Origin of the sequence: Streptomyces sp. NPDC002490 (assembly GCF_040296045.1) — a bacterium.
Lineage (GTDB): Bacteria > Actinomycetota > Actinomycetes > Streptomycetales > Streptomycetaceae > Streptomyces.
The window spans coordinates 57,672-114,595 of sequence record NZ_JBEOWM010000005.1 but is presented as its reverse complement, the minus strand read 5'-3'; the positions used below and the strand labels follow the sequence as shown (position 1 = coordinate 114,595).

The 56,924-nt window shown below is 71.1% G+C and carries 54 protein-coding genes, 1 pseudogene and 2 riboswitches (1 of these 57 only partly in view); of the genes and pseudogenes, 25 read left to right on the top strand and 30 right to left on the bottom strand.

Translation table 11 applies throughout. The annotated features are described in order from the left end of the window. The 5 genes from ABT092_RS04965 to ABT092_RS04945 form a co-directional block, all read right to left on the bottom strand. A protein-coding gene (locus tag ABT092_RS04965; RefSeq protein WP_351239852.1) for an SPDY domain-containing protein crosses the window boundary here: on the bottom strand, nucleotides 1-740 show its 5' portion. It extends 115 nt beyond the left edge of the window; the window shows 740 of its 855 coding nt (coding positions 1-740); its start codon is at nucleotides 738-740; the stop codon falls past the left edge of the window. A 65-nt stretch (nucleotides 741-805) separates the two neighbouring features. Beyond that, complete coding sequence (locus ABT092_RS04960; RefSeq protein ID WP_351239850.1) at nucleotides 806-1,267, bottom strand: hypothetical protein; 462 nt, start codon at nucleotides 1,265-1,267, stop codon at nucleotides 806-808. Continuing rightward, entirely contained in the window at nucleotides 1,264-2,028 is a 765-nt protein-coding gene (locus ABT092_RS04955; RefSeq protein WP_351239848.1) for a hypothetical protein, read from the bottom strand. The genes ABT092_RS04960 and ABT092_RS04955 overlap by 4 nt, the downstream gene beginning before the upstream one ends. Nucleotides 2,029-2,030: 2 nt before the next feature. Further along, nucleotides 2,031-2,603, bottom strand: a complete 573-nt coding sequence (locus ABT092_RS04950) for a DUF4913 domain-containing protein (RefSeq protein ID WP_351239847.1) — start codon at nucleotides 2,601-2,603, stop codon at nucleotides 2,031-2,033. 102 nt (nucleotides 2,604-2,705) lie between these two features. Further along, complete coding sequence (locus ABT092_RS04945; protein WP_351239845.1) at nucleotides 2,706-2,864, bottom strand: hypothetical protein; 159 nt, start codon at nucleotides 2,862-2,864, stop codon at nucleotides 2,706-2,708. A 212-nt stretch (nucleotides 2,865-3,076) separates the two neighbouring features. Here ABT092_RS04945 and ABT092_RS04935 point away from each other — a divergent pair. Continuing rightward, a pseudogene (locus ABT092_RS04935) lies at nucleotides 3,077-3,426 on the top strand (Tn3 family transposase); the annotation flags it as partial. 26 nt (nucleotides 3,427-3,452) lie between these two features. Here ABT092_RS04935 and ABT092_RS04930 read toward each other — a convergent pair. Then, nucleotides 3,453-3,803, bottom strand: a complete 351-nt coding sequence (locus tag ABT092_RS04930; RefSeq protein ID WP_351239843.1) for a winged helix-turn-helix transcriptional regulator — start codon at nucleotides 3,801-3,803, stop codon at nucleotides 3,453-3,455. A gap of 64 nt (nucleotides 3,804-3,867) precedes the next feature. Here ABT092_RS04930 and ABT092_RS04925 point away from each other — a divergent pair, with 64 nt between their 5' ends. From ABT092_RS04925 to ABT092_RS04905, 5 genes are all read left to right on the top strand, one after another. Then, a complete protein-coding gene (locus ABT092_RS04925) occupies nucleotides 3,868-4,776 on the top strand; it encodes an LLM class flavin-dependent oxidoreductase (protein WP_351239841.1) in 909 nt (302 codons plus the stop codon). Then, complete coding sequence (locus ABT092_RS04920) at nucleotides 4,773-6,077, top strand: FAD-binding oxidoreductase (RefSeq protein ID WP_351239839.1); 1,305 nt, start codon at nucleotides 4,773-4,775, stop codon at nucleotides 6,075-6,077. Before ABT092_RS04925 ends, ABT092_RS04920 begins: the two co-directional genes overlap by 4 nt. A gap of 67 nt (nucleotides 6,078-6,144) precedes the next feature. Continuing rightward, nucleotides 6,145-6,663, top strand: coding sequence for a cupin domain-containing protein (locus tag ABT092_RS04915; protein ID WP_351239837.1), 519 nt, complete (start codon nucleotides 6,145-6,147; stop codon nucleotides 6,661-6,663). A gap of 97 nt (nucleotides 6,664-6,760) precedes the next feature. Next, nucleotides 6,761-7,108, top strand: coding sequence for a DoxX family protein (locus ABT092_RS04910; RefSeq protein WP_351239835.1), 348 nt, complete (start codon nucleotides 6,761-6,763; stop codon nucleotides 7,106-7,108). A 65-nt stretch (nucleotides 7,109-7,173) separates the two neighbouring features. Then, on the top strand, nucleotides 7,174-7,701 hold the full coding sequence (locus ABT092_RS04905) for a cupin domain-containing protein (protein ID WP_351239833.1): 528 nt from the start codon (nucleotides 7,174-7,176) through the stop codon (nucleotides 7,699-7,701). A gap of 470 nt (nucleotides 7,702-8,171) precedes the next feature. Here the strand turns inward: ABT092_RS04905 and ABT092_RS04900 are convergent, their stop codons facing one another. The 15 genes from ABT092_RS04900 to ABT092_RS04830 all read right to left on the bottom strand — a co-directional run bounded on the left by ABT092_RS04900 (nucleotide 8,172) and on the right by ABT092_RS04830 (nucleotide 23,085). Further along, complete coding sequence (locus ABT092_RS04900) at nucleotides 8,172-8,363, bottom strand: hypothetical protein (RefSeq protein ID WP_058085257.1); 192 nt, start codon at nucleotides 8,361-8,363, stop codon at nucleotides 8,172-8,174. Nucleotides 8,364-8,417: 54 nt separating this feature from the next. Continuing rightward, a complete protein-coding gene (locus tag ABT092_RS04895; protein WP_351239831.1) occupies nucleotides 8,418-8,855 on the bottom strand; it encodes a DNA cytosine methyltransferase in 438 nt (145 codons plus the stop codon). Then, nucleotides 8,845-9,444, bottom strand: a complete 600-nt coding sequence (locus tag ABT092_RS04890; protein WP_351239829.1) for a hypothetical protein — start codon at nucleotides 9,442-9,444, stop codon at nucleotides 8,845-8,847. The genes ABT092_RS04895 and ABT092_RS04890 overlap by 11 nt, the downstream gene beginning before the upstream one ends. Continuing rightward, a complete protein-coding gene (locus ABT092_RS04885) occupies nucleotides 9,441-10,607 on the bottom strand; it encodes a DnaB-like helicase N-terminal domain-containing protein (protein WP_351239827.1) in 1,167 nt (388 codons plus the stop codon). The genes ABT092_RS04890 and ABT092_RS04885 overlap by 4 nt, the downstream gene beginning before the upstream one ends. After that, nucleotides 10,604-10,810 (bottom strand): hypothetical protein, encoded by a 207-nt coding sequence (locus ABT092_RS04880; protein WP_351239825.1) that lies wholly within the window; start codon nucleotides 10,808-10,810, stop codon nucleotides 10,604-10,606. The genes ABT092_RS04885 and ABT092_RS04880 overlap by 4 nt, the downstream gene beginning before the upstream one ends. An 80-nt stretch (nucleotides 10,811-10,890) precedes the next feature. Then, the gene (locus ABT092_RS04875) at nucleotides 10,891-12,621 is read right to left on the bottom strand and encodes a type IV secretory system conjugative DNA transfer family protein (protein ID WP_351239993.1); all 1,731 of its coding nucleotides are present in this window, start codon (nucleotides 12,619-12,621) and stop codon (nucleotides 10,891-10,893) included. A 304-nt stretch (nucleotides 12,622-12,925) separates the two neighbouring features. Next, nucleotides 12,926-13,798 carry a hypothetical protein gene (locus tag ABT092_RS04870; RefSeq protein WP_351239823.1) on the bottom strand — a complete coding sequence of 291 codons (873 nt, stop codon included), beginning with the start codon at nucleotides 13,796-13,798 and terminating at the stop codon, nucleotides 12,926-12,928. Nucleotides 13,799-14,169: 371 nt separating this feature from the next. After that, the gene (locus ABT092_RS04865) at nucleotides 14,170-15,531 is read right to left on the bottom strand and encodes a YopA family protein (protein WP_502968387.1); all 1,362 of its coding nucleotides are present in this window, start codon (nucleotides 15,529-15,531) and stop codon (nucleotides 14,170-14,172) included. A gap of 248 nt (nucleotides 15,532-15,779) precedes the next feature. Continuing rightward, nucleotides 15,780-17,282, bottom strand: a complete 1,503-nt coding sequence (locus tag ABT092_RS04860; RefSeq protein WP_351239819.1) for a putative type IV secretion/conjugal transfer ATPase — start codon at nucleotides 17,280-17,282, stop codon at nucleotides 15,780-15,782. Nucleotides 17,283-17,298: 16 nt separating this feature from the next. After that, nucleotides 17,299-17,706, bottom strand: coding sequence for a DUF6238 family protein (locus tag ABT092_RS04855; protein ID WP_351239817.1), 408 nt, complete (start codon nucleotides 17,704-17,706; stop codon nucleotides 17,299-17,301). 19 nt (nucleotides 17,707-17,725) lie between these two features. Next, the gene (locus ABT092_RS04850) at nucleotides 17,726-19,189 is read right to left on the bottom strand and encodes an SCO6880 family protein (RefSeq protein WP_351239815.1); all 1,464 of its coding nucleotides are present in this window, start codon (nucleotides 19,187-19,189) and stop codon (nucleotides 17,726-17,728) included. A 92-nt stretch (nucleotides 19,190-19,281) separates the two neighbouring features. Beyond that, a complete protein-coding gene (locus ABT092_RS04845) occupies nucleotides 19,282-20,823 on the bottom strand; it encodes an SCO6881 family protein (RefSeq protein ID WP_502968386.1) in 1,542 nt (513 codons plus the stop codon). A 27-nt stretch (nucleotides 20,824-20,850) separates the two neighbouring features. Continuing rightward, entirely contained in the window at nucleotides 20,851-21,492 is a 642-nt protein-coding gene (locus ABT092_RS04840; protein WP_351239813.1) for a hypothetical protein, read from the bottom strand. Between the two features lie 83 nt (nucleotides 21,493-21,575). Further along, nucleotides 21,576-21,884 carry a DUF6112 family protein gene (locus ABT092_RS04835; protein ID WP_351239811.1) on the bottom strand — a complete coding sequence of 103 codons (309 nt, stop codon included), beginning with the start codon at nucleotides 21,882-21,884 and terminating at the stop codon, nucleotides 21,576-21,578. 70 nt (nucleotides 21,885-21,954) lie between these two features. Further along, a complete protein-coding gene (locus ABT092_RS04830; RefSeq protein ID WP_351239809.1) occupies nucleotides 21,955-23,085 on the bottom strand; it encodes a C40 family peptidase in 1,131 nt (376 codons plus the stop codon). A gap of 532 nt (nucleotides 23,086-23,617) precedes the next feature. Between ABT092_RS04830 and ABT092_RS04825 the strand changes: the two genes are divergently transcribed. Further along, on the top strand, nucleotides 23,618-24,367 hold the full coding sequence (locus tag ABT092_RS04825; protein ID WP_351239807.1) for a DNA-methyltransferase: 750 nt from the start codon (nucleotides 23,618-23,620) through the stop codon (nucleotides 24,365-24,367). A 101-nt stretch (nucleotides 24,368-24,468) separates the two neighbouring features. Here the strand turns inward: ABT092_RS04825 and ABT092_RS04820 are convergent, their stop codons facing one another. Beyond that, nucleotides 24,469-25,407 carry a DUF5655 domain-containing protein gene (locus tag ABT092_RS04820; RefSeq protein ID WP_502968394.1) on the bottom strand — a complete coding sequence of 313 codons (939 nt, stop codon included), beginning with the start codon at nucleotides 25,405-25,407 and terminating at the stop codon, nucleotides 24,469-24,471. 104 nt (nucleotides 25,408-25,511) lie between these two features. Continuing rightward, nucleotides 25,512-26,675: a hypothetical protein gene (locus tag ABT092_RS04815; protein WP_351239805.1), complete on the bottom strand. Its 1,164-nt coding sequence runs from the start codon at nucleotides 26,673-26,675 to the stop codon at nucleotides 25,512-25,514. Between the two features lie 146 nt (nucleotides 26,676-26,821). Between ABT092_RS04815 and ABT092_RS04810 the strand changes: the two genes are divergently transcribed. Then, complete coding sequence (locus ABT092_RS04810; protein ID WP_351239803.1) at nucleotides 26,822-27,013, top strand: hypothetical protein; 192 nt, start codon at nucleotides 26,822-26,824, stop codon at nucleotides 27,011-27,013. 242 nt (nucleotides 27,014-27,255) lie between these two features. On the opposite strand, the gene ABT092_RS04805 is transcribed toward ABT092_RS04810, so the two are convergent. The 5 genes from ABT092_RS04805 to gcvT all read right to left on the bottom strand — a co-directional run bounded on the left by ABT092_RS04805 (nucleotide 27,256) and on the right by gcvT (nucleotide 34,539). After that, nucleotides 27,256-28,524, bottom strand: a complete 1,269-nt coding sequence (locus ABT092_RS04805; protein ID WP_351239801.1) for a hypothetical protein — start codon at nucleotides 28,522-28,524, stop codon at nucleotides 27,256-27,258. Nucleotides 28,525-29,967: 1,443 nt separating this feature from the next. Next, nucleotides 29,968-31,335: an L-serine ammonia-lyase gene (locus ABT092_RS04800; RefSeq protein ID WP_351239799.1), complete on the bottom strand. Its 1,368-nt coding sequence runs from the start codon at nucleotides 31,333-31,335 to the stop codon at nucleotides 29,968-29,970. A gap of 254 nt (nucleotides 31,336-31,589) precedes the next feature. Continuing rightward, complete coding sequence (glyA, locus tag ABT092_RS04795; protein WP_351239797.1) at nucleotides 31,590-32,858, bottom strand: serine hydroxymethyltransferase; 1,269 nt, start codon at nucleotides 32,856-32,858, stop codon at nucleotides 31,590-31,592. Between the two features lie 21 nt (nucleotides 32,859-32,879). Next, on the bottom strand, nucleotides 32,880-33,260 hold the full coding sequence (gene gcvH, locus ABT092_RS04790) for a glycine cleavage system protein GcvH (RefSeq protein ID WP_351239795.1): 381 nt from the start codon (nucleotides 33,258-33,260) through the stop codon (nucleotides 32,880-32,882). Nucleotides 33,261-33,423: 163 nt separating this feature from the next. Beyond that, the gene (gcvT, locus tag ABT092_RS04785; protein ID WP_351239793.1) at nucleotides 33,424-34,539 is read right to left on the bottom strand and encodes a glycine cleavage system aminomethyltransferase GcvT; all 1,116 of its coding nucleotides are present in this window, start codon (nucleotides 34,537-34,539) and stop codon (nucleotides 33,424-33,426) included. Between the two features lie 32 nt (nucleotides 34,540-34,571). After that, nucleotides 34,572-34,692, bottom strand: a riboswitch (glycine riboswitch). After that, a riboswitch (glycine riboswitch) is annotated at nucleotides 34,693-34,786 on the bottom strand. It lies immediately after the preceding riboswitch. Between the two features lie 209 nt (nucleotides 34,787-34,995). Here gcvT and ABT092_RS04780 point away from each other — a divergent pair. From ABT092_RS04780 to ABT092_RS04730, 11 genes are all read left to right on the top strand, one after another. Beyond that, nucleotides 34,996-35,715, top strand: a complete 720-nt coding sequence (locus ABT092_RS04780; protein WP_351239791.1) for an AAA family ATPase — start codon at nucleotides 34,996-34,998, stop codon at nucleotides 35,713-35,715. Nucleotides 35,716-35,819: 104 nt separating this feature from the next. Further along, nucleotides 35,820-36,602 carry an enhanced serine sensitivity protein SseB gene (locus ABT092_RS04775; RefSeq protein WP_351239789.1) on the top strand — a complete coding sequence of 261 codons (783 nt, stop codon included), beginning with the start codon at nucleotides 35,820-35,822 and terminating at the stop codon, nucleotides 36,600-36,602. 180 nt (nucleotides 36,603-36,782) lie between these two features. Further along, nucleotides 36,783-37,562: an enhanced serine sensitivity protein SseB C-terminal domain-containing protein gene (locus tag ABT092_RS04770; RefSeq protein ID WP_351239787.1), complete on the top strand. Its 780-nt coding sequence runs from the start codon at nucleotides 36,783-36,785 to the stop codon at nucleotides 37,560-37,562. Nucleotides 37,563-37,940: 378 nt separating this feature from the next. Next, entirely contained in the window at nucleotides 37,941-38,942 is a 1,002-nt protein-coding gene (locus tag ABT092_RS04765) for an ABC transporter permease (protein WP_351239785.1), read from the top strand. 59 nt (nucleotides 38,943-39,001) lie between these two features. Next, nucleotides 39,002-40,786 carry an ABC transporter substrate-binding protein gene (locus ABT092_RS04760; protein WP_351239783.1) on the top strand — a complete coding sequence of 595 codons (1,785 nt, stop codon included), beginning with the start codon at nucleotides 39,002-39,004 and terminating at the stop codon, nucleotides 40,784-40,786. A 116-nt stretch (nucleotides 40,787-40,902) separates the two neighbouring features. After that, nucleotides 40,903-41,901, top strand: coding sequence for an ABC transporter permease (locus tag ABT092_RS04755; protein WP_351239781.1), 999 nt, complete (start codon nucleotides 40,903-40,905; stop codon nucleotides 41,899-41,901). After that, nucleotides 41,898-42,974 carry an ABC transporter ATP-binding protein gene (locus ABT092_RS04750; RefSeq protein ID WP_351239779.1) on the top strand — a complete coding sequence of 359 codons (1,077 nt, stop codon included), beginning with the start codon at nucleotides 41,898-41,900 and terminating at the stop codon, nucleotides 42,972-42,974. Before ABT092_RS04755 ends, ABT092_RS04750 begins: the two co-directional genes overlap by 4 nt. 14 nt (nucleotides 42,975-42,988) lie before the next feature. After that, the gene (locus ABT092_RS04745; RefSeq protein WP_351239777.1) at nucleotides 42,989-44,161 is read left to right on the top strand and encodes an ABC transporter ATP-binding protein; all 1,173 of its coding nucleotides are present in this window, start codon (nucleotides 42,989-42,991) and stop codon (nucleotides 44,159-44,161) included. Nucleotides 44,162-44,284: 123 nt separating this feature from the next. Next, a complete protein-coding gene (locus ABT092_RS04740; protein WP_351239775.1) occupies nucleotides 44,285-44,947 on the top strand; it encodes a trimeric intracellular cation channel family protein in 663 nt (220 codons plus the stop codon). Between the two features lie 108 nt (nucleotides 44,948-45,055). Next, nucleotides 45,056-46,219: a cysteine desulfurase family protein gene (locus ABT092_RS04735; protein WP_351239773.1), complete on the top strand. Its 1,164-nt coding sequence runs from the start codon at nucleotides 45,056-45,058 to the stop codon at nucleotides 46,217-46,219. A gap of 78 nt (nucleotides 46,220-46,297) precedes the next feature. Then, entirely contained in the window at nucleotides 46,298-46,771 is a 474-nt protein-coding gene (locus ABT092_RS04730) for a hypothetical protein (RefSeq protein ID WP_351239771.1), read from the top strand. A gap of 16 nt (nucleotides 46,772-46,787) precedes the next feature. On the opposite strand, the gene ABT092_RS04725 is transcribed toward ABT092_RS04730, so the two are convergent. Further along, on the bottom strand, nucleotides 46,788-47,588 hold the full coding sequence (locus ABT092_RS04725) for a GNAT family N-acetyltransferase (RefSeq protein WP_351239769.1): 801 nt from the start codon (nucleotides 47,586-47,588) through the stop codon (nucleotides 46,788-46,790). A gap of 85 nt (nucleotides 47,589-47,673) precedes the next feature. Further along, entirely contained in the window at nucleotides 47,674-48,393 is a 720-nt protein-coding gene (locus ABT092_RS04720; RefSeq protein WP_351239767.1) for an N-acetylmuramoyl-L-alanine amidase, read from the bottom strand. A 59-nt stretch (nucleotides 48,394-48,452) separates the two neighbouring features. Between ABT092_RS04720 and mnmA the strand changes: the two genes are divergently transcribed. From mnmA to ABT092_RS04690, 6 genes are all read left to right on the top strand, one after another. After that, nucleotides 48,453-49,574: a tRNA 2-thiouridine(34) synthase MnmA gene (gene mnmA, locus ABT092_RS04715; RefSeq protein ID WP_351239765.1), complete on the top strand. Its 1,122-nt coding sequence runs from the start codon at nucleotides 48,453-48,455 to the stop codon at nucleotides 49,572-49,574. A 45-nt stretch (nucleotides 49,575-49,619) separates the two neighbouring features. After that, nucleotides 49,620-50,159 carry an LOG family protein gene (locus ABT092_RS04710; protein ID WP_351239763.1) on the top strand — a complete coding sequence of 180 codons (540 nt, stop codon included), beginning with the start codon at nucleotides 49,620-49,622 and terminating at the stop codon, nucleotides 50,157-50,159. Nucleotides 50,160-50,226: 67 nt separating this feature from the next. Continuing rightward, nucleotides 50,227-50,928, top strand: coding sequence for an SDR family oxidoreductase (locus ABT092_RS04705; RefSeq protein WP_351239761.1), 702 nt, complete (start codon nucleotides 50,227-50,229; stop codon nucleotides 50,926-50,928). Between the two features lie 121 nt (nucleotides 50,929-51,049). Next, the gene (locus tag ABT092_RS04700) at nucleotides 51,050-52,045 is read left to right on the top strand and encodes a methionine synthase (RefSeq protein WP_351239987.1); all 996 of its coding nucleotides are present in this window, start codon (nucleotides 51,050-51,052) and stop codon (nucleotides 52,043-52,045) included. Nucleotides 52,046-52,062: 17 nt separating this feature from the next. Continuing rightward, complete coding sequence (gene ligA, locus ABT092_RS04695; protein ID WP_351239985.1) at nucleotides 52,063-54,255, top strand: NAD-dependent DNA ligase LigA; 2,193 nt, start codon at nucleotides 52,063-52,065, stop codon at nucleotides 54,253-54,255. A gap of 259 nt (nucleotides 54,256-54,514) precedes the next feature. After that, on the top strand, nucleotides 54,515-56,737 hold the full coding sequence (locus ABT092_RS04690) for a putative bifunctional diguanylate cyclase/phosphodiesterase (RefSeq protein WP_351239759.1): 2,223 nt from the start codon (nucleotides 54,515-54,517) through the stop codon (nucleotides 56,735-56,737). Nucleotides 56,738-56,924: the final 187 nt, after the last annotated feature.

Genomic DNA, 56,924 nt, shown 5'->3' with positions numbered 1-56,924 from the left:
CGTTGGATGTCCAGTGGGCTGGGGGCCGGTGGCTTGACCGGGGTGATGCGGGCCGCACCGCGGTTGCGCTCGGGGAGGTACTTCTTGTAGCGGGGGACGGGGGTGGGGTCGGCGAGCCGGTTCATGGTGGCTGTGATCAGGTGGGTCGGGGTGTTCGTGGTGAAGGTGCCGAGCCATTCGGAGGAGTAGCCGGAGGCGCCGCCGCTGATGGTCCACCGGGCGCGTTGGTCGTTGATCTCGTCGAGGTGGTTCATCCGCCCGTGGTTGTAGCTGACCAGCGCGTGCCGGTCCGGGGGCTGGCTGGAGCTGACGTAGGGCCTGTGGATGACCCGCCAGCCCGCCTCTATCAGGGCGAGGAAGGAGTCCGCCTTCGCGCCCCCGAGGCGGCCGCGGACCGAGGTGTTGTTGCCGTGGGCGTGGTCTTCGGCGAGGGCGGTGGTGAACGCGGCGACCACCTCGACGGGGGTGTAGTGGTCGAAGGTGGCGAGCCATCGGGGCGGAGCGAGGGGCCGTTCGTGGCCGGTGATCCGCCACAGGCAGTCGTCTTCGCCTTCGGGCAGCCATCCGACGTGGACCTTCTGGTCCGGAGAGGCCAGGTACGCGTTGGCCACGTCGTCATAGACGATGGTGAACCCCGCGTCCAGCAGGGGCCGCAGGGCTGGGTCTCCGGTGTAGGTGGAACCGGCGAGGTACACGGGGGAGACGAAGACGTCCCCGTCGATTTCTTCGGTGGTGGGCATGGCGGGTTGCTCCGTTCCTCGGGCGGGGGTGGTCAGTTGGCGCGGGCCGGGTGGGACAGGGCGGTTCAGGGACCGGACCGGCGCTGTCCGGCTGGCGCGGGGGAAGCAACTGGGGCCGGGGCCGTGGGTGGGGTGCTGGTGGCGCGCATGTGCGGGGAGCGGGAGCGGGCTGCTGCCGCTCGTTGGTCCGGAGCCGAGGTGACGGCCTCGCGGCGCAGCCGGTCGGCGGCGGCGCGGTAGACGGTGTTGTCGTACCGTTCGCCGACGGCGACGAGGAAGATCTCCCGCCGGTGCTGCGAGGAGGGCGGGGCGTCGCGGAACTGGAACACCATCCGCCAGCGGGTGTGCGGGTCGACGTAGACCTTGTGGCAGCCGGCCAGCTCCCGGTGCATCCGGGCTCCGCGTTCGTTGCCGTGGACGAGGTGCTGGAGTTCGAGCAGGGCCAGGTCTCGGATGTTCCAGGGGATAGTCCGCAGGTCCTCCAGGGCCTCGGGGTGCGCGGCGAATGCGTACCGCGCGGACTTCACGACCGCCCTCGACCGGGTCGGGCCGTCGCCGCAGGGGCCGTCGGCCGGGGCTCGACGACCGGAGCGGGCGGGGCGGCGAGCCGCGGCTGGGGCGAGCGGGTGAGGGCGGCCTCCGCCCGTACCTTGGCCGGCGCGGGGGTGTGGGGGAAGGGGAGGTTGGGGTTGGCCAGCCAGTCCGCAGCCGCCTCGGGTGTGAGGAAGGCGCCCTCGCGGAGGGTGTAAGTGTGCGAAGAGCGACTGACCTTGTCGAGGAAGAGACGGTACGGCGCTGCGGCGGCGTCCGGGTGGGAGTCACGGATGAGGGTCCAACTCTCCCAGGTGCGATTGCGGTGCTCCAGGACCTCGTACCGGCCCCCGGGGTTGGTCCGCAGCCGGGTCTCCAGGCTGGTGGTGAGGGTGTCGGCGGGCCGGGGCCCGTCCGGGTTCGTCACCACGGTGCCCTCGGGCGGACAACCCCGCTTGACCAGCCACCCCTGGGCGAGCGGCACCAGAGGGTGCCCGCTCGCACCGAACCGGAACGTCCGCGCCTCCGGATTACGGGTGATGTGCAGCGCCACATACGGCGGCGTCTCGGGACCGCCCCAGACGGCGGCGGCGTTGTGGAAGAGGAAGAAGCTGTCGCGCTCGGTGTGGTGCCCGGCCAGAGATGTGAAGTCCTCCTCCACCATGGTCACGAAGTCGAAGTCGTCCCCGACGAGTTCGTCCGCCGGAAGGTAGCCAGCCACCTGGTAGTCCAGCAGCCGGTTCACAGGCTCGGGCACGATCACACCTCTCCGCTGCCGGGCGCGGACAGCAGCCGATGGCTCGGCCGGGCCAAACTGGTGGTGCAGGCGCCGAAGGGGCCGTCCGGGGAACGGAGTTGAAGCCACACCGGGTCCAGATGGTCCCGGTGCCAGGTCGCCGGACCGACCGGACCGGCCTCGGTGTCGGTGAGCTGCTGCCACGCTAGCCACAGCGCGTGGAGGCGGGCGATGGCCTCGGGGTGCTCCCGCCACTCGAAGCACCACGGACGGCCGGTGGTGATCTCCCGGCCGTAGACCGGCAGCAGCAGCCGCTCCACCCACGCCCCGAGCGCGGTGAGTTCGTCCTCGAACGCCTGCCCGGCCATCGCCAGGATGAAGATCGACGACGGCCCCTCCGCCCCCTCCGGGACACTCTCCCCATCGGCGGGCCCCGCCGGGCCGGGGTCGTCGTCTTCGTCGTCGGGGCCTTCGGTGAGGCGGGTAATGTTCTCGCCGTGCCGCTGGGACTCGGCCATGAGCCGGTTCACAGCGGAGACCAGATCGTTCAGGTCGTGGTCCGCGACGCGCACCGGCTCACCGGCGGGTATGGACATTGGCAGCCCTCATTTCCGCAGATCGGAAGGGTGTTGGGCTGCTGATGGTCCGGCCGAATCCCGGTTTGGCCCGGCCGAGAGGTCCGGGGTAGAAGGGGATGCTCACCCTGACTGGTGCGGGCAGTGCTTCAGGGGCGGGGCGAGTAGTTCGACGGCACGGGCCGCCTGTTGGGGGACGACGCCGTTGCCGAGGGCCGCGAGCTGGGCGGGGCGTCCCAGGCCGGGGATGGCGGTGACCCAGCCGGGAGGGAGGCCCTGCATCCACTCCACGAACGGCGGGCTCAGGCGCCCCGCGTCGCAGGTCGGCGCCGGTGCCGGACGGGTCGCATCGCCGCCCAGGCAGGCACCCCGATCGTGCGCTACTGGGGCGACAGCCTGCTCGCCTCCGCGGACGGGCTGCGCTTCCAGGTGTCGGTGCGCACCATCAACGCCGCCCCGTCGCCGCGGTACTTCGGGTTCAGCAGCGCATCCTGGAGCTCACCGTGCAGGAGTCCCGCCACAAGCTGGCGAGGGACGTGTGCCACGGCAAGCGCGGCACCATCCACCAGGCGTACCGCGACGGGATGGAGGACCAGCTCGGCTTGCTCGGCCTGGTTCTCAACGCCATCGTGCTGTGGACGACGAAGTACTGCGATGCTGCCGTCGCTCAGCTCCGCAACGAGGGCCACGAGGTCCCGGGCGAGGACATCGCCCGGCTTTCCCCGCTCAAGCACAAGAACCTGAACGTCCTGGGTCGCTACAGCTTCACCGCGTCCACTCCGTCCGCCGGCGGCCGCTGCGCGATCCGGACGCGGCCGGGCTCGACGAGGGCGACGAGGAGTAGACGGGCTCGGGGGTGTTCCCTCGGGGTCATGCCGCCGGGGTCCGTCCTGTTCCCCGAGTGCGGGCGCCTCGTCGCATGTTCCATTCCGCGAGTGGCCGCAGGGCGTCTACCAGGTCTTGGCCGTCCGGGGTCAGCCGGTAGCGGATCTGGACCGGTGTGGTGGGGATGACGGTGCGCTCTACGAGGCCCGCCGTCTCCAGTTCTTTCAGTCGCTGGGAGAGCAGCCGGTCGGAGACGCCGGTGATCAGGGCACGGTACTCGCCGAAGCGGCGGGCGCCCTGGGCGGCGGCCTGGAGGACCGAGCCGGTCCAGCGGCGTCCGATCAGTTCGAGGGTGCCCTCGAAGCTCGGGCAGGTGTCGTCATGAATCGCATCCACTTACGAAAGATTAGCACCTTACTCATCGTTTCGTCTTCGGGGCGATCGGGAGGACGGTAGAGCCATGACCGACTACGAACGTCCTCTCTCCTTCGGGGTCAGCCTCGAACCTTCCTCCGACGCCTGGCCGTTGACCCGGCTCATGGCCCGCCAGGCCGAGGACGCCGGGCTCGAATACCTCGCCGTCCAGGACCACCCCTACCAGCCTGGCCACCTCGAAGCCTGGACCCTGATCTCCCACCTGTCCGCCCTCACGGACCGGATCTCCTTCCTCACCGACGTCGCCGACCTCCAGCTGCGGCTGCCGGTGATGTTCGCCAAGGCCGCCGCGTCGCTGGGAGTCCTCACCGACGGGCGCGTCCAGCTGGGTGTCGGCGGCGGAGGCATCCCCGACGCCATCGCCTCGATGGGCGGCCCGGCCCGGCGCGGGCAGGACATGGTGGCCTATGCCGAGGAGTCCCTTGGCCTGTTGCGCACGGCCCTGGCCGGCGGCTCCGTCCGGCTCGACAGCCCCTACCACTCGATCGGCGGCTACCAGGCCGGGCCGGTCCCCCCGAAGCCCGTCGGCGTCTGGCTCGGAGCGCAGAAGTCGAAGATGCTCGCGCTGGTGGGCCGGGGCTCCGACGGCTGGGTCTCCCCGCTGAACATCTACGTCCCGCCGAAGGAGGTGCCGTCCAAGCAGCGGATCATCGACGAGGCGGCCGTAGAAGCCGGGCGCGACCCGAAGGACCTGCGGCGCGTCTACAACGTGACCGGTGCGATCGGCTCGCTCGGCGCGCACCGGACCGGGCGCGGCCTGGTGGGCGACGTGGGGCAGTGGGTGGACACCCTCACCGGGTGGACCGTGGAACTCGGCTTCGACACCTTCGTCTTCTGGCCGGCCGCAGATCCCGAGCGGCAGCTCGCGCTCTTCGCCGACGAGGTCGTGCCCGCCGTGCGCGAGCGGGTCGACGCGGATAGGAGCGGGCGATGACGGCCACGCTGGGCACCGTTCCGGCCGAGCTGTCCGGGAAGGTCGTCACTCCCGACGACGCGCGCTACCGGTCGCTGCGGTCCACCTACACCACCGTGGGCAGTCCGGCCGCGGTCGTCAGGCCGGAGTCCGCGGGTGACGTAGCCGCAGCTCTGCGGCTCGCACGGGAGACGGGGCTGCGGGTCGCGGTCCGCAGCGGCGGGCACGGACTGTCCGGCAGCGGCACCAACGACGGGGGGCTCGTCATCGACCTGGGCGCGATGCACCGGGTCGAGGTCGTCGACCGCGCCTCCCGCCTGGTCCGCGTCGAGGCCGGCGCCCGCTGGGCCCAAGTCGCCCGCGCGCTCGCCCCGCACGGCCTGGCCATCAGCTCGGGCGACCACGGGAACGTGGGTGTCGGCGGCATCGCCACCGGGGGCGGCGTCGGCTGGCTGGTACGGCGGTACGGGCTCACCATCGACCACGTCCGCGCCGCGGAGGTCGTCCTGCCCGACGGCACGTTCGTCCGCGCCGACGCCCACAACGAGCCGGAGTTGCTGTGGGTGATGCGCGGTGCCGGCGCGGGAGCCGGGATCGCGGTCGCCTTCGAGATCGAGGCCATGGAGCTGAGCGGCATCGGCTACGTGCAGTTGGCCGCGGCCGTGGACCCGGCCGGGGACACGCTGCGGCGCTGGGCCGAGACCATGCGGGAGGCTCCACGCGAGCTGTCGAGCGCCGTGATGCTGGCCTCGCGGGGCACCCGCACCACGGCGTTCATCACCGCGGTCGTCGCTTCGGACAACCCCGCCGTCATCCGCGACACCGTCCAACCGTTGCTCGACATCGGCGAGGTGACGGCGCAGGAGGCCCACGTGGCCCCGTACACGGCACTGGTGCCCACCCAGCACCTGCACGCCAACACCGGGCAGATGCCGTCCGCGACCACCAACGGCCTGCTCACCGAGATGACCCCGGACGCGGCCGGCGCCCTGGTCACCGCCTCGGCCGGCCCCCGGCCGGTCCTGGTCCAGCTGCGGTCGCTCGGCGGCGCGACCCACGACCCGAACCCCTCGGCGACGGCCTTCGCCCACCGCCACCAAAGCACCCTCGTCATCGGCTCGGCGTTCCCCTCGGACAACCGCGGGGCACTCGCCGCCGCCTGGGCCCCTCTCGCCCCGCACACCGACGGCGCCTACGTGAACTTCGAGAGCGCCCCCGACGAGACCACCTTCGCCCGCGCCTACCCCGCAGCGACCGGCGCCCGCGTCACCGACCTCTGGAAGCGCTACGACCCCGACGGCCTCCTGCGCCCCCGGCCCTGAACGGCCACCGGAGCGGAACAGCGCACCGGCCCCACGCCGAGGCCCGTCCGACACCGAGGAGAGAAAAGTGAGCTTCCCCTTCCCCGTTCCCGACAAGAGCGACCCACGCTGGACGCGCGAGGCAGGCGTCCACGTCCGCCGCGGCGAAGGCACCGCGCGCTGGCTCGCCGGCGACACCTACACCATCAAGGCGACCGCCGCCGACACGGGCGGCGCCCTGGGCTTCGCCAAGGCCGTCGTGCCGCCGGGCGGCGGACCGGTCGCCCACGCCCACGGCAACGAGGACGAGGCGTTCTACCTCCTCGACGGCGAACTGGAATTCCTCCTCGGCGCCAGGACCTTCACCGTCACCAGCGGGGACTTCGTCTTCGTCCCGCGCCACACCCGCCACCGGTTCAAGAACGTGGGCGACAAGGACGCGATCCTCCTGTTCATGTACACCCCCGGCGGACACGAGCAGTTCTTCCTCGACAACGGCGACGAACCCGTCGCTGGCGAGACGTCACCGTCCTGGGGGCCCGATCGGTACACCGCCCTCGTCGACGGACTGCTCGCGCAGGACGTGACGATCCTCCCCGAGGACTGACTCAAACAGCGGCCCGCGAAGCCGCCGGCCGCCGACCGTCAGCCATCCGGTACGGCCCTCCCACAAAAAGACGCCCGCACCTCTACCGGAGCCTTTCATGTTCATCGCCGCCCTTGTCGTCACCACCCTGTTCGCCCTGCTCCTGCTCTTCTCCGCGTACGGCAAGCTCACCCGCGACCCCCAGCAGATGAGGACGCTCGAACACGTCGGATTCCCCAAGCGACACGTCCCTCTGCTGGCGGCCGCGGAGATCGCCGGCGCCGCGGGAATCCTCATCGGCCTCGCCTGGCTACCCCTCGGCATCGCCGCCGCCCTCGGCCTCATCGCCTACTTCACCAGCGCCATCGCCTCCCACCTACGGGTCCGCGATTGGAAGATCCTGCCCTCGGCCGTCCTCCTGCTCGCGGCCGTGGCGACCCTCGCCCTCCGCCTCGCCTCACGCTGACCGGCCCACCGACAACAGCCCCCGCATACCCGAACCCACCAGCACCGTAGAGAAGGAAGACCGTCATGACGTTCGAAACCCTGGCCATCCCCGGAGAGAACGACCCCCGCTGGACCCGCCGCGACGGCATCTTCGTCCGCAGCGACGAAGGCGTCACCAAGTGGATGATCGGCGACACCACCACCGTCAAGATCAGTTCGGCGCAGACCGACGGCACCCTGGGCGTGCTGGAGACCTCTGTCCCGCCCGGCGGCGGCGCGATCCCGCACGCCCACGGCCGCGAGGAGGAAACCTTCTACGTCCTGTCCGGCGACTTCGACTTCGTCAACGGCGACGAGATCATCAAAGCCGGCCCCGGCGACCTCCTCTTCGTCCCCCGCGGAAACCGCCACGGCTTCACCAACACCGGCGACGTGCCCGGCCGGCTCCTCACCTTCATCACACCCGGCGGACACGAGAACTTCTGGCTTGACAACGGCATCGACCCCGAGCCCGGCAAGGCAGCGCCTCCCCTGACGCCGCAGGACCTCGCCGCCCTCACCTCGGAACTCATCAGGCACAAGGTGACGATCATGCCCGACCCCGCACCCTGACCCCGCGCCCTGCACACGGCGACCGGACGAGAACAACAAAGGAGACGTCCCCTGGCCCCTTCTCCCACTGCCCGAACCCCCATGATCGGTGGGGTGCCAGGACCGAAAGCCTGACTGTGGTTCGGGGATGAAGGGACGGGGCCACCCTCCCCCTGTCGTCAAAGGATCGTTTGACGACAGACGGGCTGCGCGCCGTCGAGGCCAAGGGCGCGAAGGGTGGGCGCCGCCGACGACCGTACGGCGCGGCCATGGCTACACCCTGCGCGTCAGCGCCATCCCCGCCGTACACCGCCAGCTCCTCACCCACTCCCAGCCGCTCGACGGCGGCCAGGGCGCCGCAGCGATCCCGGCCAGCGCAAGGCCCGCCGCGAGTACGAGAACCGCGCCAGCGCCCTCCGGCCCTGACCACGATCGTTCTCACCGGTAACCGCTGTACCGATGTTCCAACCGCCGTTCCAGCCCCCCTGCGATCAGCCGTAGTACGCGTCGCGCGCAGCAGTGAACGCGACCGCTGCCCTTTCGACCTCTTCGAGGGCAGCCCACTGCTTGTCGGTCAGCTCTTCCTCGGTCTGGTCAATCGGCCAAACCTCATCGAGTTCCCGACGCTTCGTCGCGAACTCCGCCCGGGCTGCCAGATAGGTTTCACGCTCCTGCTGGTTCATGGCGCAAGGCTACGGCAGTCTCCGGAGATCAACCGTCAGTCACCGTCGGGCTGATCACCGCGGAGAACTGGCGACAGTTGAATACGCGAGCCCACCAGTACCGAGGCCGTTGAGGAGCCCCCGGACATTCTCGATCACCACCAGACACGGTTGAAGGACCTCGATGGCGCGGGCGACGTGGTGCCACAGACCGGACGGGTGCCCGCGGGCAGCCCGGCCCGGCGACCGGCGACCGAGACGTCTTTGACAGGGGAAACCGGCCGTCAGGACGCACACCTCCGGAACCGTTGCCCAGTCCACCGTCGAGATGTCGCCGAGGTTCGGCACACTCGGCCAGTGCCGGGCCAGAATCCGCGAGGCGCCCGGGTCGGTATCGGCGTGCCAGGCCATCCGTCCACCGAGTACCGACTGGACACTCAGGTCCAGGCCCCCGTATCCGGAGCACAGGCTCCCGATCAGGCGCCCGCCCGAGGCGGGTGGTTCAGCGGCCACGGCGGGGCTCCGGGGGATTCGGGAGCCGGGGCGCCGGGGTCTGCGGAGGCGGGGTGCGGTAGATCGAGTTCGCCGGGACGGAGCGGTGGAGCGCGGCGAGCACTCGAAGCGGCGTGGTATCGATCCCGTCCGCACAGCCCCGCAGCTCCCGGCCCACGCCGTCCAGGCTGTCGTGAACGCGCCCCAACCCATCCTGGATCGAGCGGAACTCGGCCTGACTGGCATGCCGCAGGCCCCCGCCGCTGCCCGGGGCCTGGGCAGGGCGGTGGAGGTAGCCGAGCCGCTGGTACGCCTCGGTGAAGTGCGCCAGGGCCCGGCCCGCGTGGACGGCCGCCGCCGTGTACCCGGAGATGACCGGCCCGAGAGCGAGCCCGGGGTCGTTGTCCGAGGCCCGTGACTGGACCTCGTCGGCCAGGTCGTTGACCAGCCCGCTCAGGGCACGGAGCTGCTGGGACGCGGTGACCAGGTCGGGCAGCTCGGCAGGCGACGAGGGGACGACGATGGCCCGGCCGAGTGCATCGGACTCGCGGGCAACCGCGTACAGCTCGTCCTGCTCCAGCCAGGCACGACCGGCGAGGTGGTTCGTCATGCGGGGCTCCGTCGGGGCGTACGGGAGGGAACAGCAGTAATAGCGGCGGCAGCCGGGGACGGCGCGGCGCGGTGGGGGCGGCTACGGGCGCGGGCAGCCTCCGCCCGTCCCGGAGACCCCCGATCGGGTCCGGGCGGCTGCGGCTTCTCGGGCGTGGGTCCGGTGCGGGCGGTGTGCCAGCGGCGGCGGACCTCGTCCAGCGGGCCGAGGGCGTGCAGGGCGTGCCCGATCAGCCGCCCGGCGGGAACCGCCGCGTCCTCGGCCAGGACCCGGACGCGCTGCGCGGACTCGAACGCCGTCCGCACCAGGGCGGCACCGACGACCCGTTCGCCGAAGAATTCGGCCGACCCGGCGACCCCCAGCGGGTCGAGCACCCGTACGACCCGCTCGGCGTCCAGGGCGCAGTCGTTGAGGGCGCCGCGCCGTTGGACCTCCCACAGCACCGTGAGCTGGTCGACAGGTTCGCCCCGGTGGTGCAGGGCACCGAGGGCCCGGTAGAGCTGCTGGTGCCCGAGGTCGGCGAAGTCCTCGGGACGGAGCCAGCCGACGACCACGCCGAGCTGGTCCGGGCGGGCGGCCAGGCAGGCCAGCAGGAACTCCTCGTCCGCGTGCAGATCCTCGTCCACCGCCGGGGTCTGAACGACGAGTTCGGGACCGGCCGGGGGTGGAACGGGGCGGGCGTCGACACCCCAGCGGCGGGCGAGGTCAGCCAGCACCCGGGCGAGAGCATCCGCCCGGAGGAGGGTCTCCTCGGTGCCGCTGCGGACGGTGTCGGCGCGGGCGGCCTGGTGGAGGCGGACGGCGTGCTCGGCGACGGTGCGGTGGATGGCGCCCTCCAGCACCATCCGCCCGTACACCACCGCGTGCTCCGGCCGGGGGCAGGCGGCGACGAGCTGGTGCGCGTACGGCGCGGTGACGCCCCGGATGCGGGTGCCAGCCTCGGTGACCGCGTCCGCCACCCAGGACACCGGGACCGCCCCCACCGCCGCAGTGCTCCCGGGGTGGGCGCGCTCGCGCAGGGCGAGGACGGAGGCGTAGAGGGCCTGGTGGGCGGGCCGGTAGAAGTGCTCGGGCCGCAGCCACGACCCGAAATGGTCGAGCTGGGAGGGGTCGAGGAACACCGCGCCGATCACGGCCTGTTCGGCGCGGTCGAGGGGGGTCACGCCGGGCTCCGGCGGGAGCGGAGCGCGGCGACGGCCTGCTGGGCATCAGCGAAATCGGCAGCGAACCGGTCCAGGCCGACCGTGAACGCGGGGTCGTCGAGCCGGACCGGGAGGGCAGGGGTGGTGAGCCACCACTCGCCGCTGCGGCGGACGACCGGGGCGTCACCGAGCAAACGGGACAGCGCGGGTGGAGAGGACGACATAGAGGGCTCCGGGAGGTGCGAGACGGAACGGGGAGGCGGGCGCGGTGTCCGTCTGCGCTGGCAAGAGACATGCGGAGCGATCACGTGGCGGGTCCGAAGCCGTCGCGGCCGAGGGTCTTGGCGAGGGCGCGTTCGGTGATCGCGGCCGTCGCCGTTGCGGACGCGGCACCGTGGCGGGCGGCGTCCGGCTCCTTGTACCAGGGCTTCAAGTCGAGGAGCGCGGGGCGGATGCCGGTGGCCAGCAGCAGCGCTGAGCCTTTCGGGAGCGCGCGGATCGCGTCGGCGGGCAGGACTCGCTCCTGCCGCATCGACACCGACGTCGACTTGCCCGACTCGCTCGTGGAGACCGACACGGTGCGGACATCGTGGTCACCGACGAGGCGGCTCAGCTTGTCGGCGAAGTCGGCGTCATCGATACCCGAGCCGATCAGCTTGACCGTCGCAGCGGACCACAGGGCGTCCATCCCGCTCTCACCCCACACCCGCACCCCCTGCCGGTAGGACTGGAGGATCGTCACCGGGATAACACCCCGGGACCCCAAGTGGGAGTACAGGTCCGGGAGATCCTGGATCTTGCACACGTTCGCGGCCTCATCCAGGATCGCGAGGAGCGGGGCGTCGAGCCGTCCGCCGTCGCGTTCGGCCTGGACGACGGCCGCCCGCATCACCGCGTCGGCCGCCGCCGCGATGATCGCGCTGGCGCTCCCGCCGCCGTCCTTCGACAGCAGGAACAGGGTGTCCTTGCTGGTGGCGAACGGTTCGGGCCGGAACTCGGCGATCTTCTCCATCCGGTGGGGCGGGGTGACCCAGGCGGCGATCTCCGGGTCGAGGAGGCAGCTCGCGTACTGCCGGGCGGTCTCGTAGATCCCGTCGCGGGTTTCGACGGCGCCCGCCACGGTGCCCTGGAGCTGGGCGGCGACCGCGTCCAGCCCCGCGTCGTACAGCAGATCGACCGGCGTACGGTCCGCCGGGGAGGCCAGCCATGCCAGGACGTCGGTGATCGGCCGCCCATCGTTCGCCGCCGCCAGGAACAACGCCGTGAGGGTGTTCGCGGCGGCCGTCGACCAGAAGTCCCCCGCACTGGATTCGTCCACCGAGGCGGTGACGAAGTGCCCGGCGAGCCGCCGCGCCCCGGCGAGGTCGTGGGCGTCGGCGAGGATGTCCCACCACATCTCCCGAGGGGCGTGGGCGATCTGCTGCGGGTCCAGCGTCCACACCGTCCCCACCTCAGCTCGCGCGGTGACGGTGGCGGTGAACGCGTCGTTCGCAGCCTTGTTCGACGTCAGCAGCACCGGACCCGGAGCCCGCAGGATCGCCGGGATCGCCAGACCGGACGTCTTCCCGGAACGCGGAGCCATGATCGCCAGCAGCACGTCCTCCCACGACGACCGCACCTCCGCCCGCCCCGGCTTCAACGTCCCCAGCAGGACACCCCGGTCGTCCGGCGCCACGTCCTTCGGACGCGTCCCCTTGAGGCTCGACCGGAGCCCGATCGCCTTCGCCGCACTCTCCCTCGGCACCAGCACCGACAGGTCACGGGCGGTGGCCAGACCACTTGAGCCACCGCGCCATCGCAGCCAGAGCCGCACCCCGACAAACCCGCTGGAGAACAAGGCGAGGACGGGAAGGACTTGGCACCCGGCGACGATCGCCGCCGCAGGCAGACCTGGCCACACCTCCTCGGGACGGAGCAGAGCGGCGGCGGGATCGTAGGGGACCCAGGCCCCGGTGCCGACGAGGAGGTTGGAGAGGTTGCCGAACAGCCAGGCCAGAGACCCGGCCCCCATCCCCAGCGCAGCGGCGCCGAGCATCAGATAGAGAAGGAAGTCGGTCCCGGTGGTGGCCGAGGGCGAGCGGGAAGAAGACACAGAGCAATCCCGGGCGGTGGAGCGGAGCGGACGAGGGAACGGGGACGGCCCTGGGCTCTGGCGGTCATGAACACGGCGGACTCCTTCAACAGCGGCGGGAAGCGGAGGCGGGCGGACGGACCGCCACGAGTGCGACCGGCTCCGAAACGGCGGGGCGCAGGTGGACACGACAGCGGTGGCCGTAGCGCTCCGGCCGGTGCAGTGGGGAAGGACCTGCGAGAGCCTCTCAGCGGGACGACACCGGTGCTCACCGAGCCCGGCGCTGCTCCGGGACGGCGGGCGCCGCCCAGGCTGCCGGGATGGTGGGCGAGGAGGCGACGGTCCGGCCGGTGAGGGAGGGAGACTGGGCGAGAGCGGCCTCCTGAAACCCCAGCCCCTGACCGCTATCTGGGGCGGTCGGTTCCGCCTCACCGAGGACCCTCAGTTCGGTGATGGCGTCGCCGAGGTCCTCGCCGAGGGCGACCGCGGAACGGGCACGGGCGGTGTCAGAAACATCCGGCACCGCAGACCGCTCCCGCACCGGGGCCGGTGCGTTCTCCCGGGCGGTGTCCGGCATCACCGAGAGCGCGAGCTGGACCTCCAAGAGCCGCTCGCCCAACGTCACCACCTGGTGCACACCGGACCGCAACTCCCCGGCCAGCTCCCGACCGTGCTCCGTACCGAGCCGCTCGCACCACGACGCCGCCGAGGCGAAGACACCCTCCAGCCCGGTGAAGACCCCGTGGTCCTCGTCCAGGACTGGATCGAGCGCGTCGGCGACATCCGCCGCCCGCCCCAGCCCGGACAACTCGGCGCTCACCGCGGTCAGTGACAACCCCGGCACCGCCTCCCGCACCCGCGCCCCGGCCTTGGCCGGGACCGCCGGTGGGATCATGACCCTCGGATCGGTCAGCACCGCCAACCCCGCGCCCTGGAACTCCCTCGACGCCGAAGCCACCATCCACAGAGCCGTGTTGAACCGCGTGCCGGGCGGGAGCTGCCACAGCCGCACGCGGTCGCTGTAGGCGAACCGGTGACTGCGCAAGACCTCGGCGAGAAACGGCCGTTCGTCCGCCGTCTCCGCCACCACACCGAACTCCGGATGAGCGCCGAAGGCGACATCGGGCTCCAACTGCAACACCAGCACCCACTCCTCGGGACGACTTCCTGGACCGACCGGACCCGGCACGGGAGCCCGATGATCAGACAAGGGAGGCGATTTGGTGTGGCCGGGGGTTCCGGGTTAGAAGAGGAGGCGAGGTCGTCTGATCCTGGGGTCGCGACTCGCTGCCGTACCCCGCGCGGTGCGATGGCCCGGTGGCCGTTAACCGCACTGAATGTCTCAGACCTCGGCATGGCAGTACTGCACTCTTCACTGCGTAGCTGGAGCCTTGTGATCGGCACAGCCACCTAAGTGCGCCTCATAGCGGCGATGTCAGCGAGAGTGACGTTGTCACGAGTGGTTGGCTGAAGCGTGGTAACGAGGTGTCATCTCCGCCAGTGGTGGTCGGATTACTCGCCTGCCATGCGGTGAGTTTCAGCCCACGGGACGGGCTCGGTCTCGCCGACCCACCTGTTGGTCCTGGACAGGTCTTGGTAGCGGCCTCGGTAGCCGATCGAGTGGAGCACCAGCAGTGTCAGATAGTGGCGGGTGAGAAGCCAGGTCTCAGTTACGAGACCCTTGATCTGGTAAACAGGCTCTTGCGCCTCTTTTGGATGAACGAGGCGGTTACGTACTCGTGTGACGACGTCGGCGCCGTCCGCCAGCCGCTCGCCGCTTACCTCTTGGCTAGCTGCGAAGGATGAAGCCGCTGGAAAATGGTCCGTTTGCACTCGCAGATCGATTGCGGCGTCCGTCAAGACCGTGCGTAGCTTTCTATGCGCTGGCCATGCCCGAGACTTGTACTCGGCTTCTGTGAGCTGACCGCCGAGTACCAGGTACTGCCACAGCACATGCTCTAGTCCTGCAGCTCCGCTCATGATCCGCTGTTCGACGAACCCGCGGTCGGCTATGGCAGTAATCGCGTACTGCGTCTGCAGGCGAAGCGCCTTCCCTTTATTGGGGTCGCGAAAGGAGGGCAGGAGGCAATCCAGCAAGTCTGCTAGGGACGCTTGGTCTTCGGGGTGCCACCAACCTGAACTGATCCTGCGTGCTGGGTCGCAGAGCATCGGCCTCCACTCGCCCCATACGACATCATCCTGGTCGTTTTGCCCCACAGGTAGGGCCGGGGCGACCCATCGGCCCAGAGCAAAAGACAGCCCAAGGTGCAGAGCCTTGAGAACAGGCTTGACCTCAGTGGCTGTGAACGAGGTGCTGTCCATCCGGCGAATTTCCATCACGTGTGTCATGACGTGGACATCGGCCTGACGTGTGTCCGAGAAAACATCCTCGTGATCGGCGCGAACGTCTAGCGTAATTTTCCATCCGTCCGCCTGGTAGACACTCCGCCCCGCAGACACAAGTTGTGGGGTTCCGTCGGCGGCGTGGTCTATCAGGTGGTCAGATCCACGCCATCGAGGCAAATTGAACCAATGGGCCACGACTCGGCTGAGTGGAGCGGCAGGATTCCCATAGGAAGTACCGTTGGAGGAGCCGCTGACGGCATCCAAGCTATAAATTGGCAGCTCGATGCCGCGCGCAAGAAGAAGCAGTTCAGTTCTGTCCAGGGGGGCGAGGCTGCGCTCCTCAGTAGACAGCCTCCAAGAGATGCGTGGCCTCGGGGAACAGTTGTACTGGACTACTCCGTTCGCTATAGACCCTGCCGCCCCACCCACGGGGCCGTCATAGAGGGTGATCGGAGTTCCTGGTGTGTTGAAGGGATACACCGGTGTCAGAGGTGTCTCGGAGTCGGGCCAAGCAGTTGAGGCGGACATACGTCGGACCCTAGACGCTGCGACCGACAATCAGCACTGTTCTCACCTCTGCCACTTTGAGTGCCGCTGAGTTCGGCCCGCACCATGTGGGCACCTCGACCAGGATGGACGCTCGTCGATCCAGACCGGAGCCCTGCCTGGACCTCGTTGATCTAGGCGGTCGGGAACCAAAGCGTTTCGACGGCGATCCACTCCTCGTGGACGAGTGCGGACCGATACCGAGCATCTCCCGCAGAGCTTGAAGCAGGTCAGGCGACCATCCGGGCGTCCGTGTCGAACAATGTCCGCTCGGCCGGGTGGAGCAGATGCTGGGTGATGAAGCTCCGGCCTGCGACTTTCCAGAGGCCGCGTCCCTTGGTGAGGGCGGCGACGGCCTGGGTCTCGACGCCGGTGAGGCCGAGGAGGGCGGCGGCGGAGGCGAGCTGGTCGGCCTCCTGCCGGTAGATGATCCGCGTCGAGCAGTCCGTGAGGAGGCCCTCTGCGAGGGCGCGGCCCCGGGAGCCGGCCTCGCCCGCAGTCAGCAGATCGGACAGCCTGTGGATGACCATCATGTTGGCGATGCCCAGGCCCCGGGACAGCTTCCACTGGGACTGCATCCGCTCCAGCAGGGCGACGTGCCGCATTACCCGCCACGCCTCGTCGTAGATCACCCACCGTCGCCCGGCGGTCGGGTCGGAGATCGCCGCCTCCATCCACGCGCTGGCGCACGTCATGGCGAGGACCAGCCCCGTGTCGTCGCCAGTACCGCCGAGCCGGGACAGGTCGATCGACAGCATCGGCGCCGCCGGGTCGAACCGTACGGTCGACGGCGCGTCGAACATGCCGCCGAGATCACCGTGGATCATGCGGCGGAGGGCGTGGGCGAGGTCCTCAGCGGCTTGCCCGAGCCGCCCCGAGGACTCTCCGGTCGCGGCGTCGAGGTGCTGGGGTGAGCCGAGGACGTAGGCGACGTCGCCGAGCAGCGGAGTCGTCCCTGTCGCTTCCGTGTAGGTGACGACCTGGTCAAGCGCGATATCCAGTGCGGTGTGCTCCATCGGGTGCAGCTCGCGACGGAGCACGGTCTTGGCCAGGGAGCCGAGGAGGAGCAGGCGGCGCTTGCGGACCTCGGTGGTCCAGTCCTCGTCGTCGATCCCGTACGGCTTCTCCGGCGCGTCCAACGGGTTCAACCGGCCGGGCAGACCCGGCCCCAGCGCGATGGTCTGCCCGCCCAACTCCCGGGCGACGACCGTCCACTCGCCCTTCGGATCGCAGGGGACGTAGACGCGGTATCCGAAGGCGGTCGCCCGCAGTGCCAGGCTTTTGGCGAGGGCGGACTTCCCCATACCGATGACCCCGGCGAGCAGGATGTTCGGGTTGGTGAACCCCTCCAGCCGCCCGTAGAGCGCGAACGGGTCGTAGCAGAAGCTGGCTTCGGCGTGGACGTCCTGGCCGACGTAGATGCCCTGGGCCCCGAGACCGCCCTCGGCGAGGAACGGGTACGCGCCGCTGGCGACGGCGGTAGTCATCCTGTGGGCCGGGAGACGGAGCCGTCCGCCCCGGGCGGACGCCGGACCCGGTCGCCCGGTCGCGGGGTAGGTCGGCTGCAGCTCCGGGTCGGGGCCGGCGACCGCACGAGGAGTGTCGGTGCGGGCGACTTGGCGGGCCTTGGCCTGCGCGGCGGTGAACTCCTCCTTCGCCCGCCGGTTGGTGCGGCGGTCGGCGCGGTGGGGGGTGAACAGCGGGCTGGCAGAAGCCCGGGTACGAACAGACACAGGTGGCTCCGGTCGGTCAGAGGTGGTGGGGGCTGGTGAAGGGGGCCCGGAGTTCGGCGGGGGTGTGGGTACGGCGGACCCGGACGGACATCCGCATGTGCCGCCCGCACACGGGCAGCCGGGGGCGGCAGCCGGAAGCGGTCGACAGCCGGTCGGCGTCGGTGGCGGGGGCGCTGTGCCAGGCGGCGTGCAGATGCTCGGCCGCCTGCCACAACCGCACCCGCGCCGCCTTCAGTGCCTCGCCCCCGGCCCGGTCGATAGGGGAGGTGCGGGTGGTGTGGGCGTCAAGGAGGGCGTAGAGGGCCAGGCAGTGCTGGTGGAGAGCGTCCAGCTCCGGGCGGGTGGCGGCGAACGGGCCGTCGGGGACGGTGATCGCCCGGTGGAAGTCCAGGGCCTCGGTGGCGAACGCCAGGTCGGTCGGCATCGGCTTCTGCGTCCCCCGGTCACGGGCGGGCGAGGGGCAGGGCGGCGTTGGTGAACGCCTCGGCCTGCTGCCACGCCAGCGGACGCAGATCAACCAACGCCGCCACGGCCGCCGTCTCGATCGCCGCACACGCCGCGTTGAGCTGCTCGGGGGTGTCCGCCGAGACGGTCACCAGCCCCGTGAGGGCGACATCGGCGTGCCCGGCGATCAGCTCCCGCTCACGCTTCTTGATGTCCGCGTACTCGACGTTGTCCTCCTCGGAGTCGACCTGGCCCTTGCGCTGCCGCTCCGCCGCGTCCGCGATGACCGTGGCCTTCTTGCGCTGCACGTCCTTGAGCGCCGCGTCCAGACCCTTCGGCGCGTAGGTGAGGGAGAGGGTGCGCCGGACGCCGGAGGTGAACAGGAGCTGGTGCAGGAAGCCCGGCGACGTTTCGATCCGGGGCCAGTTCTCGATCCAGAACGTGGCGTGGTGGGCCGAGTCGGTCTCGATCCGGTCAGCCTTCTCCACCAGAACCACCGGCCCAGCGGCGACGGGGTCGGCCTGCGGCCGGTCGGAGTCCGACCACTGGTCGAGAGCGGCGCTGGCCTTCGGGTCGTACGCGGTCCGGATCACGGCGGCGATCTCGCCCGCGGTCAGCCATCCGCCCGGGGTGAGACCGGCGTTCCGCACGGACTGGTCGAACGTTCCCGTGAGCTGGGTGAGCACTGCGAACGCACCGGTCAGTCCACCACCCGCCTGGTTGACCAGACGCCGGGCCGCCTTCAGGTCCAGGGCGATGGCGACGTAGCTCTCGTGAGGGGCGGCGGCCGGTCCGGCGGCGGCGAGGAGGTCGGTGTAGACGGGCCCGGCGAGGTGGGCAGCCGGGTTCCCGTGCTCGGTCCAGTACCGGTGGAGCGCGTCACCGGAGTCCGGCACCGTCCGCTCCAGCACCTGGACGCGGGCGATGTGCCCGGTACGGGACAGCGCGGCCAGGGTCCGGCCCCACCCGGCGACGTTGTGGTTCTGCGCCACGGGGTCCAGCAGCGCGAACGCCCGTGAGGCGACCCGGACGACGGCGGTCAGGGTGCCCTGGTGGGGGTCGTGGACGGCACCGGTGCGCCGGTCGGGGGAGGTGACGACGCGGAGGGAGGCGGCGGTGCCGGGGAGGTGGAGCAGGCCCTCGCGGCGGGGCCGGGTGGAGGGGCGGGTCAGCCACACGAGCTGGCCCTTGGCCCGGCGGGACGCGTACCGCAGGGCGATCGGGGCCCAGTCGGCGAGCGACCGGCCCCGGTGGCGGACGAAGACGGCGGTCAGGACGAGCGCCCACAGTGGGGTCAGCTTCAGGGCGCCGGGGACACCGGACGCCATGAGGACGGCGAGGAGGAGCAGGCCGGTCAGGGCGACAGCGGCGAGCTGCGGCGCGGTGAGGCCGAGGAGAACGCCCCGGCGGGAGCGATGCGGGAACTTCACCGTGGCCGGCGTGGCGGAGGTGTCAGGGCGCATGGGTGGAGCCGTCCAGAGAGAAGGAAGAAGGGGAAGAGGGGCCCCTGGGGGCAGGCCGCGTGGCCCGCCCCCAGGAGGTGCCGGTCAGCCGGTCAGAGCCGGTCCGTGCTGGTGGGCGGCTTCGGGTAGACCCACCGGGCCTGGGGTGTCCCGCCTTGTGGGCTCGCCCCTGGGGGAGCCGGAGGCCGGGGTGCGGCTGGCGGGCCGGTCATCGCCTCGATCACCGGGGGCGGGCTGGTCGGTGCCCCGGCGGGTGCCGGACCCGCGACGGTGGCCGTCCCACTCGGGCCGGAGGACACGGACCCTGGGGCAGCCGGTCGGGAGGCGGGTGGGGTTGCTGCACCGGACGAGCCGGTGGTGCCGGTCACTTCGGTCGCGGCCCCGGCCGCCCCGCTGGTTGGCGCGGTCGATTCGTTGCCGGTGGTGCCACCGCCGGGTCGTTGAATGAGTGGTTGACCTCGGTCGCCGTCGGTGCGGGGTCGGCGGATGAGGGGCTGGCCCTTGTCGCCGGTGGCGTTGGGGTCCTCGCCGAACCGGAACGTGGTCTTCGGCTCGCCCCCGGAGATCCCCTCGGGGGAGGCGTTGCTGCTTCCGGCGGGGTTGATCCCGGCGGCGACACCCCCAGCTCCCTGGCCGGGGACCTTCGCCGGGCCCTGCGGGGCGGGGGTACCGGTTCCGGCCTGCATGGCGAGCTGGCCCGCGGTCTTCGCCGCCCCGGCCGCGACCGCGACTCCGGCCACGCCGCTGCGGTGCAGATCGTCCTGCCCGCCGCCCTCGGCCGCCCAGTGCACGAAGCGATAGGTGGCGTACGGGCACAACAGCACCAGGGCCATGATCACGATCCCGGCCATGGCGTCCGACAACGCGCTCAGCCCGTCCGAGGGGTCGGTCTTGCCGATCGCGGAGACGCCGAGGAGGAACACGATCGTCATCAGCAGCTTGGAGACCACGAGGGCGCTGGTGGCCTCGATCCAGCCGCGCCGCCACCTGCGGGCGACCTCCCAGCCGCCACCGGCACCCGCGAACACCGCCAGCGTGACGAGGATCAGGATGCCGACCTTCCGGGCGACCATCACCGCCCAGTACAGGAACGCGCCGACGGTCGCACCGAAGGCGACGATCGAGGGGACAGCCCAGCCGAGCCCGTACATCGCGCCGTAGCCGCTGACCTTGACCAGGCGGCGCACCGCGTCGTCGACCGACGCGTTCGCCGCCTTGAACAACCCGGCGGACAAGGCGTCCACCACGGTCAGCGCGACGGTGGTGCACGCGATGGCCGCGAACGCGAAGAACACCCCGGCGACGGTGCCGGTCACGGCCTGGAACAGCGCGCGTTCGTCCCGCCGCCACGCCGCCCGGATCAGCTGGAGACAGAACGTCCCCACGATCAGCACCAGGCCGATCGGCAGCAGGAGTTCGTAGTTCTCGCGGAACCACCCGGCGTTCAGGTTGACGGCGGTGGTCTTGTCCACGGCCTGGGCGGCGAGGTCGGCGGCGGCCTGGGCCATCTCGCCCATGGACTTGGCGATCCAGGCTCCGATGCCGTCGGTGACGAGTTCGCCGGTCGCGCCGACCACGCCCTCGACGGTGGCGCAGACGGTGTCCATCAGGGGCAGATCACATGCTGAGGGCACAGGGCACCTCCTCTCGTTCGGGCCCGATCACGGGGCGGGGGTGGGCAGTACGGCCGCGAGAGCGCACGCCCGGTCGGGGCGGCACTGGACGGCGAGCGTCGCGGAACGGGGCTCGGCCCCGGAACCGGCATCGACGCCGGTCCAGACGATCGACTGCCGCCCGGTCACCGTCACCGCGTACACGTACGCCTCGGTGATCGCCCCGGGATCGGCGGCCAGCGCGGTCTTGAACGCCTGCGGGAAGTGCCCCTCGCCGACCGTCGCGGTCGCGTACTGCGCGTTGTCCCGCAGCCGCGACCACAACACCCGGTCCGGCACTTGATCCGCCACGGACGCCCAGTCCGCGTATCGCTTCTCCGCCGTCATCCACCGCTTGAGCCCGGCGACATGCTCAACCTGCGAGAGACGGCGGGTGTCGTAGGACCACAGGACCTTCGCGGCGGCCTTGGCGAACACCACCGGATCACCGGTCTTCACGGGCGCCGCCACCGCGCGCCCTTTCGGAGCCGGGACGGAAGGGGAGGGGACAGCGGGGGCCGACTGCCGGGTCTCGGGCACGGAACCGGCGGCAGGGGCCGGGACCTCCTCACGGGTGAGGTAGGCGACCAGACCGGCCACAGCGGTCAACAGCGCCAGCACCACCGCCACGATCAGGGACCGGTGCAGCACCGACGCCCCCGCGCCCGGCGCCAGAGAACGCCTCGAAGGCCAGGGGCCGCGATGGGGGGAACGTTCCTTCTCGTGCCTGGGCATCAGTTGACCTGGGTACCCATCGCGGAGAAGAAGCTGACGATGCCGTTCGCCGCGCCCAGCAGCAGAGCGCATCCGGCCGCGACCACGGTGCCCTTCTTGCCGTTAGCCTCGGCCTGGTGACCACCCGAGTGGTGACCCCACGCCCACACCAGCGCGGACACCGCGAGCGCCCCGACCACCGCGATGATCCCGAAGAGGTTGATCGAGCTGATGACGTCCTTGAGGACGTCCATGCCCGGCAGGCCGCCGTCGGCGGGCTTGATACCGGGGTCGTAGGCCAGGACAAGGCCCGTCTGGCTGGACTTCATGACGAGGAACTCCTGTTCAGGGCATACGAATGCCCGAGAGGAAGGGAAAAGGGGGAACTGAGGGGAGAGGTCAGAGGATGCGGCGGACGGCGAGGACGTCCGGCTGCCAGTCGGCGAGCGTGGCGATCCGGACCACGTCACCGGTGCGGGGGGAGTGCAGAATCAGCCCCTGGCCGATGAACATCCCCACGTGCTCCGGGCGGGCCGCCGTGCCCCGCGTGAACAGCAGGTCACCCGGTTTGAGGGAGTCGACGGCGACCGGCTTGCCCTCGGCCACCTGCGTGTAGGTGGTGCGGGACAGCCCGATGCCGCCCGCCCGGTAGGACGCCTGCATCAACGACGAGCAGTCGCACCGCCCCATCGGGTCCTGCCCGCGCGGCGCGGAACACCACCCGCCCCACTGATACGGGGTGCCCAGGGCGCCGAGACCCCAGCGGATCGCGGTCCGGACCGGCTTGGGCGCGTCCTTCGGGATCTCGTACCCCTCGGGCAGAGCCCCCGCCGGGATCGGCCCGAACCCGGAACCGTCCCCGCCACCACCCCCACCACCGGTCTCACACCCCGCAGGCGGGGCCGCGACGTCCACCGTGCCTGTGTCGCTGTCGGCCTCGGTGAGGGAGGGGGCGAGGGCCTTCTGGAGCGCGGTGGCCAACGGCTCCCACTTCGCGTACGCGTCGGGGAACCCGCTCAACTGGACAGCCTGGGCGGCCTGGGTGACGGTCATCGACTCCCAGCCCGAGACCTTGAGCAGCCCCTCGTAGAAGCGGGTCGAGGCGTACACCGGGTCCCGGATCTGCGCGGCGGTGCCCCAGCCCATCGACGGACGCTGCTGGAACAGCCCGAGCGAGTCCCGGTCCCCGTAGTCCAGGTTCCGCAGGCCCGACTCCTGGAGCGCGGTGGCCAGAGCGACGATCTGCCCGCGGACCGGGACCTTCATCGCCACGCCGGTGGCCTGGATCGTCCGCGCGTGCGGGATCTGCTCCGTCGGGCTGGTCAGGCCCGGCACCGAAACGCCGCCCCCGTCGCCGCCGTTCAGGATCGACTCCACCTGCTCGGACACCGTCTCGGTATCCACAGCCTGTGCGTCCGCGCCGCAGGAGACCTCGGCGCCGCTCGAACCCGCCAGCGCCACGGTGACCGGGACGATCAGCAGCAGCGGAGCCAGCGCGACCCCACCCGCGATCACCGCGACCTTCTTCACAACCGCCCCGCCGAACCAGGGGCGGGGCGTATCTGGGCATGCCGCATCGACGGCTCCTTGCGTGTAGGCCGCCCAGGTCCCGGCGTTCTCGTCGAAAAGGCCACCGGAATGCGGGCGGGTCAGAAAAAGAGGAGAAGAGCGGACCGGTGTCCGGGAGCGGCTAACTCCCGGACACCACCGCGACACGAAGGGCGGCAGCAAGCCGCCCTCGTAATCTCACCGACCACACAGAAAAGCCCCTATCGCGATGGCCCGGCTACCTCGTCCGCTGGACGGGGCAGCACGCAACAGCACAGCTCAACCACCCTCTGGGCAGGGCCCGGCGCGGCGAACACGACGGGACTGTAGGAAGGAAATCCGGCCGCACCAAACGACCTCGCGAACCCTGGACTATGCCATTGGGAGCGGCCGGAAAAGACGGCTAACCTCCACCCCGACCGTTCACCCCCTACGGGGTTCCCGAGCGGACCCGCGCCCGTTTCCGCTCCCCTGCGGCCGGGCCCTCAGTCGTCTTTCCGAAGGAGACTCCGTCGTGCCGTTCACCCTGCACCGAGGCGACGCGCTCACCGTCCTGAAGACCCTGCCCGACGAATCCGTCGACGCCGTGATCACCGACCCGCCGTACAACTCCGGCGGGCGGACGTCCTCGGAGCGCACCGCCCGCACGGCCCGCGCCAAGTACACGAGCGGGGACGCCGGGCACGACCTGGCGAACTTCCCCGGCGAGAACCGCGACCAGCGCTCGTACCGGGCGTGGCTGACGGACCTGCTGACCGAGTCCTACCGGGCGGCCCGCGAGCACGCGGTGGTGATGGTGTTCACGGACTGGCGGCAGGAACCGACGACGTCGGACGCGCTGCAGATGGCGGGCTGGACCTGGTCCGGCACCATTCCCTGGATCAAGCCCGCCTCCCGCCCCCGTAAGGGAGGGCCGAAGCAGGACTCCGAGTTCATCCTCTGGGGCGTCAAGGGCACCCTCGACAAGACCCGCGACCTCTACCTCCCCGGCCACTACGTCGCCTCCCAGCCCCGCAAGGACCGCGTCCACATCACCCAGAAGCCCGTCGAGGTGATGCGCCAGCTCGTCCAGGTCGCCCGCCCCGGTGGTACGGTGCTCGACCCCTTCACCGGCTCCGGCACCACCGGCGTGGCCGCGCTGCGCGAGAGTCGGAACTTCATCGGAATCGAGCTGTCCGACCACTACGCCCAGATCGCCGAACAGCGGCTGCGCGAGGCTGTCCTCACCCGGGACGACGTCGACCTCGCCGGGCCAGAACAGTGAGAAGACCCGCCCCCGGGGATGGGGCGGAAAAGAGGAAGAGGGCGGTTGCCGAGCCGGTGGTCCGGGGTACAGCAACCGCCCTCAACGCGTGTGCGCCGGGTTCAGCCCGCCTCGACGCTCCGGCGGATCAGGTCCCCGGCCCGCTCCAGGTCGGCACGGGATCTGATCCGCACCTCCAGTTCTCCCGTCCCCACGAACCCGATGCCGCGGACGTCCCGGGTGAACCCCTCGACCAGCTCCACCGAGTCCGGGTCTACCTTCAGCCCTACCACTAGGGTCTGCTTCCGGGGCTGAACCTTCACCGACGCCACATTCTTGATCTGCCGGTACGCGATGTAGTGCTGGAGCGTCTCCCGCTGCACCGAACCCGACTCCAGCAACACCTCCTCCAAATCCCCGAAGAGATCCTTCAGCCCCTGAGGTGAGGCGTCCAGGTACTGCTGCACCGTCTTGCCCCCACCGGAAGCCGACACTTCCTCCACCGGGACGGACAGCCCAGGAACGGCATAGGAACGGGGGACGACCGGGGCGCCGGGCGGGCCGGTGAACGAGGCCAACAGTCGCAGGGTGACCACGTCCTCGAATACCCGGTACGCCACCAGATCGATCCGCTGCCGGATCACCTCCAACGCCACCACCGTGTGCGGCGTGAAATCCCCCGCCACGCACACGATCCGCGGACGGCTCCAGTCCACCGACCCCGCAGCCTCCGCCCCCAGCCGGTCCCGCACCAGGCCCTCGAGCTCGGCGTGGCTGTCGTTCAGCCACGCCAGATACGACAGCGCCTGCGTCACCACCTCTTTGTCCCGGGTCCGCTTGTACTCCACGATCACCGGCGCCCCGGTCTCGTCCAGCCCCAGCGAATCGATCCGACCCCGGTGCCGCCCCGTCTCGTACTCCGACGCCAGGAACCGAATCCCCAGCATCGCCTCCATGTTCCCCTCGACCAGCGACTGCAGCTCCCGCTCCAGCGCCACCGACGACCCCGCCATCTCCACCGCACACCCGCCATCCACACGGAACGCCTTCAGATCACCCACACGAACTCCCAGCCCATCGGCAGATCGACTGGGCAGAGAATCCCCGCAGGCCAGCGGATATTCCACCGATACGAAACCGTGATCAGGACGGTGGCCCTACGGTGTCACTCGGAGTGGGCCAACCTGGACTGGAAGAACGGCAGCAGCGGAGGCGGCATCACAGCGGGGGATTCGAGCAGATCCCACTGGCAGCCGGGCACCTTCTCATCGAGATCGCGAAACGACTGCCGCATCAGGAGCAGCGTCACGGCGTTCACCGCGCGGTCCGCTGGTGACCAGTAGCGGTCACCCACCTCGGCCATCAGCACCATCCCGGACACCAGGGCCCTGCTCATCAGCCACTCGAAGGCCGCGTCACCCGGCTCACCGGCCTCCAGCTCGGCCTCGATCCGCGAGCACAGATCCAGCGCCCACTCCCGGGTCACGCCGCTCGCCGCCCAGGCGTCCCGCAGATCGTCCAGCGGAGCTGTCTCCGCCAGGCCCAGCAGGATGTCGCGGGCGTCACCTTCCGGGACGGTACTCATCCCGCCGTCGGCGAGGAACACCTCCTGGGCTGCGTCCGGGACGTCCTCGACCGTGTACTCGGCCAGGGACGCCCCCGGGTTGCCCCACCCCGCCGGCTGCATGGACCGGAGCACGTCACCGATCCCCTGCGGCGTGACGGCGGCACCCCCACGCAGCACCGCGGTCACCGCCGCAGCGGTGGCTTCCCCGCCGGACATGCTCGACGGCTCCGGATTCTGGTCCAGATCCTCCAGCTCTACCGGAGGCCACACCACCCCCCGGTCACGCATGTACCGGGCGATACCCTCATCGATCCGACGCGCCCGCGCGGGAACAAGCCGAACCCGCTGCCCGGAGGCGACCACCTCGTCGGTGACGCGCTCCGCCCACTCCTCCGCGTCCTCCCCGGCCTCCGGACCCTCCTTGCCAAGACCGGCCCCCAGTGTCTGGACGGCCTTTCCGAAGGCTCCCCGCACGGTCTCCTCCGGAACCGGGTGCCCCTCGCCGAACAGGGCCAGCGCCAGATGAAACGGCCGGACACCCCGCCGCGCCAGCCGGGCGAGCGCCACGACCAGACCGAACGCCTCATCGTCCGCAACCGACGCGCTCCCGTGCCCCCGGCCCAGCGAACTCGACGTGTTCCTCGGCAACAGCCCCGCCCGCCGCCACAACGCGAGCTGCTTCACGGACACCACGTAGCCGAGCCGCTGCGCGTGGTCGATGAGCTGCTGATCAGCGGAGACCGGATCACCCGTAGAAGACATGCCGCGAACCTATCCACCCTCACCCAACGAGAGCACGCCTTTCGGACATGGAGCCCTCCCACCTTCACCAAGGCCGGATGCGCCACGCCTGGTGGTCTAGGGGAACCGCCGGAGCACACGGCCCGGCAACGAACCAGGAGAACACCATGCTCACCACACTGACCGGCCTGCTCCCGACGACCGACCCCCTGCCCTGGGCACTGATCGCCGCCCTGTGCATCTGGATCACTGTGTACGTCGTCATCGTCGGCGTCGCTCTGCTCCACCCCCGCCGCAGCCGTCGGAAGGAGGCCCGCAAGATCCTGGGCTGTCACTTCCTCGCCCCCCGGACCCGGTGACCTCCCCCGAAGAGGTGACTGTCGGATGACGACAGGGACCGCTTCCGTACCAGGGAGCGGTCCCCGACCGGGTATCGTCGGTCACCGGAAGCCACCAGGGGAGCGCGGACGCCTTTGGACGGCGCAACACAGCCCGGCACCCGTCGGACCGGCATCAGCGCTCTGATCAGGCACAACGGCATCCGGCAACACCAGCTGACACGGCCCGGCACGATTTCCAACGTGCTCGTAATGCGTAGGTCTCAGGGGCTCAGTTGAGCAAGCTGGGGGGCGCTTCCAAGCCCTGTCAGCAGGTGGACGTTGGGAGTGGGTTTTCCGCCCCGCAAGCGTCCCTTGGTCTCCGACTTGAGGATGTCGAGGGTCGAGCGAGACCAATGTGTCTTGGTGGTGGCAAGTACCAGGCCCGTAGCGCCGACGAGAGAAGATCCTTCCAGGAGCTTGCCAACTTCCCGCTTGATTTCTCTGTGGTTGGAGCCCAGCGAGTTATTTATCTTGGCCTCTCCCAGCCACAGATGGTCAGTGCTGGCGAGGGCAAAATCCATTTCTACGAACCGTGTCCCATTCTTGAGTAGCTCGAACTCCTCGCAGATTAGGGCTTTCCGCGCCCAGCGCTCACTACGTAGATGGCGCGTGGCCAGCAACGGCACATTGCCGTCGTTTTTGACGAGCTCCAGTACCGCTGGATGCAGATCGTAAAACCACCGGGGCTCGTCCGTCGCTGGCCTCCATCGCTCACTGGTGAGGTTATTTTCCCCTTCACAGCGTCTGCAGTTATATTTCTGATTTATCTCAGAAATTGGATAGAACTCAAGAATGGGGCAATGGTCGCAGCTTAGGATCAACCCGCGGCGCAAAACCCCTTGCGTTGTCCACTGGTCGATTTGCCTTCTGCGGGCGACCGCCTCCCAATCTGTGTCTTTGTGCTCAGCGATAGCCTCCCATGATAGCGCGACTGTTGACTTCAGCTTCCAGCGACTGTCGGCCGGGCATAGAGATTGGGGGGTTTCATGGGTGAAGAGACGCAGCAGTTCCCATCCGGGGCTCGCTGCTAGTTCCTCTAGATCGCTCCGATTCCCCAGGAGGCGTTCGGTGATAGCGGATCTCTTGCCCGCCGGGCTGGGGACTACTTCTACTCCATTTTGTTCGGAGGCAACCTTCAGGATGCGCTTGATCCCGGGCCAGGCCAGCTTGGGGGAAGCGAGGGATCCGGCCAGCGAAGCTCCACTTGGGACAAAGTCGAAGCGGTGCGACCAGTAGGTTATGCCGCCGTCAGCGGCACGCACGAACGTCTCCCATGGATTTTGATCCGGACTGATGACAGCTGACGAACCTAGTGCTGGGTGCGGAGGGATCGGGTGATTATCGGCAGCGAGATTAACTTGCCAGCGATGTTTGTTTGGATCGAGGCCGGGTGGGACCTCGGCGGCCAGGGAAAGGGACGCCACGAGGGTGCCATCGTCTGGATTTGCCATGGCTGGTAGCGAGCGGGGTTGTTCCCATGCGCTGTTCATTACCACGAGGCTCGGTTGAGTCAAGTCGATTTCGGTCGCCGCTATGACTTCGAATGGATTCCCCTCCCGTGTTGGATCAATATGGCGGACTGGTCGGTTATTCCATCGCGCTGTGATGCAATCGTGAGTCTCCTGTGGGTTCAGCGATGCGCTGGTCACAATCAAGTGCTTCGATGGGTACCCTGAAAAGAGCCACATATCGCTCAACCCGTGATCCTTCCACGGAAGCCAGGTTGCTGACCCGCGGATGCATCGCAGAGCCTCGGCTAGTGAAAAGTCCTCAGGCTGATCTCCGATGACCACTATCCGCTCTCGGGCGCGCATAGCTCTTGAGACCAGTATGCTTTCCCCTGCTTCATGCGAACGCGCAAGATAGGCCCCGTCAGGGGCGTCGGGGCGCAACTCGGTCAGTAGTGGAGAGTCGGATCCACGCGTGGCAGCGTCGCGCCACTGGGCATCTGTGATCTCGCCGCTAACTTCGAATTCTTCTATCCCAGTGTGCATTGCGTAGGCTAGCGAGGCAGGTGTCGTCACCAAGCTTCTCGGCAGGCCGACGAATGGGTTTGTGGCCAGGGCGTCCAGAGCGGTTAGTTGGTCAGCTCCGTGGTCGAAAAGGTGACTGCATTGAAAATGATCTTCTTGCTTGTTGACGCCGAGTTTCGAACGAAGCTTGTCAGCGACCTCCTCGGCTGCTTGGACAACCGGGCCACGCCAAGACTCTGTAAGCACCATGTCCCTAAACTGCTCTGAGGCAGCAGTGTCTGGGATCTCCTTCTCCGCTAGCAGTAGGTCGACAGCGCCAGGCGCCAAGGTGTCGTAGGTGCTCCATGAGGGCACGTAGGCAAGCACATGGTCGGGGTTTAGCTGTTCCAGGCAGCGATCCACGGCCGGGTGGCCGATCGAGCTTGAGGGCACCACGACGCTTCCGCTGCAACCCCAAATCGCGGACAGCCTGGTGAGTGCCGCTGAAGCCCACTGGACCCACTGCTCGTTGTCGCTAGGCGCCACCACAACCAAGCGGGGCGGTCGGGCTGCGTAGGACAGTGGGACGAAGGTGAAGGGATGTTCCGGCATTCGTTCAGTCTTGCAGCAGTCGCCACCTGGCTGTTGGGCGAATGTTGCACCATGCGCGCCAACTCGCTCCGGTGGAGGGGACCATCCCTGCGTCGGGTGAAGGGTGAGGGCGACGCTGCCACGCAGGGCCCAGCCGCCCCCGTGTGTATAGACCAGGAACTCCTAGCAGGCTGCGGGTACGTTGAGCAGCCGAGACCCTGGGGAGACCGGGCGGTGACACTCCAGGACCTTGCCGACAGGGATTTCCCAGGGACTTTTCAGGGACTTTCACGTCCGTCTCAGGGCCGATCCAGGGACTTTCCGCCGTGCAAGCAGGGAAGGCCCTGACAGCGCTGAAAGACATAAAAGCGCTGGTCAGGACCTACGTCATCAGCACTCGATGATGTTCACCGCGAGCCCGCCCCGCGCGGTCTCCTTGTACTTGACCGACATGTCCGCCCCGGTCTCCTTCATGGTCTTGATGACCTTGTCCAGGGACACCAGGTGGCTGCCGTCGCCGCGCATGGCCATCCGGGCGGCGGTCACCGCCTTCACCCCGGCCATGCCGTTGCGTTCGATGCACGGGATCTGGACCAGCCCGCCGACCGGGTCGCAGGTGAGGCCCAGGTTGTGCTCCATGCCGATCTCGGCGGCGTTCTCGACCTGTTCGGGAGAGCCGCCCAGCACCTCGGCCAGGGCGCCGGCCGCCATGGAGCAGGCCGAACCGACCTCGCCCTGGCAGCCGACCTCGGCGCCGGAGATGGAGGCGTTCTCCTTGAACAGCAGCCCGATGGCCCCAGCGGCCAACAGGAAGCGGACCACGCCCTCGTCGTCCGCGCCGGGGACGAAGTTCATGTAGTAGTGCAGCACCGCGGGGATGATCCCGGCGGCCCCGTTGGTGGGGGCGGTGACGACCCGGCCGCCGGCCGCGTTCTCCTCGTTCACCGCCATCGCGTACAGGGTCACCCACTCCATGGCGTGGGCCGCGGGGTCGCCCTCGGCGCGCAGCTGGCGCGCCGAGGCGGGGGCGCGGCGACGGACCTTCAGCCCGCCGGGGAGGATGCCCTCCCGGTTCATGCCCCGGGACACGCAGCTCTGCATGACGCGCCAGATGTCCAGCAGCCCGGCGCGGATCTCCTCCTCGGTGCGCCACGCCTTCTCGTTCTCCAGCATCATCGAGGAGATCGACAGTCCCGACTCGCGGGCCATCCGCAGCAGCTCGTCGCCGGTGCGGAAGGGGTACGCCAGGGGCGTGTCGTCGAGCTTGATGCGGTCCGCGCCGACGGCGTCCTCGTCCACCACGAAGCCGCCGCCGACCGAGTAGTAGGTCTTCTCCAGGACGGGCGCGCCCTCGGCGTCGTACGCGGCCAGGGTCATCCCGTTGGCGTGGTAGGGCAGGGCCTCGCGGCGGTGCAGGACGAGGTCGTCGTCGAAGGAGAACGGGATCTCGTGGGCGCCCAGCAGGCTGATCCGGCCGTCGGTCCTGATCCGTGCCACCCGCTGGTCGGCGTGCTCGACGTCCACCGTGCGCGGGGACTCGCCCTCCAGCCCGAGGAGCACCGCCTTGGGAGTGCCGTGCCCGTGGCCGGTGGCGCCGAGGGAGCCGTACAGTTCCGCGCGCACCGCGGCGGTGTGGGCGAGGAGGCCGTCGTTCTTGAGCCGGCGGGCGAACATCCGGGCCGCGCGCATCGGGCCCACGGTGTGGGAGCTGGACGGGCCGATGCCGATCGAGAACAGGTCGAAGACCGAGATGGCCACGGAAGACTCCTCGCTGACGGCCGGCGGACGTCGTTGTCCGCCGGGTGGTGCGGGCCGACCGGCACGGGGTGGGGCCGGGCGGGCTGGTGCGGGGGACCGGGTGGGTCCCCGGGACGGGGTGCGCCCGGGACGGGGTGGGGTCCCGGGGGCCCAGCGGGCTTGATGGATCGTTTCTTCAAGTGTTGCCCGGGCGGGTGCCGGTGTGGGGACGGTGCGGCCCCGGTCGAGCCGGACCGGGGCCGCACCGCGGGGGACTACAGCCCCGGGTACAGCGGGTGCTTGTCGGCCAGGGCGGTGACCCGGGCCTTCAGCGCCGCGGCGACCGTCTCGTCGTACGAGGGCTTCAGCGCCTCGGCGATCACGTCGGCGACCTCGCGGAAGTCCTCGGCGGTGAAGCCGCGGGTGGCGAGCGCCGGGGTGCCGATCCGCAGGCCCGAGGTGACCATCGGGGGCCGCGGGTCGTTCGGGACGGCGTTGCGGTTGACGGTGATGCCGACCTCGTGGAGGCGGTCCTCGGCCTGCTGGCCGTCCAGCTCGGACTCGCGCAGGTCGACCAGGACGAGGTGCACGTCCGTGCCGCCGGACAGCACGTTCACGCCGGCCGCGCGGGCGTCCTCGCCCACCAGGCGCTCGGCCAGGATGCGGGCGCCCTCCAGGGTGCGCTGCTGGCGCTCCTTGAACTCCTCCGAGGCGGCGACCTTGAAGGCGACGGCCTTGGCGGCGACCACGTGCTCCAGCGGACCGCCCTGCTGGCCCGGGAAGACCGCGGAGTTGATCTTCTTGGCCAGCTCCTGGGTGGAGAGGATCACCCCGCCGCGCGGACCGCCGAGGGTCTTGTGCGTGGTGGTGGTGACGACATGGGCGTGCGGCACCGGGTTGGGGTGCAGCCCGGCCGCGACCAGGCCCGCGAAGTGCGCCATGTCGACCATCAGATAGGCGCCGACCTCGTCCGCGATGCGGCGGAAGGCGGCGAAGTCGAGCTGGCGCGGGTAGGCGGACCAGCCCGCGACGATCAGCTTCGGCTTGGACTCCTTGGCGAGCCGCTCGACCTCGGCCATGTCGACCTGGCCGGTGGCGTCGTCCACGTGGTAGGCGACCACGTGGTAGAGCTTGCCGGAGAAGTTGATCTTCATGCCGTGGGTCAGGTGCCCGCCGTGGGCGAGGTTCAGACCCATGATCGTGTCGCCCGGCTTGAGCAGCGCGAACATCGCCGCCGCGTTGGCCTGGGCACCGGAGTGCGGCTGTACGTTGGCGTGCTCGGCGCCGAACAGCTCCTTGATCCGGTCGATCGCGATCTGCTCGACCACGTCGACGTGCTCACAGCCGCCGTAGTAGCGGCGGCCCGGGTAGCCCTCCGCGTACTTGTTGGTGAGCACCGAGCCCTGGGCCTCCATGACGGCGACCGGGGCGAAGTTCTCCGACGCGATCATTTCCAGGGTCGACTGCTGGCGGCGCAGTTCGGCGTCGACGGCGGCGGCGACGTCCGGGTCCAGCTCGTGCAGAGGCGTGTTCAGAAGCGACATCAGATGATCCCTAGTTGTGGGTCAGCCCGCGGAAAAGGCGGTGTAGTCGTCGGCGGTGAGCAGGTCCTCCGGCTCGGCCGCGACGCGCACCTTGAACAACCAGCCGCCCTCGAAGGGCGCGGAGTTCACCAGGGACGGGTCGTCCACCACGTCCTGGTTGGACTCCGTGACCTCGCCGGTCACCGGGGAGTACAGGTCGCTGACCGACTTCGTCGACTCCAGCTCGCCGCAGGTCTCGCCCGCGGTCACCTGCTGGCCCGCCTCGGGGAGCTGGGCGTAGACGACGTCACCGAGCGCACCGGCGGCGAACTCGGTGATGCCGACCGTGGCCACGCCTTCGCCGTCGGGGGCCGACAGCCACTCGTGCTCCTTGCTGTAGCGAAGCTGCTGGGGGTTGCTCATGGTGGGAATTCTCCTGTACGCGGGGGAGTGCTGAGGAACGGGATGTCTTGGCATGTGAGACGTGCGTCGGAGCGCACGGCCCGACGGACGTCATGTACCGCGCGGGGGCCCGGTGGAACCGGAGCGTGGTGCATCCGGGCGGGCCCGGTGGTGCGCGCGGAAACTACTTCCGGCGGCGGTAGAAGGGCAGTGCCACGACCCGGTACGGCTCGTGCGTGCCGCGGATGTCCACCCCGACCCCGGCGGTGCCCGGCTCGGCGTGCGCGGCGTCGACGTACGCCATGGCGATCGGCTGGCCGAGGGTGGGGGAGGGCGCGCCCGAGGTGACCTCGCCGATCACCGTGCCGTCCGCGACCACCGCGAACCCGGCGCGCGGCACCCGCCGGCCCTCGGCGACCAGGCCGACCAGCTTGCGCGGGGGGTTCGCCGCGGCCTTCTCGGCGGCGGCCTCCAGCGCCGCCCGGCCGACGAAGTCGCCCTCCTTCTCGAACTTCACCACCCGGCCGAGACCCGCGTCGAAGGGGGTCAGCCCGGTGGTCAGCTCGTGCCCGTACAGCGGCATGCCCGCCTCCAGGCGCAGGGTGTCCCGGCAGGACAGTCCGCAGGGCACCAGCCCGACCGGGGCGCCCGCCTCGGTGAGCGCCCGCCACACGCCCTCCGCGTGCTCGGGGGCGACGAAGAGTTCGAAGCCGTCCTCACCGGTGTAGCCGGTGCGGGCGATCAGCGCGGGGACCCCGGCGACCGTGCCGGGCAGCCCGGCGTAGTACTTCAACCCGTCCAGGTCGGCGTCCGTGACGGCGGCCAGGACGCCCGGTGCCTCGGGGCCCTGCACCGCGATCAGCGCGTAGGCGTCCCGGTCGTCGCGGACCTCCGCGTCGAAGCCCGCGGCCCGCTCGCGCAGCGCGTCCAGCACCGTCTGGGCGTTGCCGGCGTTGGCGACCACCAGGTACTCCGTCTCCCCGGTGCGGTAGACGATCAGGTCGTCCAGGATGCCGCCGTCCTCGCGGCAGATCATCGTGTACCGGGCGCGCCCCGTGGCGACGGTGCCGAGGTTGCCGACCAGCGCGTGGTCCAGCAGGTCCACCGCCTGCGGGCCGGTGACGGTGATCTCCCCCATGTGGGAGAGGTCGAACAGTCCGGCGCGGGTGCGCACGGCGTGGTGCTCGTCCCGTTCGCTGCCGTAGCGCAGGGGCATGTCCCAGCCCGCGAAGTCGGTCATGGTGGCACCGAGCGATCGGTGCAGCGCGTCCAGCGCGGTACGGCGGGGGGCGGTGCTCATGAAGGTGCTCCCAGGGCATGACGGCGAGATGGTCCTCCCCATCTGTCATCGGACCTGAGAGGTTCGCCGGGAGCCACGCCGCTGGGCGGCGGCCCGGTTTGCACCTTGGGTGGGACCGCGCGTACGACGTCGCGGTCCGCTTTTCAGATGTGCCTCGCCCGCGCGGTATCTGGGCCTGAGAGATTCAAGGGAGGGACTTGCTCCTTCGGCGCCCCGGTACGGCCGGGGGCTCTCCCGCGCGGGTTCAAGCGGCCGGTATGCAGTTGGCGGGCACATCATTGCACGCTCGCGCCGCCTTGGGCAGGGTGGCGTCCCCCCGACCCCGCGGCACCGGTCCGGGGCGGTCCCCGTCACGGACCCGTGGCCGTATCCGTACGCGATCCGGACCCGCGAAATTACCGGCTCTTTACACTCTACGGGGAAGGCTCACGTGACGGACTGGAGGGGACGATCACGGTGAACACGACGAGGGGGTACGCGAGCGCCGCTGGCGTGGCGCTGCCCGAGCAGGCGGGTGCCGCCGCCGCGCGGGCGCGCACGGAGCGGGCCGCCGCGGTGGTCCGGGACCTACGGGACCGGGCCGGCCGCGGGCCGCACGCGCTCCGGTTCGCCCCCGGTGACCTGGTGGTGGTGTCCGGGCTGCCGGGCAGCGGCAAGTCCACGCTGATGTCGCGCACGGTCCGCGACACCTCCGTCAGCCTCGTCCGCGCCGCCCTCGCGACCCCCGTCGCCCCGGCGCGGCGCATCGACTCCCAGGACACCCGCGACCGCTGGGCCCGCCGGATGCCCGCCGCCCTGCCGTACGCCCTGTACCGGCCGCTGGTGCGGGTCGCGCACTTCGCCGGCTTGCGGCGGGCGCTGCGCTCCGGGGAGAGCGTGGTGGTCCACGACTGCGGCACCCAGGCGTGGGTGCGCCGCTGGCTGGCCCGAGAGGCCCGGGCCCGCGGCACCCGGCTGCACCTGCTGTTGCTCGACGTGGCGCCGGACACCGCCCTCGACGGGCAGCGCCAACGGGGCCGGGGCGTGTCCCGGTACGCCTTCGCCCGCCACCGGCGGGCGATCGGCCGGCTGGTGCGGGACGCGCAGCGGGGGGTGCTGCCGGCCGGCTGCGCCTCCGCGGTGCTGCTGGACCGGGCGGCGGGCGGGGCGCTGCGGTCCGTCCGCTTCGACGCGTAGGCCCGGACGGCACCGCCGCCCGGCCCGAACGGGCGCCGGACGCCCGGAGCTTCGCGTTAGGGTGCCTGGCGCAGACGCAGCGCGGCACGAGCAGGTGGTTGACGATGGAGATTCCGGCCCAGACACCCCAGCCCCCCACGGTCCCGGCTCCGCCCGGGGCCTGGCCGGTGAACGAGTTGGAGGAGGTGCTCGCCGCCTCCGTGGGGGTGCCCGGGGCCGCCCCGCGGATCGTCGAGGTGCTCGGCCGCAGCCGGATCTGGGTGCCGCTGCCGGCCGGCGGGGACCCCACCAGCACCACCCTGGACCTGCCCACCGTGGAGGTCGACGGCCAGGCGTACGTGCCGGTGTTCACCTCCGCCGAGCAGTTCCGCCAGGTGGTGGGCGACCGGATGGGCGGCACCGTGGCGCCCGCCGTCGAGTTCGCCCGCGGACTGCCGCCCCAACTCGGCCTGGTCCTCAACCCGGACGGCACGGTGGGCGTTCCGCTGCCGCCGCCGGCCGTCGCGGAGCTGTGCCGCGCCGGTCGCACCGCCCTGGACGGCCCCACCAGCGGCGGTCGGGTCCGGCTCTTCCCGCCCGACTGGAAGGAGGACCCGATGGACTTCCTCGCCGCCGCCGGGGAGGAGTTCGCCGCGGTGGGCACGGTCACCACCGCCCGCCGCTGCCTGGCCAGCGTGGAGGGCGGCGCCCCGAGCCTGTTCATCGGGGTGGAACTCGACCAGTGCGAGGGCTCGGCCCGGGAACTGCCCTTGGACGCGCTGGGACGTGCGCTGGGACGGGTGCCCGTCGCCTGGGGGGTCAACCTGATCCTGCTGGACGTGGCCCGGGACCCGGTGGCCGACTGGATGCGCGAGCAGCTCCGCCCCTTCTACGTGCGGGAGCCCTGAGTGCGCCCGATACCACCAGCTGTGACGGACCTGGGACCGAGGCGTCGGCCGCGCCGGGGTGGTGCCGCTTAAGCTGGGTGGCACGGCCGGGCGGGGCCGTACGACCCGCCGGGCCGCGGTGGGCGTGTCGGGTTCGGAACCGCGCCGTGCTGTTCCGACGGGTCGAAGGGGCGGTCAAGGGTGAGTGCGTCGGGCACGGCTGCGGCCGGGCGGATCGAGCACATGCTGCGCCAGGTGACGCCCGGGCGCTACGACGCGTACGAGGCACTGTTGCACGCCCTCGCCGACCCCGCCGGCCAGGTCCGGATGCTGCTGTGGCACGGCCGGCCCGGAGCGCCGGACGCCCAGTACGGCACCATGGAACTCGACGGCCTGGGCTACGCGCCCTGCGTGACCTCGGCCCAGGAACTCTCCGCGAGCGGATGGAACCGCTCCTACGAGGCGGTTCCCGTCGCCGAGGTGGCCCGGGCGCTCTACCCCGACCGGTACGGCCTGTGGCTCAACCCGCACGCCAGCGGCGGCGGGGTCGGCGTCCCGTGGGCGGACCTGCGGCGGATCGCCCTGGGCCTGGACCGGCATCCGGCCGGGCCGCTGCGGATCGGCGAACCCGCCATCGAGATCCCGCAGTTCTACGCGGTGCTGGGGCAGAACGCGCACCGCACCCCCGCCGTGCGCTCGCTGCGCCGCGCCTGGGTGCAGCCGTCGCTCGGCGCCCCGTACCTGGCGATCGGACTGGACGTGTACGACACGGGGCCGCAGTCCGTCGACGCGGTGCGGTTGATGATGCAGCAGTCGATCGGCGCGGTGCCCGAGGGGCTGGCCGTGTCCACCGTGGCGCTCGGCGACGCCTACGACCCCGTCGCGCTGTGGTTGGGGGCGAACGCCCGCCCGTTCTACGACCGCGAATCCCATGTCGCTCCCGTCGCGCCTACCGCCGGGTACGGTTACCCGCCGCGATAGTGGGCGCCTCGACCCGTTCTGTCAACCGGCGACCGGGGTGGGTGAGTTGTCCTTTTCCTGCCCTCTCTGCCGGTCTCGCCGAGAAGATGCCCGGAATCTACGCGCGTTTGGCCGAAAACCTCAAGGTGCCCCCGTCCGGGCTGCGTTACGCGCCGTTCGGATAACGGATCCCCCCTGGCTGCATCACGGTTGCGCATCCATTCAGGATCAGGTCTGGCTACGGATCGCAGCCGGGATGAAGACTCCCGCACCAGAGGTCGCGCGGTCCCGCCCCCGGTGGGAGCGTCGAGGGCCTCGGGCACGACGGATCGGCCCGGTCGCCCCCGGCGGCAACTGCGGGACGGTCACCGCCGGTTGAGAAGAGGGGTCCTTGTCACGATGACGGCACCATTGCACGAGCCGACCGCGGACGCGGCCCCGCCGGCTGCGGAGGAGGCAGCCGCGGTCGCCGGGAAGGCGGTGCAGGGGCGCTCGCTGGGGCGCATCGCCTGGGAGCGCTTGAAACGCGACAAACTCGCCCTGCTCGGGGGCGCCGTGGTGCTGCTCCTGGTGCTGGTGGCGATCCTCGCGCCGCTGATCACCAAGATGTACGGCGAGGATCCGAACACCTACCACGAGGACCTGATCGACCCGTTGATGTCCACGCCGATCGGTTCGCTCGGCGGGATCAGCGGGGACCACTGGTTCGGGGTGGAGCCGGTCAAGGGGCGCGACATCTTCGCCCGGATCGTGCACGGCGCCCGGGTGTCGCTGCTGGTCGGTTTCGCCTCGGCGCTGGTCGCCGTGGTGATCGGCACCGTACTCGGGGTGCTCGCCGGCTACTTCGGGGGCTGGCTCGACGCGCTGATCAGCCGTGTCATGGACCTGTTGCTTTCGTTCCCGCAGCTGCTGTTCATCATCGCCCTGGTCTCCGTGATGCCCAACCAGTTGCTGGGACTCACCGGCACCGGGGTCCGCATCCTGGTGATGATCCTGGTGATCGGCTTCTTCGGCTGGCCCTACGTGGGCAGGGTGGTGCGCGGGCAGACCCTCTCCTTGCGCGAACGCGAGTACGTGGAGGCGGCCCGCAGCCTCGGCGCCGGCCGGTTCTACATCCTGTTCAAGGAACTGCTGCCCAACCTGGTCGCCCCGATCATCGTGTACATGACGATGATGATCCCCACCAACATCCTCACCGAGGCGGCGCTCAGCTTCCTGGGGGTGGGCGTCAAACCGCCCACCTCCTCGTGGGGGGACATGCTCTCGTCCGCGGTGGCCTACTACCAGGCCGATCCGATGTACATGGTCATCCCCGGTCTGGCGATCTTCATCACCGTCCTTTCGTTCAACCTCTTCGGCGACGGCGTGCGGGACGCGCTCGACCCGAAGGGGACCCGCTGAACTGCCGTACCCCAAGGGCCCGTCGACGGCGGGCGACACTCACACGGAGGAACGACATCGTGACCACTCACAGCACCAGAGGACGGCGCAAGCGGATCGCGGCGGCGACGGCGGTGGTGGCGGCGCTGCTGGCCACGGCTGCCTGCGGCGGCGGAGGCGACGACGGCGGCGGCAAGGGCAAGGGCAAGGCCGCGGGCTTCGACGCGGCCAACAACAAGGTCGCCAACGCCTCCACCAAGAAGGGCGGCACGCTCAAGTTCGCGGGGGCCCAGGACGCCGACTCGTGGGACACCACCCGTGCCTACTACGGCTTCGCGTGGAACTTCCAGCGGTACTACTCCCGCCAGTTGGTCACCGGGAAGACCGAGCCCGGCAAGAGCGGGACCGAGTTGACCCCGGACCTCGCGACCGCGCGGGCCCAGATCAGCGACGACGGCAAGACCTACACGTACACCCTGCGGGACGGCATCACCTGGGAGGACGGCAAGCCGATCACCTCCAAGGACGTCAAGTACGGCATCCAGCGGGTGTGGGCCCAGGAGGTGCTGGCCGGCGGGCCGATCTACCTGAAGGACGTCCTCGACCCCAAGGGCGAGTACCCGGGCCCGTACAAGGACAAGGCGAAGGACAAGCTGGGCCTGAAGGCGATCGAGACGCCGGACGACAAGACCATCGTCTTCAAGCTCCCCGAGGCGAACAGCGACTTCGAGGAGATGCTCGCGCTGACCTCCGCCTCCCCGGTCCGCCAGGACAAGGACACCAAGTCCAAGTACCAGCTGCGGCCGTTCTCCTCGGGTCCGTACAAGTTCGAGTCGTACACGCCGAAGAAGGAACTGGTCCTCGTCCGCAACACCGAGTGGAAGCAGTCCTCGGACCCGGTGCGCAAGGCGCTGCCGGACAAGATCACGGTGAACTTCTTCTCCAACGCCGACGAGATGGACAACCGCATCCTCGCCGGTGACTACCACCTGGACATCAACCAGACCGGTCTCTCCCCGCAGGGCCGCATCAAGGCCCTCAACGAGCACAAGAGCAACCTGGACAACCCGGTCTCCGGCTTCATCCGCTACGCGGTCTTCCCGCAGACGGTCGCGCCGTTCGACAACATCGAGTGCCGCAAGGCCGTCATCTACGGCGCCGACCACAAGTCCCTCCAGACCGCCCGCGGCGGTCCGATGGCCGGCGGCGACATCGGCACCAACATGCTGCCGCCCGCCGTCCCCGGCTCCGAGGGCCAGAAGTACGACCCGTACGGCCTCGCCAAGAACGACGGCAAGCCGGACGTGGCCAAGGCCAAGGAAGCCCTGGAGAAGTGCGGCAAGCCCAACGGGTTCACCACCACCGTCGCGGTCCGCAACAACAAGCCGGCCGAGGTGGCCACCGCCGAGTCGCTCCAGGCCTCGCTGAAGAAGATCGGCATCACCGTCGAGATCGACAAGTACGACGGTTCGCAGACCTCCGGCATCATCGGCAACCCGAAGATCGTCAAGGACAAGAACTACGGCATCATCATCATGGGTTGGGGCCCCGACTTCCCGTCCGTGCAGGGCTACGGCCAGCCGCTGTGGGACAGCAAGTACATCCTCGACAGCGGCAACAACAACTTCGCCATGATCAAGGACAAGGCGATCGACGCCAACTTCGACAAGTTCGTCACCGAACTGGACGGCGCGAAGAAGGAGCAGATCGCCACCGAGATCAACCACCAGGTGATGGAGGGCGCCTACTACCTGCCCTTCGTCTTCGAGAAGTTCATCAACTTCCGCTCCTCCGAGCTGACCAACGTCTACACCACGGACGCCTACAGCGGTCAGTACGACTTCATCAGCCTGGGCCTGAAGTAACCACCACCCCGGCACACCCGCCGTACGGCACGAAAGGCAGGTGAAGGCCGGAGCGGTCGGGCCGTGGACCGTCGGAGCGATCCGGCGGCCCACGGCCCCCGCCGGGCCGAAGCGCTGTGCTCGCATACCTCATCAGGCGGCTGCTGGCCGCCGCAGTGATGCTGGTGGTCATCATCGTGGTGGTCTTCGGCATCTTCTTCCTCATCCCCAAGTGGGCGGGCATCGACCCGGCCACGATGTACGTGGGCAAGCAGTCCGACGCCGCGGCCGTGGAGGCCGTGCGGGAGAAGCTCAAGCTGGGCGATCCGATCTACGCGCAGGTCCTGGAGTTCTTCAAGGGGCTGTTCGTCGGACGCACCTACGCCGCGGGCGGCGAGGTCACCAACTGCTCGGCCCCCTGCTTCGGCTACTCCTTCCGCAGCGAGCAGGCCATCTGGCCGGTGCTCACCGACCGGCTCCCGGTGACCCTGACGCTGGCCCTCGGCGCGGCGCTGCTGTGGTTGCTCTTCGGGGTCGCCGCCGGCGTGCTGTCGGCGCTCAAGCGGGGCACCCTGTGGGACCGCTCGGCGATGGTCGTGGCCCTCTCCGGGGTCTCCCTGCCGATCTACTTCACCGCGCTGCTCTCGCTGGCCGTCTTCGACTACGGACTCGGCTGGATCGACGGCCAGTACCAGGAGATCGGCGACGGCCTCGGCGGCTGGTTCCAGGGCATGCTGCTGCCCTGGGTGACCCTGTCCTTCCTGTACGCGGCGATGTACGCGCGGATCACCCGGGCCACCATGCTGGAGGTGCTCGGCGAGGACTACATCCGCACCGCACGGGCCAAGGGCCTCACCGAACCCGTGGTCATCGGCAAGCACGCCATGCGCTCCACGATGACCCCGATCCTCACCATGCTCGGCATGGACCTCGGCGCCCTGATCGGCGGCGCCATCCTCACCGAGACCGCCTTCAACCTGCCGGGCCTCGGCCAGGCGGTGCTCTCCGCGATCAACGAACGCGACCTGCCGATCATCCTCGGCGTCACGCTGATCACCTCGCTCGCGGTGATCGTCGCCAACCTCGCCGTGGACTTCCTGTACGCCGCGATCGACCCCCGAGTGAGGCTCGCATGACCGCACCCCGCACCACTGGGTCGGCCCCCGCCACGCCCACCGCCTTCCTCGACGTGCGCGACCTCAAGGTGCACTTCCCCACCGACGACGGGCTGGTCAAGTCGGTCGACGGGCTCAGCTTCACCCTGGAGAAGGGCAAGACCCTCGGCATCGTGGGGGAGTCGGGCTCCGGCAAGTCCGTGACCTCGCTCGGCATCATGGGCCTGCACACCACCGGCCAGTACGGCAAGCGCCGGCCCCGGCTCTCCGGGGAGATCTGGCTCGACGGACAAGAGCTGCTGTCCGCCGCCCCGGACCGGGTGCGCCGACTGCGCGGGCGCGAGATGGCGATGATCTTCCAGGACCCGCTGTCCGCCCTGCACCCCTACTACACCATCGGCCGGCAGATCGTGGAGGCGTACCGCGTCCACCACGACGTCGACAAGAAGACCGCCCGCAAGCGCGCGGTCGAGATGCTCGACCGGGTCGGCATCCCCCAGCCCGACAAGCGGGTCGACAACTACCCGCACGAGTTCTCCGGCGGCATGCGCCAACGCGCGATGATCGCCATGGCCCTGGTCAACAACCCCGAACTGCTCATCGCGGACGAGCCGACGACCGCCCTCGACGTGACCGTCCAGGCGCAGATCCTCGACCTGATCCGCGACCTCCAGAAGGAGTTCGGGTCCGCGGTCATCGTCATCACCCACGACCTCGGCGTCGTCGCCGAACTCGCGGACGACCTGCTGGTCATGTACGGCGGCCGGTGCGTGGAACGCGGTCCCGCCGAGAAGGTGTTCACCGCCCCCCGCCACCCCTACACCTGGGGCCTGCTGGGCTCCATGCCCCGCCTGGACCGGGAGGAGAGCGAGCGCCTCATCCCGGTCAAGGGCTCCCCGCCGTCGCTGATCAACCTCCCCGACGGGTGCGCCTTCCACCCGCGCTGCCCCTACGCGGACCTGCCGAAGGACAACGTGACCCGCACCGTGCGCCCCGAGCTCACCGAGGTCGGCGGCGCGCACTGGGCGGCCTGCCACCTGCCGCAGGCGCAGCGGGAACGGATCTGGACCGAAGAGATTGCGCCGAAGCTGTGAGCGAGGACACCACCGTGACGAGCGACGAACAGGGCCCCGCACCGGTACCCACCCCGCGCTCCGGGGGCGCCACCGTCCCCGCGCAGCAGGCCGCGCCCGGCGAGGTGCTGCTGAAGGTGAGCGGCCTCCAGAAGCACTTCCCGATCCGCAAGGGGCTGCTCCAGCGCCAGACGGGGGCCGTGAAGGCGGTCGACGGGCTGGACTTCGAGGTGCGCGCGGGGGAGACCCTGGGGGTCGTCGGCGAGTCCGGCTGCGGCAAGTCGACCATGGGTCGGCTGATCACCCGGCTCCTCGAACCCACCGCGGGGACCGTGGAGTTCGCCGGACACGACATCACCCACCTCGGGGTCGCGGGGATGCGTCCGCTGCGCCGGGACATCCAGATGATCTTCCAGGACCCGTACTCCTCGCTGAACCCGCGGCACACCATCGGCACCATCGTGAGCGCCCCCTTCCGGCTCCAGGGCGTCACCCCCGAGGGCGGCACCAAGAAGGAGGTGCAACGCCTCCTCGAAGTGGTCGGACTCAACCCCGAGCACTACAACCGCTACCCCCACGAGTTCTCCGGCGGCCAGCGCCAGCGCATCGGCATCGCCCGCGCCCTGGCGCTCAAACCGAAGCTGGTCGTCGCCGACGAGCCGGTGTCGGCCCTGGACGTCTCCATCCAGGCGCAGGTGGTCAACCTGCTGGACGACCTCCAGACCGAACTGGGCCTCACCTACGTGATCATCGCGCACGACCTGTCGGTGGTGCGTCACGTGTCGGACCGCATCGCGGTGATGTACCTGGGCAAGATCGTCGAACTGGCCGACCGGAAGTCCCTGTACTCCTCGCCCCTGCACCCCTACACCAAGGCCCTGATGTCGGCGGTGCCCATCCCCGACCCGCGGCGGCGCACCGCCAAGAGCGAACGCATCCTGCTCAAGGGGGACGTCCCCTCCCCGATCTCCCCGCCCACCGGGTGCCGCTTCCACACCCGGTGCTGGAAGGCGACGGAGGTCTGCGCCACCCGGGAGCCGGCGTTCACCGAGCTGAAGCCGCAGCAGTTCGTCGCCTGTCACCACCCGGAGAACGCCCCGGACCAGGAGCCCCGGGACACCGTGCGGCTCGCGGCGGCGGCCGATGCGGTGCAGGTGGTCACCCTCGGCCAGGACGCCCCCGCCGAGGGGAGCGGGACCGGGGACTGACCCGGTGCGGGCGGGCCGGCCGGCGGCCCGCCCGCACCCGCCGGCCGGCCCCGCCCCGGACGCACCGGGCGGTACCCGGACGTCCTGGACGGATCGGCGTCCGGTACGGGGGAAAATGGGGCGGTGCTCCATGATCTGTTCAGTCCCTCCGTCCAGCACGCGCTGGACCTCGCCGGCATCTTCGTCTTCGCGATCTCCGGCGCCCTGCTGGCCGTCCGGAAGAACTTCGACGTCTTCGGCATCGTCGTGCTCGCCGAGGTCACCGCGCTCGGCGGCGGCCTCTTCCGGGACCTGGTCATCGGGGCGGTCCCGCCGGCCGCCTTCACCGACCTCGGCTACTTCCTGACCCCCCTGGTGGCCGCGGCCCTGGTGTTCTTCCTGCACCCGGAGGTCGAGCGCATCCAGACCGGGGTGAACGTCTTCGACGCGGCGGGTCTCGGCCTCTTCTGCGTCACCGGCACCACCAAGGCGTACGAGTACGGGCTCGGCCTCACCGCCTCCGCCGTGCTGGGCGTGGCGACCGCGGTCGGCGGGGGCGTGCTGCGGGACGTCGTCGCCAACGAGGTGCCCTCCCTGGTCCGCTGGGACCGCGACCTGTACGCCGTCCCCGCGATCGTCGGCGCCGCCATCGTGGCGTTCTGCCTCAAGTACGAGGCCCTGACCGGGCTGACCGGTGCGCTCGCCGTCGTCACCGCCTTCGCGCTACGGCTGCTGGCGATGCGCTACCACTGGCGGGCGCCGCGTGCCTGGAACCGCCGCTCCACGGCGGTGGAGGCCACCGAGTAGCACCCGGTGCGGGGCGCCCGGGACGGACCCCGGGCTCGCGCCGGGGGTGCGGAACGGGCCAGGGCCGGGGCGGCACCCCCGAACCGGGCTCGTAGAATCGTCCCCACCATGGCCTACCTCGACCACGCCGCGACCACTCCGATGCTGCCGGAGGCGATCGAGGCGATGACCGCCCAGCTGACCGTCACCGGAAACGCCTCCTCGCTGCACGCCGCCGGCCGCCGGGCCCGGCGCACCGTCGAGGAAGCCCGCGAGACCCTCGCCGCCCAGCTCGGCGCCCGACCCAGCGAGGTGGTCTTCACCTCCGGCGGCACCGAGGCCGACAACCTCGCCGTCAAGGGGCTGTACTGGTCCCGCCGCGACGCCGACCCGGCCCGGGTCCGCGTCCTGGCCAGCCCCGTCGAGCACCACGCCGTCCTGGACGCCGTGCACTGGCTCGGCGAGCACGAGGGCGCCACCGTCGAGTACCTGCCCGTCGACGGGTACGGCCGGGTCGATCCGGAGGACCTGCGCGCCGCGCTCGTCCGCAACCCGGCCGACGTGGCGCTGGTGACCGTGATGTGGGCCAACAACGAGATCGGCACCGTCCAGCCGGTGCGGGAACTGGCCGCGGTGGCCGCCGAGTTCGGGGTGCCGATGCACGCCGACGCGGTCCAGGCCGTCGGACAGCTCCCCGTCGACTTCGCGGCGAGCGGGCTCGCCGCGCTGACCGTCTCCGGCCACAAGATCGGCGGCCCGTACGGGATCGGCGCCCTGCTGCTCGGCCGGACCTGGACGCCGGTGCCCGTGCTGCACGGCGGCGGCCAGGAACGGCACGTGCGCTCCGGCACCCTGGACGCCCCCGCGATCGTGTCCTTCTCCGTCGCCGCCCGCATCGCCGCCGAACGACAGCCCCGGTTCGCCCGGGAGGTCGGCGCCCTGCGCGACGCACTGGTCCGCGCGGTGCGGGAGGCGGTGCCCGACGCCGTCCTCGGCGGCGACCCGGTGGACCGGCTGCCCGCCAACGCCCACTTCGCCTTCCCCGGCTGCGAGGGCGACTCGCTGCTGCTGCTGCTCGACGCCCAGGGCATCGAGTGCTCCACCGGCTCCGCCTGCACCGCGGGCATCGCCCAGCCCAGCCACGTCCTGCTCGCCACCGGCACCGATCCGGACCTGGCCCGCGGCACCCTGCGCTTCTCCCTCGGGCACACCTCCACCCCCGAGGACGTGGCGGCCGTGGCCCGGGCCATCGGCCCGGCCGTGACCCGGGCCCGCAGCGCCGGTCTGACCTGACGGCCCCTCCGCGTCCCCGCCGCACGGGCGCCGGACCCGGCCCGGTCCGGCGCCGGCGCCCGTGCTTGGATACGGCGCATGGACGACTCCCCCCGGCTGTGGATCACCCCGTTCGCCCCGCTCGACGCCGAACGCCCGGAGGTGCTCCTCGCCCTGGACCGCACCTCCACCGACCCGGGCGAGCAGACCGCCTGCGCCCTCCTCGACCGGGGGCACGAGGGTGAGGAGGGCGTCTTCTACCTGCTGGCCGAAGACCTCTCGGCCCGCTACGCACGCACCCGCGGACGGCTCGACGTCACCCTGCTGACCGGCCGGGACCGCCCGGTCCGCGACCTCGCCGCCCTGGAGTCCGACCCCCTGGACCCGACCCGGGCCGTCCTGTTGCGCCGGTCGGTCGCCACCGACTTCCAGCCGGCCGAGGACGACGGCGAACCGCAGCCCGTGCTGCTGGTCGACCACGTCGACCCGGTGGGTTCCCCGGCGGACCTGGCCGCCCTGTTCACCCGGGGCGAGGCGGGCGTCGCAGTGGTGCCCGCCGTGCACCACCCGTAGCGCCGACCGGGGCCGCTCAGTCCCCGAGGGCGTAGAAGCGGATCGGCGAGTTCGGGGCGAGCCCGATCCGCCGGTACACCGGGGCGCCCGCCTCCGTCGCGTGCAGCACCGCCCGGGTCAGACCGGTCGCCCGGGACGCCTCGTACAGCGCCTTGCGGGTGACCGCCTCGCCGTAGCCCCGGCGCTGCCACCGCGGGTCCGTGGCCACCAGCGCCACGAACAGTCGACCCGCCTCCTCCACCGCGCCGGCGCAGGCCACCGGCTCCCCCTCGCGCAGCGCCAGGTAGGCGTACGCCCCGTCCGTCCACAGGGCGGACCCGCTGAGCCCGTCGCGCACGTCCTGCGGGGGGAACCCGTAGGCCCGGGCGTTGAGGTCCGCGTACGCCGCCAACTGCTCCTCGGTGCGCACCCGGGCGAAGGTCAGGTCGCGGTGGGCAGGCTCGGGCAGCGGCAGCACGTCACCGGCCATGCCCGCACCGGAGAAGGCGTGCCGCAGCCCCGCCCGCTCCGCGGCCGGCTCCAGCGCGGCGCGGGCCGACCCGTCGAGCAGGTGCTCGAAGAGCCAGAGGAAGCCCGGGCGCCGCTTCATCCGCATGACCGCGGCGGCCCCGTCCAGGCGCCGGGCGAGGAGTTCGGCGTCCGCGCCCCGCTCGGTGAGGGCGACGCAGTTCCAGAAGGGGAACCCGGATTCGGCCCAGCGGACGGCGAGACCCGGCAGGTCGCGCACGTCCGCCGCCGCGTCCCGGTCGAGCACCGCCCGCCGCCAGACCGCGGCGAGTTGTTCCGACGATTCGACGGACTGGGCGTGAAGGTCCAAGGCGACTCCCGTAGTGGTGGGTGGAGCGGGTCCTCGACCGGTCAACGACGCGGCCCGCCCCGGCCAGCCCCGCTTCCCGGCCGGCTCACCGCGCGGCGCGGGCGGCCGGCGAGGACGGCGGGGCCGTGGGCGCGGACTCCAGCCGCTTCACCTCGGCCCGCACCAGCGGCACGTACCGCTCCCAGTCCCAGTGCGGTCCGGGATCGGTGTGGGTGGCACCGGGCACCTCCACGTGCCCGATCACGTGCTCGCGGTCCGGCGGTATGTCGTACCGGACGCAGATCCGCGCCGCCAACCGGGCCGAGGCGGCGTACATGGGGCCCGTGAACGACGAGGGGCGGTCCACCCAGCCCTCGTGCTCGATCCCCACGCTGCGCTGGTTGTAGTCGCGGTTGCCCGCGTGGTACGCCACGTCCAACTCCCGGATCATCTGCGTGACGTGCCCGTCCTTGCGCACGACGTAGTGCGCCGCGGCCCCGTGCCCCGGGTCCTGGAACGCCCGCACCGCACTGTCGAAGCCGCCCTGCGTGACATGGACGACCACCCGGTCGATCCGGAAGTCGTCGGGGCGGTCGGCCCGCCGCCAGTTCGCCGCGGACGCCGCCACCCAGCGGGCGCCCGTGAAGTCCACCTCGCCCGCCACCCGGGGCCGGGACACCCCCGGGGCGCGCCACCACAGCCGCGCCCACTCGTCCCGGAAGCCGACGCCCGCCCCGACCACGGCGAGCCCGCCGCCGACCAGCAGCCCGCGCCGCCCGATCCGCGGCCCCTGCCCCGGTGCCCGCCGCTCTCTCTTTTCCGCCACGGGAACCACAACGCACACCCGCGGGCTTCGGTTCCCGGGCCCCGTACCCTGGAGGGGTTATGACTGAGACCCCGCAGCGCCCCCTCCGTGTCCTGGCCGCCATGTCCGGCGGCGTGGACTCCGCCGTCGCCGCCGCCCGAGCGGTGGAAGCCGGGCACGAGGTGACCGGCGTGCACCTCGCGCTCTCCGCGAACCCGCAGTCGTTCCGCACCGGTGCGCGGGGCTGCTGCACCATCGAGGACTCCCGCGACGCCCGGCGCGCCGCCGACGTGATCGGCATCCCCTTCTACGTCTGGGACCTCGCCGACCGCTTCCGCGAGGACGTGGTGGAGGACTTCGTCGCGGAGTACGAGGCCGGCCGCACCCCCAACCCCTGTCTGCGCTGCAACGAGAAGATCAAGTTCGCCGCGCTGCTGGACAAGGCGCTCGCGCTCGGCTTCGACGCGGTGTGCACGGGCCACTACGCCCGGGTGGTCACCCTGGCGGACGGCGCCCGGGAGCTGCACCGGGCCACCGACGAGGCCAAGGACCAGTCGTACGTCCTCGGGGTCCTCGACGCGCGGCAGCTCGCGCACGCGCTGTTCCCGCTCGGGGACACCGAGACCACCAAGGACGAGATCCGGGCCGAGGCCGAGCGCCGCGGCCTCGCCGTGGCGAAGAAGCCCGACAGCCACGACATCTGCTTCATCGCGGACGGGGACACCCAGGGCTTCCTCGCCGCCCGCCTCGGCACGGCGGAGGGCGACATCGTCGACGAGTCCGGGACGAAGATCGGCACCCACGACGGCGCCTACGGCTACACCATCGGCCAGCGCAAGGGCCTGCGCATCGGCCGCCCCGCCGCGGACGGCAAGCCCCGCTACGTCCTGGACATCTCCCCGGTCACCAACACCGTCACGGTCGGCCCGGCCGCCGCCCTCGACGTCACCGCCCTGACCGCGGTGCGGCCCCGCTGGTGCGGCACCGCACCCAGCGGTCCCGCCGGCTACACCGCGCAGCTGCGGGCCCACGGCGGCGAGTGCGCGGTGACGGCCGAGGCCGTCGACGGGGAGCTGCGGGTCCGCTTCGCCGAGCCGGTGCGCGGGGTCGCGCCGGGCCAGGCGATCGTCCTCTACGACGGCACCCGGGTGGTCGGCTCCGCGACCATCGCCACCACCGAGCGGGCCGCCGTCCACGCCTGACCGGCACCCTGTCGAAGGCGTGGCGACGGCCCGTACGGTGGGCCCATGAACATCTGCGTCTTCCTCTCCGCGGCCGACCTCGACGAGAAGTACACCGGTCCCGCCCGGCAGTTCGCCGAACTCCTCGGGCGGGGCGGGCACACCCTGGTGTGGGGCGGCTCGGACAAGGGCCTGATGAAGGTCGTCGCCGACGGGGTGCAGCGGGCGGGCGGCCGACTGCTGGGGGTCTCGGTGGAGTTCCTCGCCGAGTTCACCCGCCCCGGTGCCGACGAGATGGTCATCGCGCCCGACCTCGCCGCCCGCAAGGCCACCCTGCTGGAGAAGGCGGACGGCATCGTGGTCCTGGTCGGGGGGGTGGGCACCCTGGACGAGGCCACCGACATCCTGGAACTGCGCAAGCACGGGCACCACGCCAAACCCGTCGTGGTCCTCAACACGGCCGGCTTCTACGACGGTCTGCGGGAGCAGTTCCGGCGCATGGACGAGGAGGGCTTCCTCCCGCTGCCGCTGACCGAGCTGGTGTTCTTCGCGGAGGAGCCGGTGGGCGCACTGGCCCACCTGGAGGAGTCCTTCGGCACCCGCTGACCGCCCCGGGCGACCGGCGCCGGTCCGTCCCGGCGGGCGGCCCGAGCGGTACGGGCCGGGTGCGACGATGGGGCCCATGGCAATTCACGTGATCACCGGGGCCGGCTCCGGCATCGGCGAGGCCGTGGCGCGGCGGCTGCACGCCCGCGGCGACGACCTCGTCCTCCTCGCCCGCGACGCGGGCCGGGCCAAGGAGCTCGCCGCCCGGTTCCCCGGCTCCCGCACCCTCGTCGGCGACCTGGCCGACCCGGAGAAGCTGTCCTGGGCCTTCTCGCACCAGACGCTGCCCGACCGGGTCGACTCGCTGATCCACAGCGCCGGGGTCATCGACCTCGGCCCGGTGGGCGAACTGACCCCCAAGACCTGGCGCCACCAGCTCAACGTCAACCTGATCGCGCCCGCCGAGCTGACCCGGCACTTCCTGCCCCAGCTCCGGGTCACCCAGGGGCACGTGCTCTTCGTCAACTCCGGCTCGGGGCTGCGGGCCCGCGCCGACTGGTCGGCGTACGCCGCCTCCAAGCACGGGCTGCGCGCCCTCGCCGACGCCCTGCGCGAGGAGGAGCAGGCGGGCGGGGTCCGGGTGACCTCCGTCTACCCGGGCCGCACCGCCAGCGCCATGCAGGCCAAGGTGCACCAGCAGGAGGGCCGGGAGTACGACCCGGCCCGCTGGAGCGACCCGGAGACCGTCGCCACCACCGTCCTCACCGCCCTGGACCTGCCCCGGGACTCGGAGATCAACGACCTCTCGGTGCGTCCCGCCGTGCGCTGAGGCCGCCGGCCGCCCGGGTCCGGCCGCCCGGGTCCGGGCGGTCTCGTAGGCTTCCGGGGTGAGCAACCACGACAACCCGGCGACCACGGCGGCCCCGTCCCACGCGGCGGACCCGAAGGCCCTGCTGCCCAGCCCGGCCAGCGGCGTCGGCTCGATGCCCGGCGAGGACGCCCTGGAGGCCGTCAAGACCGTCGTCGGCACCTTCGGCGACGGCCAGGGCACCCCCCACCTCCCGGAACTGCCGGCCCGCGGGCCCGGCGCCGACATGATCGGCCGCACCGCGGGACTCCTCGTCGACCTGTACGCCCGGGTGGAGCCCAGCGGTTGGCGCATCGGCGACCGGCCCGGCCGGGACACCCGCCGCGCCCACGCCTGGCTGCGCCAGGACCTCGACGCCCTGGAGGAGTACACCCAGGGCTACGAGGGGCCGCTGAAGCTCCAGGTGGTGGGCCCGTGGACGCTCGCCGCGGCGCTGGAGCTGCGCGGCGGCGAGGTGGCCCTGTCCGACCCGGGGGCCTGCCGCGACCTCGCCGGATCGCTCGCCGAGGGCGTGCGCACCCACCTCGCCGAGGTCGCCCGCCGGGTGCCCGGTGCCCGGCTGGTCCTCCAGTACGACGAGCCCTCGCTCACCGCGGTGCTCCGCGGGCGGATCCGGACCGCGAGCGGCTACCGCACCCACCGGGCGGTGGACCGGCAGGCCGTGGAGGGGGTGCTCCGCGAGTTGTTCGCCGTCCACGACGGGCCGGTCGTGGTGCACTCCTGCGCCCCCGACGTGCCGTTCGCGCTGCTGCGCCGGGCCGGCGCCGACGCCGTCTCCTTCGACCTCTCCCTGCTCACCGAACGTGACGACGAGGTGATCGGCGAGGCCGTCGAGTCCGGTACCAAGCTGTTCGTCGGTGTCGTGCCCGGCACCGACGCCCCGTTGTCAGACCCGGCCGGTAGCGTCGGGGGCGTCAGGACGTTGTGGCGCAGGTTGGGGCTGAGTCCGGGGCTGTTGAGTGACGTGGTCACGCTCACCCCGGCCTGTGGTCTCGCCGGCGCCTCGCCGGAGTACTCCCGGCGGGCGCTGGCCCACTGCGTCCGGGCGGCGACATCCCTCGCGGACGACCCAGAGTGACCAACGGGAGGACCGACGTGGTCGGCGAAGAGCACGAAGAGAACGGACCGCTGACCGCCGGGGTGCGGGAGCGGCACGCGCGGCTGGCCGAGGAGGTCGAGGAGCACCGCTTCCGGTACTACGTGAAGGACCAGCCGGTCGTCAGCGACGCCGAGTTCGACCGGCTGATGCGGGAGCTGGAGCTGCTGGAGGAGGAGCACCCCGAGCTGCGCACCCCCGACTCGCCCACCCAGCGGGTCGCCGTCGCCTACCAGACGGACCTCGCCGAGGTGGAGCACCTGGAGCGGATGCTCTCCCTGGACAACGCCTTCGACGACGAGCAGTTGTCCGCCTGGGCGGAGCGCATCGCCCGGGACGTGGGCACCACCGACTACCACTACCTGTGCGAGCTGAAGGTCGACGGCCTGGCCGTCAACCTCACCTACGAGAACGGCGTCCTCACCCGCGCCGCCACCCGCGGCGACGGCCGCACCGGCGAGGACATCACCCCCAACGTGCGCACCATCGCCGAGATCCCGCACCGCCTGCACGGCGAGGACGTACCGGCCCTGGTGGAGGTCCGCGGCGAGGTGTACTTCCCCATGGCCGCCTTCGAGGAGCTGAACGAGCGCCGGGTGGCGGCGGGCGAGAAGCCCTACGCCAACCCCCGCAACTCCGCCTCGGGGTCGCTGCGCCAGAAGGACCCCAGGGTCACCGCGACCCTTCCGCTGCACATGGTGGTGCACGGCATCGGGGCCCGCGAGGGGCTGGAGATCGGCCGGCTCTCCGAGGCGTACGAACGGCTCCGCGCCTGGGGGCTGCCCACCGCCGGTCACACCAGGGTCGTCGACTCGATCGAGGGCGTGCGGGAGTTCATCGCCCACTACGGGGTCAACCGGCACTCCATGGAGCACGAGATCGACGGCGTGGTCGTCAAGCTCGACGAGATCCCCCTCCAGGGCCGGCTCGGCTCCACCTCCCGCGCACCCCGTTGGGCCATCGCCTGGAAGTACCCGCCGGAGGAGGTCAACACCAAGCTGATCAACATCCGGATCGGCATCGGCCGCACCGGCCGGGCCACCCCCTACGCCCAGGTGGAGCCGGTGGTGGTGGCGGGTTCGGAGGTCGAGTTCGCGACCCTCCACAACCAGGAGGTCGTCAAGGCGAAGGACGTCCGGGTCGGCGACACGGTGGTGCTGCGCAAGGCCGGGGACGTGATCCCGGAGATCCTCAGCCACGTCCCCGAGCTGCGCGACCCCGAGGCGCCGCCCTTCGAGATGCCCACCGAGTGCCCCGAGTGCGGCACCCCGTTGAAGGCGATGAAGGAGGGCGACATCGACCTGCGCTGCCCGAACGCGGCGGGCTGTCCGGCCCAGCTGCGGGAGCGGCTGTTCTACCTCGCGGGCCGCAAGTCGCTCGACATCGACCACTTCGGCTACGTGACGGCCGCCGCCCTCACCCAGCCCCTGGAGCCGGCCGAGCCCCCGCTCGGGGACGAGGGCGACCTCTTCGACCTGACGATCGAGCAGTTGCTGCCGATCAAGGCGTACGTCCTCGACCCGGACAGCGGGCTGCCCAAGCGCGATCCGGAGACGGGCGAGGAGAAGGTCGTCACCGTCTTCGCCAACCAGGAGGGCGAGCCCAAGAAGAACGCCCTGGCGATGCTGGAGAGCATCAAGGCGGCCAAGGAGCGCCCGCTCGCCCGCTTCCTGACCGGCTTGTCGATCCGGCACGTCGGCCCGGTGGCGGCGGCCGAGCTGGCCCGTGAGTTCCGGTCCGTGGACCGGCTCGCCGAGGCCACCGAGGAGCAGCTGAAGGCCACCGACGGGGTCGCGGGCACCACGGCCGCCGCCGTCCGGGAGTGGTTCGCCGAGGAGTGGCACCAGGAGATCGTGCGCAAGTGGAAGGCCGCCGGCGCCCGAATGGAGGACAGCTCCGCGGGGGAGGACGAGGGACCCCGTCCACTGGCGGGCCTGACCGTCGTGGTGACCGGCACCCTGGCCCGCCACACGCGTGACGGCGCCAAGGAGGCCCTCCAGCAGCTCGGCGCCAAAGTGACCGGATCAGTCTCTAAAAAGACTGCGTTTGTCGTCGTGGGCGATAACCCGGGATCGAAGTTCGATAAGGCAATGCAACTAAAAGTGCCGGTCCTGAACGAGGAAGGCTTTGCCGTCCTTCTGGAGCAGGGCCCGGACGCGGCCCGGGAAGCAGCTCTCCCCGTCGAGGAGTAGACCAAGAACAGCCAATGCCGGGTCCCTCGTACGGCCCCGTGTGGACACCCGTTCGGCGCATATCAGATGGTTAGGGTTGGCCCGGTCGCATTCGGGCAACCGCCGCCGACGGCTGCCCCTCGACGGGGTCGGCAGCCTACTGTTGGGAGAAGCGCCTGCCGTGCCCCGCTGCGTGGCGGGTCATCAGACGCGGATGCCGACGGTCGTGCACGGCGGGCCGAGGCGACGCGCGAGCACCGCCGGCTGTGAGAGGGACGGAATGGAATCGAGCGAGAGGGCCGCCCCGGACGCGGGCGTGCGCGCCCGTCGCATCCCGCGCGCCTGGCTCACCGGCCGCCGGACGCCGCACCGAGCCGACGACCGCACCGGCCGGCCGGGCGAACTCCGCCCGCCCGACCTCCGCCCCCACCCCCAGGCCACCGACCAGGGGGCGGCGCGCGGCGCCTGGCCGGTCCTCGCCCGCACCGTGGTCGCGGTCGCCGCCGTCGTCCTGGGCCTCGGCGCCTGGAGCGCGATCAGCGGCAACCGCGCCCTGTTCCCCTCCGGCACCGCCGGCTGGTCGCTGGCCCTGCTCACCGGTCTCACCGTGGGCCACCTGGTCGCCCTCGGCCGCGGTCGCTGGTGGGGCGCCACCGGTTCGGGCTCCGCCCTCACCCTCGCCGTGCTCCTGCTGTACGGGTGGATCCCCGCCGGCATGGTCAGCCTGACCGTCGTGGTGCTCGTCGGCGTGGCCCGTTGGGGACGCTGGCGCCAGGGATTACTGCACGGTGCCGTCGACGTCCTGGGCATCGGCGCGGGCGCCCTGTTGCTCGCCGCCTGCGGGGTGGTCCCCACCGTGGAGCAGCCCTGGCACCCCGACTCCTGGGACTTCTCCACGATCCCCGAGGTCGTCCTCGCCGCCGCGGCCTACCTCACCGTCACCCGGCTGTTGCTCTGGTACCTCCACACCCCCAATCCGGCGGGCCTGCCGACCGTCGCCCGCACCGCCCTGGTGCGGCAGTCCCTGGTCGGCGCGGCACTGCTCGGCATAGCCCCGCTGATCTGCGTGGTGGCGGTGGCGATGCCGGTGCTGCTGCCGCTGTTCGTGGTGCCCCTGGTCGCCCTGGACTCCACGCTGTGGATCGCCCGGGCCCGCGCCGAAGAACAGCTCCGCGACCCCCTCACCAAGCTGCCCAACCGTCAGTGGCTGCTGGAACGCACCTGGGCCGCCATCGACGAGGCCGACCGCATCGACGCGCGGTCCGCACTGATGCTGATCGACCTGGACCGGTTCCGTTCGGTCAATGACACGCTCGGTCATCTGGCGGGTGACCGCTTGCTCCTCCAGATCGCCGACCGCCTCCGGCTCGCCCTGCCCCGCGGAGCCGAGGCGGCCCGCCTCGGCGGCGACGAGTTCGCCGTCCTGCTGCCGGCCGTCGAGTCCGTCACCTCCGCCACCCGCGTCGCCCGCTCCGTGGTCACCGCCCTCGGATCGCCCCTCGACCTCGACGGCCTCACCCTCGTCCTGGAGGCCAGCGCCGGGCTCGCCATCTTCCCCGAGCACGCCGACGACGCGGAGGGACTGCTGCGCCGCGCCGACGTCGCCATGTACCAGGCCAAGCGGGACCGCACCGGCGTGGAGGTCTACGAACCCAAGCGGGACTCCAACACCCCCGACCGGCTCGGCCTCCTCGGAGACCTGCGCCGCGCCCTCGACACCGGAGACGTCCAGCTCCACTACCAGCCCAAGGTCCGCTTCGACGGCCAGGTCGCCGGCCTGGAGGCGCTGGTCCGCTGGGTGCACCCGGAGCGCGGCCGGGTCCCCCCGGACGAGTTCATCGCCATCGCCGAGTCCTCCGGCCTGATGCCCCACCTCACCGAGTACGTCCTGGAGACCGCCCTGGCCCAGGTCGCCCGCTGGCGCGCCCAGGGCCTCACGGTCCCCGTCGCGGTCAACGTCTCGCCCCGGGACGTCCACACCCCCGGCTTCGCCGGCGCCGTCGCCGGCCGCCTCGCCCGCCACGGGGTGCCCGCCGGCGCCCTCCAACTGGAGATCACCGAGCACGTCCTCCTCGAAGACCCGCAGCGCGCCGCCGACACCCTCGCTGGACTCGCCGGGCACGGGGTGAAGATGTCCCTGGACGACTTCGGCACCGGCTACTCCTCCCTGGTCCACCTCCGTCGGCTCCCGGTCAGCGAGTTGAAGATCGACCGCTCCTTCGTGGCCCGCCTCGCGGTCGACACCGAGGACGCCGAGATCGTGCGCTGCACCGTCGACCTCGCCCACTCCCTGGGCCTGCTGGTCGTCGCCGAGGGCGTGGAGGACGACGAGACCTGGGAGCGCCTGCGGGACCTCGGTTGCGACGCGGTGCAGGGCTGGCTGGTCGCGGCCGCGATGCCACCGGAGGAGGCCACCGCCTGGCTGCTGGCCCGTGGTGCCCGCGGCTGGCAGCGCCCCCGTGCCGTCGCCCCCGCCCCCCTCCCGGCCGTCGAGACGGACTGACCCCGGGGCCGGGTGCGGGCGGGTCCCCCCGGCCCGCACGCGCTTCGGCGTCCCTGCGGGCGGGGCGCGCCCCTTGGCAAGTGGGTTTACGGCGCCCGTACCCGTGAGACTCGGCCATGTCGCACCGGGGCGGCCCGTTCCGGAACGGAACGTTCCCGCAGTGCGGGCAAGGGCAGCGGGCCCCTTG

What these genes read in the sequence shown, in the direction of transcription:
- ABT092_RS04730 (WP_351239771.1), top strand. Translation starts at nt 46,298, where the DNA reads ATGGACGACTCCCCCCGGCTGTGGATCACCCCGTTCGCCCCGCTCGAC.
- ABT092_RS04705 (WP_351239761.1), top strand. Translation starts at nt 50,227, where the DNA reads ATGGGGCCCATGGCAATTCACGTGATCACCGGGGCCGGCTCCGGCATC.
- ABT092_RS04710 (WP_351239763.1), top strand. Translation starts at nt 49,620, where the DNA reads ATGAACATCTGCGTCTTCCTCTCCGCGGCCGACCTCGACGAGAAGTAC.
- ABT092_RS04945 (WP_351239845.1), bottom strand. Translation starts at nt 2,864, where the DNA reads ATGCAGGGCCTCCCTCCCGGCTGGGTCACCGCCATCCCCGGCCTGGGA.
- gcvT (WP_351239793.1), bottom strand. Translation starts at nt 34,539, where the DNA reads ATGAGCACCGCCCCCCGCCGTACCGCGCTGGACGCGCTGCACCGATCG.
- ABT092_RS04850 (WP_351239815.1), bottom strand. Translation starts at nt 19,189, where the DNA reads ATGCGCCCTGACACCTCCGCCACGCCGGCCACGGTGAAGTTCCCGCAT.
- ABT092_RS04900 (WP_058085257.1), bottom strand. Translation starts at nt 8,363, where the DNA reads ATGAACCAGCAGGAGCGTGAAACCTATCTGGCAGCCCGGGCGGAGTTC.
- ABT092_RS04950 (WP_351239847.1), bottom strand. Translation starts at nt 2,603, where the DNA reads ATGTCCATACCCGCCGGTGAGCCGGTGCGCGTCGCGGACCACGACCTG.
- ABT092_RS04855 (WP_351239817.1), bottom strand. Translation starts at nt 17,706, where the DNA reads ATGCCGACCGACCTGGCGTTCGCCACCGAGGCCCTGGACTTCCACCGG.
- ABT092_RS04815 (WP_351239805.1), bottom strand. Translation starts at nt 26,675, where the DNA reads ATGTCTTCTACGGGTGATCCGGTCTCCGCTGATCAGCAGCTCATCGAC.
- ABT092_RS04875 (WP_351239993.1), bottom strand. Translation starts at nt 12,621, where the DNA reads ATGCTCGGCGCCGCTGCGCTGGGGATGGGGGCCGGGTCTCTGGCCTGG.
- ABT092_RS04890 (WP_351239829.1), bottom strand. Translation starts at nt 9,444, where the DNA reads ATGACGAACCACCTCGCCGGTCGTGCCTGGCTGGAGCAGGACGAGCTG.
- ABT092_RS04690 (WP_351239759.1), top strand. Translation starts at nt 54,515, where the DNA reads ATGGAATCGAGCGAGAGGGCCGCCCCGGACGCGGGCGTGCGCGCCCGT.
- mnmA (WP_351239765.1), top strand. Translation starts at nt 48,453, where the DNA reads ATGACTGAGACCCCGCAGCGCCCCCTCCGTGTCCTGGCCGCCATGTCC.
- ABT092_RS04750 (WP_351239779.1), top strand. Translation starts at nt 41,898, where the DNA reads ATGACCGCACCCCGCACCACTGGGTCGGCCCCCGCCACGCCCACCGCC.
- ABT092_RS04810 (WP_351239803.1), top strand. Translation starts at nt 26,822, where the DNA reads ATGCTCACCACACTGACCGGCCTGCTCCCGACGACCGACCCCCTGCCC.
- ABT092_RS04920 (WP_351239839.1), top strand. Translation starts at nt 4,773, where the DNA reads ATGACGGCCACGCTGGGCACCGTTCCGGCCGAGCTGTCCGGGAAGGTC.
- gcvH (WP_351239795.1), bottom strand. Translation starts at nt 33,260, where the DNA reads ATGAGCAACCCCCAGCAGCTTCGCTACAGCAAGGAGCACGAGTGGCTG.
- ABT092_RS04775 (WP_351239789.1), top strand. Translation starts at nt 35,820, where the DNA reads ATGGAGATTCCGGCCCAGACACCCCAGCCCCCCACGGTCCCGGCTCCG.
- glyA (WP_351239797.1), bottom strand. Translation starts at nt 32,858, where the DNA reads ATGTCGCTTCTGAACACGCCTCTGCACGAGCTGGACCCGGACGTCGCC.
- ABT092_RS04835 (WP_351239811.1), bottom strand. Translation starts at nt 21,884, where the DNA reads ATGAAGTCCAGCCAGACGGGCCTTGTCCTGGCCTACGACCCCGGTATC.
- ABT092_RS04735 (WP_351239773.1), top strand. Translation starts at nt 45,056, where the DNA reads ATGGCCTACCTCGACCACGCCGCGACCACTCCGATGCTGCCGGAGGCG.
- ABT092_RS04765 (WP_351239785.1), top strand. Translation starts at nt 37,941, where the DNA reads ATGACGGCACCATTGCACGAGCCGACCGCGGACGCGGCCCCGCCGGCT.
- ABT092_RS04925 (WP_351239841.1), top strand. Translation starts at nt 3,868, where the DNA reads ATGACCGACTACGAACGTCCTCTCTCCTTCGGGGTCAGCCTCGAACCT.
- ABT092_RS04910 (WP_351239835.1), top strand. Translation starts at nt 6,761, where the DNA reads ATGTTCATCGCCGCCCTTGTCGTCACCACCCTGTTCGCCCTGCTCCTG.
- ABT092_RS04865 (WP_502968387.1), bottom strand. Translation starts at nt 15,531, where the DNA reads ATGTCCGCCTCAACTGCTTGGCCCGACTCCGAGACACCTCTGACACCG.
- ABT092_RS04880 (WP_351239825.1), bottom strand. Translation starts at nt 10,810, where the DNA reads ATGTCGTCCTCTCCACCCGCGCTGTCCCGTTTGCTCGGTGACGCCCCG.
- ABT092_RS04905 (WP_351239833.1), top strand. Translation starts at nt 7,174, where the DNA reads ATGACGTTCGAAACCCTGGCCATCCCCGGAGAGAACGACCCCCGCTGG.
- ABT092_RS04805 (WP_351239801.1), bottom strand. Translation starts at nt 28,524, where the DNA reads ATGAACAGCGCATGGGAACAACCCCGCTCGCTACCAGCCATGGCAAAT.